54 protein-coding genes, 2 tRNA genes and 1 other RNA gene (1 of these 57 only partly in view) are annotated in these 55551 nt (G+C 67.6%); 34 read left to right on the top strand and 23 right to left on the bottom strand.

What is annotated here, in order from left to right:
* A tRNA-Ala gene (locus tag Q333_RS0102545) sits at window positions 1-16 on the top strand (it extends 60 nt beyond the left edge of the window).
* 313 nt (window positions 17-329) lie between these two features.
* Here Q333_RS0102545 and Q333_RS0102540 read toward each other — a convergent pair.
* From Q333_RS0102540 to Q333_RS0102530, 3 genes are all read right to left on the bottom strand, one after another.
* Window positions 330-1256: a methyltransferase domain-containing protein gene (locus Q333_RS0102540; protein WP_162175570.1), complete on the bottom strand. Its 927-nt coding sequence runs from the start codon at window positions 1254-1256 to the stop codon at window positions 330-332.
* A gap of 335 nt (window positions 1257-1591) precedes the next feature.
* Window positions 1592-2527, bottom strand: coding sequence for a pirin family protein (locus Q333_RS0102535; RefSeq protein ID WP_029415182.1), 936 nt, complete (start codon window positions 2525-2527; stop codon window positions 1592-1594).
* 30 nt (window positions 2528-2557) lie between these two features.
* Window positions 2558-3046: an Lrp/AsnC family transcriptional regulator gene (locus Q333_RS0102530; RefSeq protein ID WP_029415181.1), complete on the bottom strand. Its 489-nt coding sequence runs from the start codon at window positions 3044-3046 to the stop codon at window positions 2558-2560.
* Window positions 3047-3193: 147 nt separating this feature from the next.
* Here Q333_RS0102530 and Q333_RS0102525 point away from each other — a divergent pair, with 147 nt between their 5' ends.
* From Q333_RS0102525 to arfB, 7 genes are read left to right on the top strand one after another with little or no spacing between them, the layout of a single operon-like run.
* The gene (locus Q333_RS0102525; RefSeq protein WP_029415180.1) at window positions 3194-4426 is read left to right on the top strand and encodes a 3-methyl-2-oxobutanoate dehydrogenase (2-methylpropanoyl-transferring) subunit alpha; all 1233 of its coding nucleotides are present in this window, start codon (window positions 3194-3196) and stop codon (window positions 4424-4426) included.
* A 4-nt stretch (window positions 4427-4430) separates the two neighbouring features.
* Complete coding sequence (locus Q333_RS0102520) at window positions 4431-5555, top strand: alpha-ketoacid dehydrogenase subunit beta (RefSeq protein ID WP_029415179.1); 1125 nt, start codon at window positions 4431-4433, stop codon at window positions 5553-5555.
* On the top strand, window positions 5555-7222 hold the full coding sequence (locus Q333_RS0102515) for a 2-oxo acid dehydrogenase subunit E2 (protein WP_084175690.1): 1668 nt from the start codon (window positions 5555-5557) through the stop codon (window positions 7220-7222). Before Q333_RS0102520 ends, Q333_RS0102515 begins: the two co-directional genes overlap by 1 nt.
* 2 nt (window positions 7223-7224) lie before the next feature.
* Window positions 7225-7671, top strand: a complete 447-nt coding sequence (locus Q333_RS16285; RefSeq protein ID WP_035293645.1) for a hypothetical protein — start codon at window positions 7225-7227, stop codon at window positions 7669-7671.
* 11 nt (window positions 7672-7682) lie between these two features.
* Entirely contained in the window at window positions 7683-9077 is a 1395-nt protein-coding gene (gene lpdA, locus Q333_RS0102510; protein WP_029415177.1) for a dihydrolipoyl dehydrogenase, read from the top strand.
* Window positions 9078-9120: 43 nt separating this feature from the next.
* A complete protein-coding gene (locus tag Q333_RS0102505; RefSeq protein WP_029415176.1) occupies window positions 9121-9582 on the top strand; it encodes a YaiI/YqxD family protein in 462 nt (153 codons plus the stop codon).
* Window positions 9579-9980 (top strand): alternative ribosome rescue aminoacyl-tRNA hydrolase ArfB, encoded by a 402-nt coding sequence (gene arfB, locus Q333_RS0102500; protein ID WP_029415175.1) that lies wholly within the window; start codon window positions 9579-9581, stop codon window positions 9978-9980. The genes Q333_RS0102505 and arfB overlap by 4 nt, the downstream gene beginning before the upstream one ends.
* Here arfB and Q333_RS0102495 read toward each other — a convergent pair.
* The 4 genes from Q333_RS0102495 to Q333_RS0102480 form a co-directional block, all read right to left on the bottom strand.
* Complete coding sequence (locus Q333_RS0102495) at window positions 9977-10585, bottom strand: hypothetical protein (protein WP_029415174.1); 609 nt, start codon at window positions 10583-10585, stop codon at window positions 9977-9979. The two genes, arfB and Q333_RS0102495, sit on opposite strands and share 4 nt — an antisense overlap.
* Before the next feature lie 19 nt (window positions 10586-10604).
* Window positions 10605-12215, bottom strand: a complete 1611-nt coding sequence (gene ubiB, locus Q333_RS0102490; RefSeq protein ID WP_029415173.1) for a 2-polyprenylphenol 6-hydroxylase — start codon at window positions 12213-12215, stop codon at window positions 10605-10607.
* Window positions 12203-12967: a class I SAM-dependent methyltransferase gene (locus Q333_RS0102485; RefSeq protein ID WP_029415172.1), complete on the bottom strand. Its 765-nt coding sequence runs from the start codon at window positions 12965-12967 to the stop codon at window positions 12203-12205. The genes ubiB and Q333_RS0102485 overlap by 13 nt, the downstream gene beginning before the upstream one ends.
* A gap of 63 nt (window positions 12968-13030) precedes the next feature.
* Window positions 13031-13732, bottom strand: coding sequence for a Crp/Fnr family transcriptional regulator (locus Q333_RS0102480; protein WP_029415171.1), 702 nt, complete (start codon window positions 13730-13732; stop codon window positions 13031-13033).
* 120 nt (window positions 13733-13852) lie between these two features.
* Here Q333_RS0102480 and Q333_RS0102475 point away from each other — a divergent pair, with 120 nt between their 5' ends.
* The 3 genes from Q333_RS0102475 to Q333_RS0102465 all read left to right on the top strand — a co-directional run bounded on the left by Q333_RS0102475 (window position 13853) and on the right by Q333_RS0102465 (window position 16162).
* Window positions 13853-14155, top strand: a complete 303-nt coding sequence (locus Q333_RS0102475) for a 4a-hydroxytetrahydrobiopterin dehydratase (RefSeq protein WP_029415170.1) — start codon at window positions 13853-13855, stop codon at window positions 14153-14155.
* Between the two features lies 1 nt (window position 14156).
* Complete coding sequence (locus Q333_RS0102470; RefSeq protein ID WP_029415169.1) at window positions 14157-14939, top strand: SDR family oxidoreductase; 783 nt, start codon at window positions 14157-14159, stop codon at window positions 14937-14939.
* A 176-nt stretch (window positions 14940-15115) separates the two neighbouring features.
* Complete coding sequence (locus tag Q333_RS0102465) at window positions 15116-16162, top strand: ribonucleotide-diphosphate reductase subunit beta (RefSeq protein WP_029415168.1); 1047 nt, start codon at window positions 15116-15118, stop codon at window positions 16160-16162.
* A 36-nt stretch (window positions 16163-16198) separates the two neighbouring features.
* On the opposite strand, the gene Q333_RS0102460 is transcribed toward Q333_RS0102465, so the two are convergent.
* From Q333_RS0102460 to Q333_RS0102450, 3 genes are all read right to left on the bottom strand, one after another.
* Window positions 16199-16969: a molybdopterin-dependent oxidoreductase gene (locus tag Q333_RS0102460; protein ID WP_029415167.1), complete on the bottom strand. Its 771-nt coding sequence runs from the start codon at window positions 16967-16969 to the stop codon at window positions 16199-16201.
* Entirely contained in the window at window positions 16966-17763 is a 798-nt protein-coding gene (locus Q333_RS0102455) for a cytochrome b/b6 domain-containing protein (protein WP_051651072.1), read from the bottom strand. The genes Q333_RS0102460 and Q333_RS0102455 overlap by 4 nt, the downstream gene beginning before the upstream one ends.
* Before the next feature lie 100 nt (window positions 17764-17863).
* The gene (locus Q333_RS0102450) at window positions 17864-18304 is read right to left on the bottom strand and encodes a cell wall hydrolase (RefSeq protein ID WP_157072342.1); all 441 of its coding nucleotides are present in this window, start codon (window positions 18302-18304) and stop codon (window positions 17864-17866) included.
* Window positions 18305-18450: 146 nt separating this feature from the next.
* On the opposite strand from Q333_RS0102450, the gene Q333_RS0102445 reads away from it, so the two are divergent.
* From Q333_RS0102445 to Q333_RS17545, 3 genes are all read left to right on the top strand, one after another.
* Window positions 18451-18714, top strand: a complete 264-nt coding sequence (locus tag Q333_RS0102445; RefSeq protein WP_029415164.1) for a hypothetical protein — start codon at window positions 18451-18453, stop codon at window positions 18712-18714.
* A gap of 98 nt (window positions 18715-18812) precedes the next feature.
* The gene (locus Q333_RS0102440; RefSeq protein ID WP_029415163.1) at window positions 18813-19382 is read left to right on the top strand and encodes a hypothetical protein; all 570 of its coding nucleotides are present in this window, start codon (window positions 18813-18815) and stop codon (window positions 19380-19382) included.
* Between the two features lie 157 nt (window positions 19383-19539).
* Complete coding sequence (locus tag Q333_RS17545) at window positions 19540-19857, top strand: hypothetical protein (RefSeq protein WP_157072341.1); 318 nt, start codon at window positions 19540-19542, stop codon at window positions 19855-19857.
* 276 nt (window positions 19858-20133) lie between these two features.
* Here Q333_RS17545 and Q333_RS0102430 read toward each other — a convergent pair whose 3' ends face one another.
* A complete protein-coding gene (locus Q333_RS0102430; RefSeq protein ID WP_029415161.1) occupies window positions 20134-22308 on the bottom strand; it encodes a 3-hydroxyacyl-CoA dehydrogenase NAD-binding domain-containing protein in 2175 nt (724 codons plus the stop codon).
* A gap of 177 nt (window positions 22309-22485) precedes the next feature.
* Window positions 22486-23691 (bottom strand): acetyl-CoA C-acetyltransferase, encoded by a 1206-nt coding sequence (locus tag Q333_RS0102425; RefSeq protein WP_029415160.1) that lies wholly within the window; start codon window positions 23689-23691, stop codon window positions 22486-22488.
* A 121-nt stretch (window positions 23692-23812) separates the two neighbouring features.
* On the opposite strand from Q333_RS0102425, the gene Q333_RS16825 reads away from it, so the two are divergent.
* On the top strand, window positions 23813-24466 hold the full coding sequence (locus tag Q333_RS16825; protein WP_051651070.1) for a CAP domain-containing protein: 654 nt from the start codon (window positions 23813-23815) through the stop codon (window positions 24464-24466).
* 68 nt (window positions 24467-24534) lie between these two features.
* On the opposite strand, the gene Q333_RS0102415 is transcribed toward Q333_RS16825, so the two are convergent.
* Window positions 24535-25035 (bottom strand): YciE/YciF ferroxidase family protein, encoded by a 501-nt coding sequence (locus tag Q333_RS0102415; RefSeq protein WP_029415158.1) that lies wholly within the window; start codon window positions 25033-25035, stop codon window positions 24535-24537.
* Window positions 25036-25143: 108 nt separating this feature from the next.
* Entirely contained in the window at window positions 25144-26145 is a 1002-nt protein-coding gene (locus Q333_RS0102410) for an LLM class flavin-dependent oxidoreductase (RefSeq protein ID WP_029415157.1), read from the bottom strand.
* Between the two features lie 188 nt (window positions 26146-26333).
* Here Q333_RS0102410 and Q333_RS0102405 point away from each other — a divergent pair, with 188 nt between their 5' ends.
* Both Q333_RS0102405 and Q333_RS0102400 read left to right on the top strand, forming a co-directional pair.
* Entirely contained in the window at window positions 26334-27548 is a 1215-nt protein-coding gene (locus tag Q333_RS0102405; RefSeq protein WP_029415156.1) for an ATP-binding protein, read from the top strand.
* Window positions 27545-28936 carry a DUF6414 family protein gene (locus tag Q333_RS0102400; RefSeq protein ID WP_029415155.1) on the top strand — a complete coding sequence of 464 codons (1392 nt, stop codon included), beginning with the start codon at window positions 27545-27547 and terminating at the stop codon, window positions 28934-28936. Before Q333_RS0102405 ends, Q333_RS0102400 begins: the two co-directional genes overlap by 4 nt.
* A 50-nt stretch (window positions 28937-28986) precedes the next feature.
* On the opposite strand, the gene thrS is transcribed toward Q333_RS0102400, so the two are convergent.
* From thrS to Q333_RS0102380, 4 genes are read right to left on the bottom strand one after another with little or no spacing between them, the layout of a single operon-like run.
* On the bottom strand, window positions 28987-30912 hold the full coding sequence (thrS, locus tag Q333_RS0102395; RefSeq protein ID WP_029415154.1) for a threonine--tRNA ligase: 1926 nt from the start codon (window positions 30910-30912) through the stop codon (window positions 28987-28989).
* Window positions 30909-31160, bottom strand: coding sequence for a membrane protein insertion efficiency factor YidD (gene yidD, locus Q333_RS0102390; protein WP_029415153.1), 252 nt, complete (start codon window positions 31158-31160; stop codon window positions 30909-30911). The genes thrS and yidD overlap by 4 nt, the downstream gene beginning before the upstream one ends.
* Before the next feature lie 45 nt (window positions 31161-31205).
* A complete protein-coding gene (locus Q333_RS0102385; RefSeq protein ID WP_029415152.1) occupies window positions 31206-31661 on the bottom strand; it encodes an iron-sulfur cluster assembly scaffold protein in 456 nt (151 codons plus the stop codon).
* A gap of 38 nt (window positions 31662-31699) precedes the next feature.
* Entirely contained in the window at window positions 31700-32527 is an 828-nt protein-coding gene (locus tag Q333_RS0102380) for a tetratricopeptide repeat protein (RefSeq protein WP_029415151.1), read from the bottom strand.
* An 82-nt stretch (window positions 32528-32609) separates the two neighbouring features.
* Here Q333_RS0102380 and Q333_RS0102375 point away from each other — a divergent pair, with 82 nt between their 5' ends.
* Together Q333_RS0102375 and Q333_RS0102370 are read left to right on the top strand one after the other, a co-directional pair.
* Window positions 32610-34007, top strand: a complete 1398-nt coding sequence (locus Q333_RS0102375; RefSeq protein ID WP_029415150.1) for a leucyl aminopeptidase family protein — start codon at window positions 32610-32612, stop codon at window positions 34005-34007.
* Window positions 34008-34079: 72 nt separating this feature from the next.
* Window positions 34080-34865 carry a C40 family peptidase gene (locus Q333_RS0102370; protein WP_051651068.1) on the top strand — a complete coding sequence of 262 codons (786 nt, stop codon included), beginning with the start codon at window positions 34080-34082 and terminating at the stop codon, window positions 34863-34865.
* Window positions 34866-34869: 4 nt separating this feature from the next.
* Here the strand turns inward: Q333_RS0102370 and Q333_RS0102365 are convergent, their stop codons facing one another.
* Complete coding sequence (locus Q333_RS0102365; protein ID WP_029415148.1) at window positions 34870-35589, bottom strand: c-type cytochrome; 720 nt, start codon at window positions 35587-35589, stop codon at window positions 34870-34872.
* Window positions 35590-35743: 154 nt separating this feature from the next.
* On the opposite strand from Q333_RS0102365, the gene Q333_RS0102360 reads away from it, so the two are divergent.
* Window positions 35744-36466 carry a 3-deoxy-manno-octulosonate cytidylyltransferase gene (locus tag Q333_RS0102360; RefSeq protein WP_029415147.1) on the top strand — a complete coding sequence of 241 codons (723 nt, stop codon included), beginning with the start codon at window positions 35744-35746 and terminating at the stop codon, window positions 36464-36466.
* 151 nt (window positions 36467-36617) lie between these two features.
* Here the strand turns inward: Q333_RS0102360 and nudC are convergent, their stop codons facing one another.
* On the bottom strand, window positions 36618-37538 hold the full coding sequence (gene nudC / locus Q333_RS0102355) for an NAD(+) diphosphatase (RefSeq protein ID WP_029415146.1): 921 nt from the start codon (window positions 37536-37538) through the stop codon (window positions 36618-36620).
* A 76-nt stretch (window positions 37539-37614) separates the two neighbouring features.
* Between nudC and ffs the strand changes: the two genes are divergently transcribed.
* The 4 genes from ffs to ku all read left to right on the top strand — a co-directional run bounded on the left by ffs (window position 37615) and on the right by ku (window position 41308).
* Window positions 37615-37708, top strand: an RNA gene (ffs, locus tag Q333_RS17220) — signal recognition particle sRNA small type.
* 173 nt (window positions 37709-37881) lie between these two features.
* Window positions 37882-38283, top strand: coding sequence for a DUF3597 domain-containing protein (locus Q333_RS0102350; protein WP_029415145.1), 402 nt, complete (start codon window positions 37882-37884; stop codon window positions 38281-38283).
* 219 nt (window positions 38284-38502) lie between these two features.
* The gene (locus Q333_RS0102345) at window positions 38503-40338 is read left to right on the top strand and encodes a DNA polymerase III subunit gamma/tau (RefSeq protein ID WP_029415144.1); all 1836 of its coding nucleotides are present in this window, start codon (window positions 38503-38505) and stop codon (window positions 40336-40338) included.
* A 76-nt stretch (window positions 40339-40414) separates the two neighbouring features.
* A complete protein-coding gene (ku, locus tag Q333_RS0102340; RefSeq protein WP_029415143.1) occupies window positions 40415-41308 on the top strand; it encodes a non-homologous end joining protein Ku in 894 nt (297 codons plus the stop codon).
* Here the strand turns inward: ku and ligD are convergent.
* Entirely contained in the window at window positions 41305-43845 is a 2541-nt protein-coding gene (gene ligD / locus Q333_RS0102335; RefSeq protein ID WP_029415142.1) for a DNA ligase D, read from the bottom strand. The two genes, ku and ligD, sit on opposite strands and share 4 nt — an antisense overlap.
* Before the next feature lie 96 nt (window positions 43846-43941).
* Here ligD and Q333_RS0102330 point away from each other — a divergent pair, with 96 nt between their 5' ends.
* From Q333_RS0102330 to Q333_RS0102290, 8 genes are all read left to right on the top strand, one after another.
* Window positions 43942-44271: a YbaB/EbfC family nucleoid-associated protein gene (locus Q333_RS0102330; protein ID WP_029415141.1), complete on the top strand. Its 330-nt coding sequence runs from the start codon at window positions 43942-43944 to the stop codon at window positions 44269-44271.
* Window positions 44272-44278: 7 nt separating this feature from the next.
* Window positions 44279-44881 carry a recombination mediator RecR gene (recR, locus tag Q333_RS0102325; protein WP_029415140.1) on the top strand — a complete coding sequence of 201 codons (603 nt, stop codon included), beginning with the start codon at window positions 44279-44281 and terminating at the stop codon, window positions 44879-44881.
* Between the two features lie 245 nt (window positions 44882-45126).
* Entirely contained in the window at window positions 45127-46374 is a 1248-nt protein-coding gene (locus tag Q333_RS0102315) for a DNA recombination protein RmuC (RefSeq protein ID WP_029415139.1), read from the top strand.
* A gap of 88 nt (window positions 46375-46462) precedes the next feature.
* Entirely contained in the window at window positions 46463-46873 is a 411-nt protein-coding gene (locus Q333_RS0102310) for a hypothetical protein (RefSeq protein WP_157072340.1), read from the top strand.
* Between the two features lie 9 nt (window positions 46874-46882).
* A complete protein-coding gene (locus tag Q333_RS0102305) occupies window positions 46883-47080 on the top strand; it encodes a helix-turn-helix transcriptional regulator (RefSeq protein WP_029415137.1) in 198 nt (65 codons plus the stop codon).
* A gap of 2 nt (window positions 47081-47082) precedes the next feature.
* Window positions 47083-47670, top strand: coding sequence for a hypothetical protein (locus tag Q333_RS0102300; protein WP_029415136.1), 588 nt, complete (start codon window positions 47083-47085; stop codon window positions 47668-47670).
* A gap of 58 nt (window positions 47671-47728) precedes the next feature.
* Window positions 47729-48691, top strand: coding sequence for a TraB/GumN family protein (locus Q333_RS0102295; protein ID WP_029415135.1), 963 nt, complete (start codon window positions 47729-47731; stop codon window positions 48689-48691).
* A complete protein-coding gene (locus tag Q333_RS0102290) occupies window positions 48688-48888 on the top strand; it encodes a hypothetical protein (protein ID WP_029415134.1) in 201 nt (66 codons plus the stop codon). The genes Q333_RS0102295 and Q333_RS0102290 overlap by 4 nt, the downstream gene beginning before the upstream one ends.
* 81 nt (window positions 48889-48969) lie before the next feature.
* On the opposite strand, the gene Q333_RS0102285 is transcribed toward Q333_RS0102290, so the two are convergent.
* A tRNA-Gly gene (locus Q333_RS0102285) sits at window positions 48970-49043 on the bottom strand.
* Between the two features lie 293 nt (window positions 49044-49336).
* On the opposite strand from Q333_RS0102285, the gene Q333_RS0102280 reads away from it, so the two are divergent.
* Together Q333_RS0102280 and Q333_RS0102275 are read left to right on the top strand one after the other, a co-directional pair.
* A complete protein-coding gene (locus Q333_RS0102280; RefSeq protein WP_029415133.1) occupies window positions 49337-50845 on the top strand; it encodes a hypothetical protein in 1509 nt (502 codons plus the stop codon).
* Between the two features lie 81 nt (window positions 50846-50926).
* Complete coding sequence (locus tag Q333_RS0102275; protein WP_029415132.1) at window positions 50927-53578, top strand: TonB-dependent receptor domain-containing protein; 2652 nt, start codon at window positions 50927-50929, stop codon at window positions 53576-53578.
* A 57-nt stretch (window positions 53579-53635) separates the two neighbouring features.
* Here the strand turns inward: Q333_RS0102275 and Q333_RS0102270 are convergent, their stop codons facing one another.
* Window positions 53636-55300, bottom strand: a complete 1665-nt coding sequence (locus Q333_RS0102270) for an amidohydrolase (protein WP_029415131.1) — start codon at window positions 55298-55300, stop codon at window positions 53636-53638.
* Window positions 55301-55551: the final 251 nt, after the last annotated feature.

Genomic DNA, 55551 nt, shown 5'->3' with positions numbered 1-55551 from the left:
CCCCTCGGCTCCACCAGGCTTTTGCCTGCGATGACTTGGATCTTCCAGTGAAGCCCTGCGACGCGCGCGTTCCAGGTTTCACCTGATGTCGATGTCGGTCAACGACGAGAATGCTCAACGTCACATCAGTGCCGACCGCACCGCGCGTCTAGGAGGCAGATACACGCGGATCAGCAGAGTTCACGCGGCTTCCAGGCTTTCGACGGTTACGGCCTCCGCAGCGCTCTTGTGAGGTCACATCACTGGTGCCTTGGAGGTCGTCATCGGCCTTGAACCGGACTTCCAGTGTCATGAGACCAGGCTTGGTGAGTGAGCCGGGTGCCTCCGGGCTAGGCTCGCTTCGTGGCGATCAAGGTGGTCCCCGCAGCGATGATTTCCTGGCGTGCCGCACCAAGCTCTTGGCAGAACGGGTGGCGAAGCAACACCTCCGGATTCGCATCCAGAATGTTCTGAACTGTCAGTGACTTCAGGCTTTCCAGCGCGGCGCCTTGCAGGCCTGTCGCCCACTCGTTCAGGAACCAAGACAAGGTGAAGATCGGGTGCTGCCAGGGACGAACTCGGGCCGACTGCACATCCATATCCTCGAACATGGACATGAGGCCCATGGGGGTCGCGTTATAATAATGATGCGGGTAGCCGTGAATTGGCTGGAGAAATGGCCAGTCAATGCGGATGGTGCCGCCAGGCTTTAGAACACGCATGATCTCTTGGGCCGCGATCCAGGGTCTTTTGGTGTGTTCCAGTACGGCCAGGCAGAATACGTGGTCGAACTGCCCATCTTCAAACGGCAGATCCTCACCGAGACACACCACATCTGTCGAAGGTGCAGCCCAGATTTCTGCGTTCACGACGTTAGAATAGTAAACGTGTCTGAACCCAGCACCAACGTCCAGAAAAAGACTGTCCGGATTGCCACGGATCATGTCCACCAGTTCGGGCGCATAGTCGTTCTCTGCCACCGGCGGATATTCTGGAAGCTTGAAGCTTGCGCGCGCTCCGGCCGACAAGACGTCAAAGGCCCCCGTCGCAGCTCTCGCACAGGACCGGTTGAACCGCACGCGCGAGAGCTTCTCCTCCCGCAAGGCCATGACGCGCGCGGGATCGACAACTTGGCGTCGGCCCTCGCTGTGCCCGTGCAACTCATAATGCACAGCCGGGTCCAATCCTGCCAATCGGACATCGGGGTTCGCAGCCAGGTAACGCTCGTGATCCAGCGCACCGATAGGCTCCAGCATTGCGATTTCTTGGTAAGCCACGTCTACTTCCACTTGCCCATGAGCGACCGGTCCATTCGGCCCACGACAAGCCAGAGCCACTCTATCGGGTCGCGGTGAGAGGCGAGATGTCGCGCCTCGATCCGTTCCCGATGGACGACGCCGTCACGCCGTAAACAGACGACCCGTTCGCCGCTCGAAGGCTCCAGTTCGACCCACCACTGATCCATAAGCCGGGCTAACGTGCGAGCCCCAGCAATACAACCTGAGCCATATGGAGCTCGGCTGTTTCATGCGTTCAGGTTGAGCCCCCGCAGAATGGACGCCAGACCCCACCGAGCAGGGACGATCGCGGGGCATGCCCTTGTCTGGTCGCCCTAGACCGGATGTGTCGGCCCAGGGGAAACCGGGTCGGAACGGGTGGTCACCGCAGCGTCGTCCGGAAGAGGAATGAACTCGTGGTCGTCCTCGGTCGGCAGGGTCATGCGGCCGGCCTTCCAGTCCTTCTTGGCCTGCTCGATGCGCTCCCTCGACGAGTGGACGAAGTTCCACCAGATGTGGCGCTCGCCGACCGGCTCTCCGCCCAGCACCATGACCGTCGACGGGCCGATGGATCGCACGGTCGGCTCCGCCGTCGGCTCCAGCACGACCAGCTGGCCCTCGTGGAAGGTGCGGTCGCCGATCTCGACCGAACCCTTGGCGACATAGAGCGCGCGCTCCGACATGCCGCCGGCGCCGCTGCCCGGCGGCGGGGCGGTCCGCACGCCGTCCTGCAGCTCCCAATGGACGTAGAAGAGCGGCGAGGACACCTGCACCCCCGCCTTGGCGCCATAAGCCTCCCCCGCCACCAGCCGCGCGAACAGGCCGCCGTTCTCATAGAGGGGCAGTCCCTCTTCACCGATGTGCTGAAAGCTGGGATTCGTTTCCTCGGCCTCGGTCGGCAGGGCGATCCACGCCTGCATGCCGTTCAGCGGGCCGCCCTGCGCCCTTTTGAGCGGATCGGTCCGTTCGGAATGGACGATGCCCTTGCCGGCGGTCATCCAGTTCACCTCGCCGGGACGAATGTGTTGGGTGTAGCCCAGGCTGTCGCGGTGCAGCATCTCGCCCTCGAACAGATAGGACAGCGTCGACAGTCCGATGTGCGGATGCGGTCGCACATTGATCGCCTCGGCCCCCGGCGCGAACTCGGCCGGGCCCATGTGATCCAGGAAGATGAAGGGCCCGATCATGCGGCGCGAATGGAACGGCAGGACGCGCCCGACCTCGAAGCCGCCGAGGTCCTTCCTGCGGGCGTCGATCACCATCTCGATCATGCTGTGCGGCCTCCTGAACTGTGCCCGAGACTATTGCACGTGGGGCGTGACGATGCCCAGCGGCAGGGTGGTCACGTTCTTCACCCCTCGGGTGACGATGTGGCTCTCGCAGTCCGAGACGATGCCGAGGCTGAGCAGCTTTTCCCGCAGGAACTGGTCGAAGGCATGCATGTCCGAGGTGATGATCCGCAGCACATAGTCCTCGCGACCCGTGATGGTGGCGCACTGGACGACCTCGGGCCAGTTGGCGACCGCGGCCTCGAAGGCATCCAGGTTGTCCTTGGACGGAAGGCTCAGCTTGACGATGGCGTAGACCTCGAAGTCCAGACCCAGGAGCCCGGCGTCCAGCAGCGTCACCCGCTTGCGGATGAAGCCGGTATCCTCCAGTCTCTTGATCCGTCTCCAGCACGGCGAGGCCGACAGGCCCACCCGCTCGGCGACCTCCGCGACCGACAGGCCGGCGTCCTGTTGCAGGATGTCCAGGATGCGGGCGTCGATCGGGTCCAGTTCGTCAGCCAAGGCATTTCTCCGATTATCGCTATCGCGCAATAAAATACCCTAAACTGGGCTTGCGCAAGGCGATAATAGGCGAGCGTTAACGCGGGGTGCGTGTTATGAGCGCCGGAAATCAGTGACGCGCTCGGATCAACCGGACGGCAGGATGGAATGACCAGGAACTCAAGGCCGCTCTCGCTGCGCGTGCCGGAGCCTTCGGGCCGCCCGGGAGACGCGCCGGACTTCAGCCACATCAAGATCGACGCCGCCGGCGCCGTGGATCGGCCGCCGGTCGATGCGCGCCCGGTCGCCATGCTGGATCTGGCCTTCCGCCTGGTGCGGGTGCTGGACGACGAGGGCCGGGCCGTCGGGCCGTGGGACCCGAAGCTGGATCCCGAGACGATGCGCCGGGGCCTGAAGGCCATGATCCTGACCCGAGCCTTCGACGACCGGATGCACCGCGCCCACCGCCAGGGCAAGACCAGCTTCTACATGAAGTGCACCGGCGAGGAGGCCATCGCCGTCGCCCAGGGCATGATCCTGTCCAGAGAGGACATGGGCTTTCCGACCTATCGCCAGCAGGGCCTGCTTATCGCGCGCGGCTATCCGCTCGCGGCGATGATGAACCAGATCTATTCCAACGCCGAAGATCCGATCAAAGGCCGCCAGCTGCCGATCATGTATTCGGCCAAGGACTACGGCTTCTTCACCATCAGCGGCAATCTGGGCACACAGGTGCCGCAGGCCGTCGGCTGGGCCATGGCCAGCGCCTACAAGGGCGACGACAAGATCGCCATCAGCTGGATCGGCGACGGCGCCACGGCGGAAGGCGACTTCCACAACGCGCTCACCTTCGCCGCCGTCTATCGCGCTCCGGTGATCCTGAACGTCGTCAACAACCAGTGGGCCATCAGCTCCTTCATGGGCATCGCGGGCGGGCTGGAGACGACCTTCGCCTCCAAGGCCATCGGCTATGGCCTGCCGGCGCTGCGGGTCGACGGCAACGACTTCCTGGCCGTCTGGGCGGCGACCCAGTGGGCCGAGGAGCGGGCGCGGACGAACCAGGGCGCGACGGTGATCGAGCTGTTCACCTATCGCGGCGCCCCGCACTCGACCTCGGACGATCCCAGCCGTTACCGCCCCGGCGACGAGCACGAGAAGTGGCCGCTGGGCGACCCGATCGTGCGGCTGAAGCAGCACCTGATCGCGCTCGGCGAATGGTCCGAGGAGCAGCAGGCCGAGGCCGAAAAGGACGCCGTCGAACAGGTCCGGGCCGCGGGCAAGGAGGCCGAGGCCATCGGCACGCTCGGCCAGTCCCGCCCCAGCGTGAAGACCATGTTCGAGGAGGTTTACGCCACCGAGGACTGGCGCCTGGTCGAACAGCGCCGCGAAGTGGGGGTCTGAGCCGATGACCGAGCAAGCCTTCACCGACGCCGACATCCAGGACGGCATCGAGCCCGACATGGCGGACCAGTCCGACGCCCCCGCCTCCGACGCGCCCGAGGCGTCGACGGTCGCGCCGATGAACATGATCCAGGCGCTGAACTCGGCGCTGGACGTCAAGATGGCCGAAGACCCCAACGTGCTGAGCTTCGGCGAGGACGCGGGCTATTTCGGTGGGGTCTTCCGGGTCACAGATCACCTTCAGAAGAAGCACGGCCTGACCCGCAGCTTCGATGCTCCGATCTCGGAGTGCGGCATCGTCGCGGCTTCCATCGGCATGGGGTCCTACGGTCTGCGTCCGGTCGTGGAGATCCAGTTCGCCGACTACATCTATCCGGCCTACGACCAGATCGTGTCCGAGGCCGCCAAGCTGCGTTACCGCTCGGCCGGGCAGTTCACCGCCCCCATCGTGGTGCGCAGCCCCTATGGCGGCGGCATCTTCGGCGGCCAGACCCACAGCCAGAGCCCGGAGAGCCTGTTCACACACATCGCCGGCCTGAAGGTGGTGATCCCGTCCAACCCCTATGACGCCAAGGGTCTGCTGACCGCGGCGATCGAGGACGACGATCCGGTCATCTTCTTCGAGCCCAAGCGGCTCTACAACGGCCCCTTCGACGGCTGGCACCAGAACCCGGTCTCGCCGTGGAAGGCGCAGGCTCTGGCCCAGGTGCCGACGGGCAAGTACATCGAGCCGATCGGCAAGGCGCGCATCATGCGCGAGGGCAATGACGTCACCATCCTGGCCTATGGATCGATGGTGTGGGTGTCGCTGGCGGGCGCCGAGCACGCCGGCGTCGACGCCGAAGTCATCGACCTGCGCAGCCTGGTGCCGCTCGACATCGAGACCATCGAGGCCAGCGTGAAGAAGACCGGCCGCTGCGTCATCGTGCACGAGGCGCCGAAAACCTCCGGGTACGGAGCGGAACTGTCGGCCCTGGTTCAGGAACGCTGCTTCTACGAGCTGGAGGCGCCGATCACCCGCGTCTGTGGCTGGGACACGCCCTATCCGCATGCGTTCGAGTGGGAATACTTCCCGGGCCCGCAGAGGGTTGCGGACGCCCTGAAATCCGTCATGAGCGGAGGACGCTGATGGGTCGCTACGTCTTCAAGCTGCCCGACGTGGGCGAAGGGACCGCCGAGGCCGAGCTCGTCGCCTGGCACGTCGCCGTGGGCGACACCGTGGCCGAGGATCAGATCCTGGCCGACGTCATGACCGACAAGGCGACAGTGGAGCTGACCTCGCCTGTCGCGGGCACGGTCACGGCGCTGCATGGCGAGCCGGGCGTGATGTCGCCGGTCGGCGGGCCGCTGGTCGAGTTCGAGGTCGAGGGGGCGGGGAACGCCGCCGAGTCCTCTGAGCCCCCCTCGAACCCTGCTCCGCAGGCTTCGGTCCCCCCAGAGGGGGGACAGACGACCGATCCCGTCTCTCCCCCCTCTGGGGGGAGTACCGGCGAAGCCGGGGAGGGGGGCAAGTCCGACGCCCCCGGAAACTACGTCTTCAAGCTCCCCGACGTGGGCGAAGGCACGGCCGAAGCCGAGCTGGTCGCTTGGCACGTCGCGGTCGGCGACGCGGTCTCCGAAGACCAGCTTCTGGCCGAGGTCATGACCGACAAGGCCACGGTCGAACTGACCAGCCCCGTCGCGGGGGTGGTCACGGCGCTCCACGGCGAGGCGGGGATGCAGGTCCCCGTGGGCGGACCGCTGGTGCGTTTCGACGTGGAGGGCGCGGGCAATGTCGCCGCCGCCCCGAAAGCAGCAACGCCCGCCCCGGCTCCGACGGCCAAGGCAGCGCCCCAGCCGAAGTCCGAGACCTCGAAGTCGATACCGGTGCCGGCGGCGTCCACAGCCCCGGTCGCGCGTCAGGCCCAGACCCCCGGCGTCCGCCCGCTCGCCTCGCCCGCCGTGCGCAAGCGCGCACGCGAACTGGGCATCGAGCTCCAGTTCGTCCCCGGCTCCGGTCCCGCCGGCCGCATCGAGCACGGCGATCTGGACGCCTTCCTGTCTGGCGGTTCGCGCCCGGCGGCGGCCTCCGCCACCAGCTCCACCTACGCCCGCGCCGAAGGCTCCTCCGAGGTCCGCATCATCGGCCTGCGCCGCAAGATCGCGGAGAAGATGGCCGAGAGCGTCCGGCGCATCCCCCACATCACCTATGTCGAGGAGATCGACGTCACGGCGCTGGAGGAGTTGCGCGCCCATCTGAACGCCCAGAACAAGGGGACGGACCGGCCCAAGCTGAACGTCCTGCCCTTCATCGCCCGCGCCATCGTCGTGGCGCTGCGCGACCAGCCCCAGATCAACGCCCACTACGACGACGAGGCCGGGGTCCTGACCCAGCACGCGGCCGTGCATCTGGGCATCGCCGCCCAGACGCCGAACGGCCTCATGGTGCCGGTGGTCCGCCACGCCGAGGCGCGCGACCCCTACGATACCGCGCTGGAAATCGGCCGCGTCTCGGGCGCGGCCAAGGACGGCTCGGCCAAGCGCGAGGAGCTGACCGGCTCGACCATCACCATCACCTCGCTGGGCACGCTGGGCGGCGTGGTCCACACCCCCATCATCAACCACCCCGAGGTCGCCATCGTCGGCCCGAACAAGATCCAGGAGCGGGTGGTGGTGAAGGACGGCCAGATGGTCGTGCGCAAGATGATGAACCTGTCGTCCAGCTTCGATCACCGCATCGTCGACGGCCACGACGCCGCGGTCTTCGTGCAGCGCATCAAGGGCCTGCTGGAACAGCCCGCGACGCTGTGGATGTGACCATGCGCTGGCGGTCGTTCGGGATAGCCGTTGTTGCGTTCGCAGCGCTGGCTCCAAAGGCGTCGCAAGCCTGCTCGATTGTCTATGCGCACCGCCCTGACCGGTCGCTGATCGAAGATAGCTCATCTGTGGTGATCGGCCGTGTGACTGCCGCCCGAGAGCTGCCACCCGAAGCCGGGGTGCCGGTTATAGAGGCGACGGTCGAAACCATCGTCGCTCTGAAAGGGCGGCCGCCGGCGACGTTCGTGATGCACCGACCGACGGGCGAGGACCAAGTCAGTTGCCCAAGACACTATCCCTACCTCCGGGAAGGTGCCGCACTCCTCTTCTTCTTGGATGAGGTCGAGTCCGCCGAACCCGGCGTGGGATCGAGCACGATTGTGCTGAACCACTATCCACCAGACACCCTGCTGATGCCCGATCGCCCACCGACGCATCTGCCCCGTTGATGATGAGCTCCATGCAAATACTGAAGACCAAAGTCCTCATCATCGGTGCCGGCACTGGCGGCTATGTCGCGGGCATTCGTTGCGGTCAGCTAGGGCTGGAGACCGTACTGGTGGACGGTGGGGACGGCCTCGGTGGCACCTGCCTGAACGTCGGCTGCATTCCGTCCAAGGCCATCATCCACGCGGCGGCCAAGTATGAGACCGTGACCAAGGCCGCCGGCGACGGGACGCTCGGCATCACCGCGTCCGCACCCGCCATCGACCTGTCCAAAACGGTCGAGTGGAAAGACGGGATCGTCCGCAAGCTGAACACCGGCGTCGCGGCCCTGCTGAAGAAGGCCAAGGTCAAGGTGATCAAGGGCTGGGCGACCTTCCAGGACGCCAAGACGTGCCGCGTCGAGACCGAGGACGGTCCGGTCACCATCACCGCCGAGCACGTCATCCTGGCGACGGGGTCCGAGCCCGTCGAACTGCCCTTCCTGCCCTTTGGCGGCGACGTGATCTCCTCGACCGAGGCCCTGTCGCTGGATGCCGTGCCGGGCAGGCTGGTCGTGGTCGGCGGCGGCTACATCGGGCTGGAGCTCGGCATCGCCTACCGCAAGCTGGGGGCCGAGGTCGCCATCGTCGAAATGGCCGACCGCATCCTGCCGCTCTACGACAAGGCCCTGACCGATCCGGTGCACAAGTGGCTGGAACGGCACGGGGTTCAGCTGTTCCTCGGTGCCCGCGCGGGCGGCTTCGGCGACGGCGCGCTGTCGATCACAACGAAGGACGGCGAGCCTCTGTCGATTCCAGCCGACAAGGTGCTGGTCACCGTGGGCCGCAAGCCCCGCACATCCGGCTGGGGTCTGGAGAACATGGGCGTGGCGATGGCCGGACCGTTCGTGAAGGTCGACGATCGCTGCGCGACCAGCATGCGCAACGTCTGGGCCGTCGGCGACCTGACCGGCGAACCCATGCTGGCCCACAAGGGCTCGGCCCAGGGCGAGATGGTCGCCGAGATCATCGCCGGGAAGGACCGGCGGTTTGACCCTGTGACGATCGCGGCCGTCTGCTTCACCGAGCCGGAGATCGTCTCCGCCGGTCTCGGCCCGCTCGACGTTGAGGGCCGCGACGACGTGATCCAGTCGGTCTTCCCGCTCGCCGCCATCGGCCGGGCGCTGGCCATCGAGGCGGGCGAGGACGGCGGCTTCGTCCGCGTGATCGCGTCGAAATCCGACCACCGCATCCTGGGCCTCCAGGCCGTCGGCCAGCACGTCGCGGAGCTGTCCAACAGCTTCGCCCAGATGCTGGAGATGGGGGCCGTGCTGGAGGACGTCGCGGGCGTCATCCACGTCCACCCGACCCTGGGTGAGGCCTTCCACGAGGCGTCCCTGCGGGCCCTGGGTCACGCCATCCACATCTGACGGCCCCGTTCGCAGATCGGCCCGGCGGGTCTATATCCCGACCATGCCTCTGCCCCGCCTCTTCATCGACGCCGACGCCTGTCCGGTGAAGGACGAGGTCTATCGCGTGGCGGCGCGCTATGGCCTGCATGTGTTCGTGGTGTCGAACGGCTGGATCAACACCCTGCGCCAGCCCTGGATCGAGCAGATCGTGGTCGATGCCGGGCCGGATGTCGCCGACGACTGGATCGCCGAACGGGCCGGGCCGGGCGACATCGTCATCACCGCGGACATTCCCCTGGCCGACCGCTGCCTGAAGGCCGGGGCGCAAGCGCTGAAATCCAATGGACAGAGCTTCACCCCCGACATGATCGGATCGGCGCTGGCCGGCCGGATGGTGGGTGAGCACCTGCGGTCGATGGGCGTCGCGACATCCGGGCCGCCGCCGTTCTCGGCCAAGGACCGGTCGGCCTTCCTGGAGGCGCTGGATACGGCGGTTGTCCGGGCGAAGCGGGTGCTGGCGTGACCGTCATCCCTGAAAGCGAATTGGATTTCCGATTCTTCCGCGCGGGCGGGCCGGGCGGGCAGAGCGTCAACAAGGTGGCGACGGCGGTCCAGATGCGGTTTGACGCGCGCCACTCGCCCAGCCTGACCGATGCGGTGCGCGAGCGGCTGATGAAGCTGGCGGGTCAGAGGCTGACGCAGGACGGGGTCATCGTCATCACGGCCGTGCGCTTCCGCACCCAGGAGCGCAACCGCGCGGATGCGGTGGACCGTCTGCAGACCCTGATCGACAAGGCCTCCATCGCGCCGGTGAAGCGCGTCGCCACACGCCCCACGCGAGCGTCGAAGGAGCGGCGGCTTCAGGCCAAGGCGGGCCGGTCCTCGATCAAGGCCGGGCGGGGAAGGCCGGACTTGGATTAGTCCGCGTCGCCCGTCTGCGGAGCGGGCGGGGTCGTGCCGGTCGTGGCCGGAGCGGGCTCCGAAGGCTCGGGCTCAGAGGACACCGCCGGGGCGGGGCGGAACAGGAGCGCGGACACTCGGCCCTCTTCGTTCAGGCCGACGATCCACTGGGTGGCGGCGTTTTCGAACGTGACCAGGAACTGGTTGGCGCCGTTGCTCAGGCCCTGCGGCTCGATCAGCTCCAAGGCTCCGAAGCCCTGAACGATCGGACGGAGCGTCGGCAGCTGAGGCCGCAGACGGTTGGCAAGATCGGTCGTGAACAGGGCGGCGTCCAGTTCCCCCTCGGCGAGGTCGGCGATGACGACGCGGAGCGCGCCCTCGGCCATGTCGGCCTGGGTGACCTCGTCCTGGGTCGGTCCAGCGGCGGCGGCCGGAGCCGAGGTCGGGGCCATGATTGGGCGCGCAGGCGCATCGAAGGTGTTGGGGATGGTCGCGGCCGCCGTCGGGCTGGTGGACGGAACCAGCGAGCGGGTCTCGCCCACCGGCACGGCCTGGCCCGCAGTCTGCGCCAGGACAGGCGCGGCGACGGCGGCGAAGAGGGCGGCGAACACGGCGGAACGGATCATCGGGCGTCCTTTGAGAGGGTCAGCCAAGAATCCGGGGCCAAAGCGACAGAAGCAAGGCGGCGGCCGACAGGATGACGGACACGCCGACCCCAACGCCCAGCCAGGGCGAGGGTTTCGTGCGCTCGACCACGACCGTCTGGGTCTGGGGCGGATCCTGAATGAGGCGGGACAATGCCCGGGCGGCGGCCAGGCCCTCCTTGAGCGCGTCGCGGACTTGGGCGCGCGGGCCGAGCTCGCGCATGATCCAGCGCTCCACCACCGGCTGGGCGGCGTTCCAGAGGTCGTGATCGGGGTTCAGGCGGCGGGCCACGCCCTCGACCGAGACCATGGTCTTCTGAAGCAGGATCAGCTCGGGCCGCAGATGCATGTCGAACAGGGCGGTGATCTCGAACAGCTGGCCCAGCAGGCGGCCCATCGAGACCTGGGAGGCGGCGCGGCCGATAACCGGTTCGCCGACGGCCCGCAGCGCCTGGGCGAAGGCCTCCACGGAATGGTGCGGCGGGACATAGCCGGCCTCGAAGTGGACGCGGGCGATGCGGCCATAGTCGCGGGTCAGGAAGCCCCACAGGATTTCCGCGAGGTAGCGCCGCTCGGCCGGGCCGATGCGGCCGACGATGCCGAAGTCGACGGCGGTCAGGTCGGCGGGCGCCTGGCAGAACAGGTTTCCCTCATGCAGGTCGGCGTGGAAGACGCCGTGATCCAGCGCCTGGATCAGGAAGGCGCGCACGACGTTGTCGGCCAGCTGGTCCTTGTCGAGCCCGGGCTGGAGCGCGGCGCCGGGGTCGGTCATGGGCAGGCCGGGTGCCCACTCCAGCGTCAGCACCCGCTTGCCGACGCCGTCCCACACCACCCTGGGCGAAGACATGTGCATCATGCCGTCGGCGCGGGCCTTTTCCATCACGTCGTGAAGCTCCGACGCCGCGGCGGCCTCCAGACGCATGTCGAGTTCCAGATACATGGAGCGGGCGACGGTCTCGACGAAGGCCTGGGGCTCCAGCCGGCGGGCGGGCACCACGAACCGATGCACCAGCCGCGCCGCCAGCCGCATGGCGTCCAGACCCTTGGCCACGCGGCGCTCGACGCCGGGGCGCAGCACCTTGACCGCGACCTTTCGGCCATCGGCGAGATAGGCCGGGTGGGCCTGGGCCAGGGAGGCCGCGCCGATGGGATCGCCGAAGTCGATGAACAGATCCTCGACCGTGCGGCCGATGGAGCGTTCGACCTCCAGCCGGGCCTGATCGGTCGGGAAAGGCGGCAGCTTGTCCTTCAGCCGGCCCAGGTCGCGGGCGAACTCGATGCCGAAGATGTCGGCGCGGGTGGCCATGACCTGGCCCAGCTTGATGGCGACGGGACCCAGGGTCTCGAAGGCACGGCCCAGGCGCTGGCCAGGGCGGCCCGTCCGCGCGTCCTTGCCGGCGAACAGGTGCACGAAGCCCGCGATGGGGCGGAACCAGCCGGGCAGGAGGTGGGTGATCTCGCGCGGGATAAGGGCGTCGTGGCGCGCCAGCGCTCCGCCCCAGCGGATCAGGCGAATGCTGGCGCCCAGCGGATCGCGCACCGGCTCGGCCGGCGGCGCGGCCGGGGCGACGCGGTAGGCGGGGTTGGGAGCCTGCGGTGTCAGATCGCCCACCCGAAATGGATGGCCGCGACCCCGCCCGACAGGTTGGTGACAGCGACGTTCCGGAACCCCGCGTCCTCGATCATGGCCTTGAAGGTCGGCTGGTCGGGGAAGCGGCGGATGCTCTCGACCAGGTACTGGTAGCTGTCGCGGTCCTTGGCGACCCATTGCCCGATGGCCGGAATGGCGTTGAACGACCAGGCGTCATAGGCCTTGCGGACGGCCTCCGCAGTCGGTCGCGAGAACTCCAGGCACAGGAACCGCCCGCCGGGCTTGAGCACGCGCCGGGCCTCTCGCAGCGCTACGGGGATGTCGGCGACGTTGCGGATGCCGAAGCTGATCGAATAGGCGTCGACCGAGGCGTCGGGGATGGGCAGCTTCATGGCGTCGCCGACGGTCCAGACCATCTCGGGCTCACCGCCCTTCTGCACCCCCGCCAGGATCATCTCGGCGTTGTAGTCCAGCACGATGACCGCAGCGTCGGCCCCGCCCCGGCGTTCCTGGGCGCGGCGGGCGAGCTTCGAATAGCGTCGCGCCATGTCGCCGGTGCCGCCCGCGACGTCGAGGATCACCTCGCCGGGCCGGGGGTTCAACTTCGCGGCTGCCGCGTCCTTCCACAGCCGGTGGACGCCGCCGCTCATCAAGTCGTTCATCAAGTCGTAGCTGGAGGCCACGCTGTCGAACACGCCGCGCACCAGACGCACCTTCTCGCGCGCGTCGACGTCGCGAAAGCCGAAGGAGGATGTGGCGGCGGTCTCGGTCATGCGGGCGGTCTAGCGGGTCGCAGGCCCGCCGTCATCCGCCCGCGTGGCCGCAGGCGGAAGCGCTCACGCCGCCTTGGGCCTCGGCACCCCGAGGTCCTTCATCACCCCGCGCATGGCCGAGTAGCAGCCGCAGGCGTGGGCCTCGAGCGCTGGGCGGTCCAGCACCTCGACCCAGCCCCGGCCGCGACGGATCAGGCCCTTCTCTTCCAACTCCGTGCCGACCTCCGACACCGTGGCGCGGCGCACGCCCAGCATGCCGGCGATGTCGGCCTGGGTCAGGTCGAAGCGGGGGCCCTCGGCGCGGTCGTGGAGCGTCAGGAGCCAGCGCGCCAAACGCTCGTCCAGCCGGTGCTGGGCGTTGCAGGCGGCGGTCTGCTGGACCTGGGCGAACAGGCTTTCGGTGAAGCGCGACAGGGCGTTCCTCAGGTCCGGGCTATCGCCCAGCGCATCGGAGAAGACGTCGGCAGGGCAGCAGGCGGCCGAGCCTTCGATCTGGGCGATGGCGCGGCTGGAAGCGCGGCCGTTCATGGGGCCGCAGGTGACGCCCACCAGACCTTCGCGGCCGATGGCGGCGGTCTCGATCAGCCGGTCCTCGGGCAGGACCGTCATGAGGGACACCACGCCGGTCAGGGGAAACCAGACCTCGTCGACCTCTTCGCCGGCGTCATAGAGCATCTGGCCCTGGGCGAAGGGCTTTTCGCTGAGATGCGGCTCAAGCCGCTGACGGTCGACGTCGGCGAGCGAGGCGATCCAGAGATTGTCCATGTCGAGCCTCCGAGAAATGGCGACGCTTCCCAACGCCCAACCTTGGCCGTGCGTTCCGAACGATGATCGGCGGCGGCATGGCGCTTGTCGCGGATCGGGCGGCAGTCTAGGCGAAAGGGCATGAGCCGCCCCGTCATCGACCCCGCCGCCGCCGTCGCCGATCTGACCGCCTGGTCCGTCGCGCCGGGCGAGCGCCCCGCCATCCGCCGCGAGATCACCTTCGCCGACTTCAACGCCGCCTTCGGTTTCATGAGCCGCGTGGCCCTGAAGGCCGAGACGATGGATCACCATCCGGAATGGTCCAATGTCTACAATCGGGTGGAGGTGTTGCTGACCACCCATGACGCGGGGGGCGTGACCGAGCTTGACACGACGCTGGGGCGCTTCATCGACGACGCGGCAGCCGCTCTGGGAGGACAGTGAGATGACTGGACGGGTCGCGGGCAAGACCGCCCTGATCACAGGCGCCGCAGGCGGGCTCGGCGAGGCCATGGCCCGCATGCTGGTGCGCGAGGGGGCGAAAGTCGCCGTCACCGACATCGACGGAGCCCGCGCCGAGGCCCTGGCGGCGTCGATCAACGCGGAGACGCCGGGCGCGGCCTTCGCCTGGCAGCACGACGTGGCCGACGAGGCCCGCTGGGCCGAGGTGGTGGATCAGGCCGTGGCGGCGATGGGCTCGCTGTCGGTGCTGATCAACAACGCCGGCGTTGGCGGGCCGCTGGCCTTCGTCGAACAGGATACGGTCGAGAACTGGCAGCGTCAGTTCGACATCAATCTGAAGTCCGTGATGCTGGGGGCCAAGCATTGCATGCCGCATCTGCGCGCGGCGGCGCCGGCCTCGATCGTGAACATCTCATCCATCGCGGCGCTCGCGGCCGGGCCTGGCATGGGCGCCTACAACGCCACCAAGGCGGCGGTGTGGATGTACACCAAGACGCTGGCGCTCGAGGCCGCCAAGAAGGACTGGAACGTCCGCTGCAACTCGGTGCACCCGGTCTTCATCAAGACTCCGATCCTGGACCCCTTCATCGCCATGGCCGGCGGCGACGAGGAGACGGCCCACCAAAAGCTGGCCCGGGGCATTCCCCTGAAGCGCATCGGCGAGCCGGACGACGTGGCCTATCTGGTGGTCTACCTGGCCTCGGACGAATCCAAGTTCGTGACCGGGTCGGAGTTCAAGGTGGACGGTGGGATGACGGCCCAATAGCGGCGGGTTTCCCCAACTCTCGTGAGTTCCGCCAGTCCGATCTGCGACCTGTTGTCCCCATCCGCACACAAGATGTTGATGTTGGGGATCGTTAACCGTCTAGAGGTAGCGTCAGTTTCGAATCTGGGCTTGGATAGTCCAGACGCTGTCCAACCCCTGTCCGCTTCGGTCCCGCCATGAATGCTCACGTCTCGATCAAGCCCGCAACCGCCGGCCTGCTGACGCCCTCGGCCGCCTACAAGCCGTTCCGCTATCCCTGGGCCTTCGACATGTGGAAGAAGCAGCAGCAGGTTCACTGGATGCCCGAGGAAGTGCCGCTGGGCGAGGACTGCAAGGACTGGGCGGCCAACCTGAACGACCGCGAGCGCAACCTGCTGACGCAGATCTTCCGCTTCTTCACCCAGTCGGACATCGAGGTCGCCGACAACTACATGGAGAAATACGGCCGGGTCTTCAAACCGACCGAGGTCAAGATGATGCTCTCGGCGTTCGCGAACATGGAGACCATCCACATCGCGGCCTATGCTCTGCTGCTCGAGACCATCGGCATGCCCGAGAGCGAGTTCGGCGCCTTCATGGAATACGAGGCCATGAAGGACAAGCACGACTACATGGGCCAGTTCGGGGTCGAGACCGAGGCCGACATCGCCCGCACCCTGGCCATGTTCGGCGGCTTCACCGAGGGGCTTCAGCTGTTCGCGTCCTTCGCCATGCTGATGAACTTCCCGCGCCAGAACAAGATGAAGGGCATGGGCCAGATCGTGTCCTGGTCGGTGCGCGACGAGAGCCTGCACTGCGACGGCATCATCAAGCTCTATCACGCCTTCAACAAGGAGACCGGCTGCGTCACCCCCGCCGTCGCCGACGACATCGTCGAGTGCTGCCGCACCGTGGTGAAGCTGGAAGACAAGTTCATCGACCTGGCCTTCGAGGCCGGCGAGGTCTCGGGCATGACGCCCGAGGACATCAAGCAATACATCCGTTTCATCGCCGACTGGCGCCTGCGCCAGCTCAAGCTGCCCGAGCTCTACGGCGTGAAGGAAAACCCCCTGCCGTGGCTCCAGTCGCTGCTGTCGGGTGTCGAGCACGCCAACTTCTTCGAGGCCCGCGCCACCGAATACTCCAAGGCCGCCACCCAGGGCGCCTGGCACGGCGCCGACGGTGTCTGGTCGGAGTTCGACAAGCTGATGGCCCGCCGCGACATGAGCCTGGTGCCGGGGTGACTTCTTCCCTCTCCCAGCGGGAGAGGGACTCCGAGCTCAGATTCCCGCGTACCACTCATAGCCGCGATCGGGCCAATAGCCGCCCCTCGGCCCCGGCATGGCCTCGAAGCTTTCGACCGCCTCGATCCGACGGATGTACTTGGCCTGCTTGTAGCCCAGCTGCCGCTCGACCCGCAGTCTGAGCGGCGCGCCGTGCGGCACCGTCAGGGTCTCGCCGTTCATCTCATAGGCCAGGATCGTCTGGGGATGCCTGGCGTCCACCAGATCGACGCTCTCATAGTAGCGCGGTCCGTCCTCGGTCTGGGTCAGGGCGTCGAAGCAGTGGAAGACGATATACTTCGCCTCCGGCTTCAGGCCCGCCTCGTCCAGCAGGGTCTCCAGCCGAACTCCGGTCCACTGGCCGATCGCCGTCCAGCCCTCGACGCAGTCGTGCTTGGTGATCTGGGTCCGGCTCGGTCGTTCGCGCAACTCGGCGAGGGACAGTGACAATGGCCGCTCGACGAGCCCGTCGACCGTCAGTCGGTAGTCCGCGAAGCCTGCGTCCCGCAGCGCCACATAGTCCGACGCCGCCGGGTCGATGGAGCCGTTCGGCTTGAAGAAGGGCGAGATGTCCTGAGGGCGATACTCCGGTGCCAGGGCCTCACGGGGGATCAGCAGCCGCTGCGAGCGCCGCGTCAGAGCCTCGGCCGAGACGCGCAGCGACTCTCCAATGGTCTGGCCTCGCTGGCAGGCGGCCAAAGCCATAACGCCCAACGCCGCGCCGGCCCGCGCGATCCAGGAGCGGCGGTTCAGAAGCGCCTCGCTCATGACGGGTCTCCCTTGCGGTCCTCGCCATGGGGCGTGGACGGCTCCAGCACAAACCAGCCGGTGATCATGGCCCGCATGTTGTTGACGAAGCCCGTCCAGAACACGAGCCCGACATGAACGACGATGAACCCCACGATCAGGGCGCCCGAGATGAAATGCAGCGTCCGCGCCGACTGCCGCCCGCCCATGATGTCGAGCAGGAAGCCGCCCACGGCGTTGAACCCCGGCGACATCGACAGCCCGGTGATCAGCATCATCGGCAGGACGACCAGGATCATGAAGACATAGGTCAGCTTCTGGATGACGTTGTAATTCCGCGCCTCCTCGTCCTTGGGGAAGTGGAAGCGGGCGTGCTCCTTCACCGAGGGCCAGAATCCGGCCAGGTCCTCGCGGCTCGGCCACAGACGGCCGTTGAAGCGGCGGCTGATGAAGCCATAGGCCAGATAGATCAGGCCGTTGATGACGAAGACCCAGGCGAAGAAGAAGTGCCAGTGCCGCGCCTCGGCGAGGTTCCTGTGATCGGGGATCAGCAGCCAGTTGGGAATGGGCGGAATGTCGACCCAGTGATTGCCCCAGTTGGTGTCCCGGCCCCAGTCCAGATGCGGATGGGCCAGGAGGATGTTCAGCCCGCTCATGATCAGGATCACCACGGCCGTCACATTGACCCAGTGGCTGACGCGCACGAGCGGAGGGTGGCGATAGGTGTCGGTGCGCCCATCCGGCAGCGGCCGGTCGGCGTGACGATCCGGCCGCTCTTCCGGCCCGGCGACGCCCTCGATCACCCCGTCCGTCATGCCTACCCCCGTGGTCTTCTAGCGCAGGGTCTCACAGGCCACTGTGACCCGCAAACCAACGCTTCGAAGCCACTACGGCAGATGGCGACGCGGGGTTACTCTACTTCGGTGCCGCGCAGCGGCTCAGGTCGCCGGCCTCACAGGCCCGGACGTCGGCTTCCCAGCGGGCACGGTCGGCCTCCCATCGCTGGCGCGCCTCTTCGGATGCGCGCACGCTGGCTTCCCAGTCCAGTCGCGCCTGATTGTTCAGCGCCTGCTGCTGCTCCCACCGCGCCCGCTCAGCCTCGAAGGCGGCCTGGTCAGCGCGCTCCTGGCTTTCAGCCAGGTCGTTGCGCGCTGTGATCTCAGCGTTCAGGGCCTGCGTGGTGCGCACCTCGGCTGGATCCTGCTCGGCGTCCGACGCCTGCCGGTCGACTTCACCGGGCGCTGGCTTCTCGGCGGGCAGAAGCTGGTCTACCCGGTCCTGCGCCTGAGCGGCCGTGCCGAAGGCGAGCGTCAGACCCACCAGCGCCGCCGTGAGGTTCATGCCATATCGTCTCATCGCGTCTCTCCTACTGCGTCACCCAAGCGGCCGAGCTTGGCCATAGGATGGCGCTGCGATGAACGAACGCCGGTTCGCGCCGAAGGTGGCGCCGTTCGCCCATGCGGGGTTTCGGGGCGTCGATTCTTCTCCTAGGCTGCGAGGCCATGATCCTGTCGACGTCATCGGGAGACTTCCCCATCCCGCCCGACGTGGCGAGCCGGCTGCCCCAGGTGCCGCCGGTCCCGGACCCGACCGAGCCGCACTATCGCCGCCGCAAGCGTGAGTTCACGGAGTGGCTGGACGCCTCGCCGGAGCATGCCATCGGCTTCGAGCGACTGCGTCGCTGGCATCTGGTGCAGGACCAACTGGCTCGGGAGGCCTTGGCCGAAGGACGCGCCTTCGTCGTCACCGACGACGGTTTGGACTGACCTCGCCCGTTATCGTCCGCGGACAGGGAACCGATCACTTTTTCGCGGGTTCAGCGATCGCTCTGGAATGCGTTCGCCGACCAAGACATTCTGGCGATGTGAGCGTTCTTGCCTTTTTCGCCATCACAGCCTTGGCACCCGCCGTTCAGGACGGGGCCGGTCAGCTACGCGTCTACCAGCCTCCTGTGGTTCGTCCCTTCGAGCCGCCCTCGAACTTCGGCCGTGTCCAGGCCGAGGGCGACGGTGGTGGCGACACACGCCGGGCCCCGATCGTCGCGCCCGTCGTGGTCGAGGCCTATGCCCGCAGCTATGAATACACGCCCTCCACCGCCGACAGCGCCTACGACCGCGGCGTCGACGACGCCGAGGCCGCGATGGACGCCCGCATGGGGCCGCTGGACGGTCTGTGGCGGCTGGTGGATCAGGAGGGGCGCGCCGTCGGCAGACTGGCCCTGAGCGATCCCGGCCCGGATCGCAGTGTCGAGGGAGCCTTGTGCCTGTCCGACGGTTCGGGTGGCCTTATTCCACTCGTTCAGATCGAGCGAGACGCCAGCCGACTGGTATTCGGGGCCGCAGGAAGCCAGCTCGATCTCACGGCGTCGCCCGCCGGCTGGGCGGGCGTCATCACCGGGGACGGCCGCCGTCGGCCGGTGCGGCTGACCCGCTAGGTCAGGCCATCCGGGTCGCCCTGCCGTATTGATCAGCGATCGGCTTAGGCCTCGGCGATCTCGTCACAAAAGTTGCCCAAAAGCTTTACGCAATCCTCGCGTGCGAGCAGTTGACTGTGCGCAGAAACGACTGCTTCTTCGACTCACGAGTTGTTTTTTGGAAGTGTTGCTCGTGGGGCCTTTTGATTGGTTGATGGGGCGGCTGTTGGATTACTTTGCAGATCGGCAACTAACTGCTGATCCTACGGATGACAATTTGGACAACTTTGATCCACGCGATCTTGAGTATGCTAGCTATTTGCTGAATGGCGACGTTGTCTACGGACAGGAAGGTGGAAATTCTTGGTACGTTGATCAGGCAGGTGATGGGGACATTGACGCGCACGTCGTCCGCGATAACATGGGTTACTATTGGGCAGACGTGGGCAATGGGTATGTCAATGTTGGCCAAAACCCTAGCGGAGATGGCTCGTGATCTTTGGACTCGTCTTGGTTCTAGGCTTGGTGACCTCGGCAATCGCTGTGATACTCCTGACCGAACGGCGAAAAGTCACGAAGGCGATTGGGGGTGCTTGTTTCTTTGTCGCCTTCTGCCTGGCGTTACTGGTCTGTGCTATGGCAGCGGCCGATCTCCAGTTCCGCCTTGCCGAGCGATCGGCGGCCTCATCTCCAGCTTCGGGTGCAAGCGCGCGTTAGCTAGGGATATGGGACTGGTCTCGAGATCGATCTCGAGACCAGCCAAATCGGATCGTCAGGCCGCCGCCTTGGCGCCCGTGAACCGGCCGTAGAAGGTCTCGCCCCTGGCGGCCATGTCGCGCAGCAGCTGGGGCGGCGTGAACCGCTCGCCGTACTTGGCCGCATAGGCGTCGGCCTGCTCGACGAAGGCCTTGGCGCCCATCTGGTCGATGTAGGTGATGGGGCCGCCGGTCCAGGGCGCAAAGCCCCAGGCCAGGATGGCGCCGACGTCGGCTTCGCGCGGGTCGTCGATCACGCCCTCTTCCCAGCAGCGGGCGACCTCGACCGCCTGACGGAAGATCAGGCGGCGCTTCTGGTCCTCGATCATCTCGGGCGTCGAGTCGTTGATGGTGACCGGCACCAGCTCCGACAGGCCCTTCCACAGGGTCTTGGGCTTCTGATCATAGTCGTAGAAGCCTTTGCCGTTCTTGCGGCCATAGCGGCCCAGGTCCTCGACCATGGTCTGGACGATCTTCCAGCCCGGCAGGGGCACATAGGCGTCGCCGAGGTCTTCCTTGGTCTGCTTGGCGATCTTGACGCTGAGATCGAGCGCGACGTCGTCGTGCATCTCCAGCGGGCCGCGCGGCATGCCGGTCATGCGGCCGATGTTGTCGATCAGGGCCGGAGCATAGCCCTCCTCCAGCATGGCCAGGCCCTCGGCCACATAGGTGCCGAAGCAGCGGCTGGTGTAGAAGCCACGGCCGTCCTGGACGACGATCGGGGTCTTCTTGATCTTCATGACGTAGTCCAGCGCCTTGGCGAGCGCCGCCTGGCCCGTCTTGGCCCCCATGATGATCTCGACCAGCATCATCTTGTCGACCGGCGAGAAGAAGTGGATGCCGATGAAGTCCTCGGGGCGGACCGAGGCCTCAGCCAGGCCGGTGATCGGCAGGGTCGAGGTGTTCGATCCAAACACGGCGCCGGGCGTAAGCTGGGCCTCGGCGCGCCTGGTCACATCGGCCTTGATCTCGCGGTTCTCGAACACCGCCTCGATGACCAGGTCCGAGCCCTTGATGTGGTCATAGTCGGTGGTGGCGATCACCGACGCCAGCAGGGCGTCGTACTTGTCCTGGGTCAGCTGGCCGCGCGACAGGCGCTTCTTCAGCAACTCCTCGACGTGGGCCTTGCCCTTGTCGGCGCTCTCCTGGTCGCGGTCGATCAGGACCGTTTCGATGCCCGCGAGCGCGTTCACATAGGCGATGCCCGCGCCCATCATGCCGGCGCCGAGCACGGTGACCTTCTTGGGATCGGACTGCGGCACGTCCTTGGGACGCACCGCGCCCTTGTCCAGCTCCTGCTTGGACAGGAACAGGCTGCGGATCATGCCCTGGGCCTGGGGCGTCATCAGGGTCTTGATGAAGTAGCGGGTCTCGATGCGGAGCGCCGCGTCCATCGGCACCTGAACGCCCTCATAGACCGCCTTCATCAGGTTCAGCACCGCCGGGTAGTTGCCGTAGGACTGCTTCCTCAGCATGGCGTTGCCGACCAGGAAGTTCTGGATGCCGGCCGGGTGATAGGGGCCGCCGCCGGGCAGCTTGTAAACCTTGTCGTCCCAGGGCTGCTGGGCCTTGCCGCCGCCCTTGATCCAGGCCTTGGCGGCCTCGACCTCGGTTCCTGCCGGGACGACCTCATGGACGATGCCCGCCCCCTTGGCGTCGTTGGGGCGGAAGGACTTGCCTTCGCTCATGGCCATCATGGCGGCCTGGACGCCGACCAGGCGCGTCAGGCGCTGGGTGCCGCCGCCGCCGGGGAACAGGCCGACCTTGATCTCCGGCAGACCCAGCTGGATCTTCGGGTTGTCGCCGACGACGCGGTAGTGGCACGCCAGCGTTAGCTCCAGCCCACCGCCCAGCGCCAGGCCGTTGATCGCCGCCGCCACCGGCTTGCCGCAGGTCTCCAGCGCGCGCAGTGCCCCGTTCAGCTTCCAGCCCGCGTCATAGGCGTCCTGCAGCGAGCCGCCGGTCAGCATGCCCGCCGCCATGTCGCCCAGGTCCGCCCCGGCGCAGAAGCCCGAGGTCTTGCCCGAGGTCAGGACCGCGCCCTTGATGGCGTCGTCGGTCTTGATGCGTTCGACCACCTGCGGGATCTCGGCCATGACCGAGCCGGTCAGGGTGTTCATCGAACGGCCCGGCACATCGAAGGTGACCAGGGCGATGCCGTCGGCGTCGACGTCGATCTTGAAGTTTTCCATTGGCCGCAGGTCCTTCATTCTGAAACGTCGGCGCGGGGCCGACCGGTTTCGGTTCATCACGGCGAACACTGCGAAGGCACGGGGGACACTGCGGATCGGTGCGCGCTGTGATCGCTGTGTCTTCGCAGTGGTCGCTGTGATGAACCTCTTTAATGAGCGCTGGCGCGCTCGATGAAATCAGACGCGTTCGATCACCGTGGCGGTGCCCATGCCGCCGCCGATGCACAGGGTGATGAGGGCGGTCTCCTTGTCCGACCGCTCCAGCTCGTCCAGCACCACGCCGGTGATCATGGCCCCGGTGGCGCCCAGCGGGTGGCCCATGGCGATGGCGCCGCCGCAGACGTTGATCTGGTCATGCGGGATATCGAGCGCCTGCATGAAGCGCAGCACCACGGCGGCGAAGGCCTCGTTCAGCTCCCACAGGTCGATGTCCGACGTGGACATGCCCAGCTTGCCGAGCAGCTTGTTGGCGACGAACTCGGGCCCCGTCAGCATGATCGAGGGCTCCGACCCGATCGAGGCCGCGCCCCGGATCTTCGCCCGTGGCTTGAGCCCCAGAGCCTTGCCGGCCTCCAGCGATCCGATCAGCACGCCCGCCGATCCGTCGACGATGCCCGAGCTGTTGCCCGGGGTGTGGACGTGATTGACGCGCTCGACCTCGGGGTAGCGCTGGTGGATCACGGCGTCGAAGGCCATCTCGCCCATCATGGCGAAGGACGGGTTCAGCGCGCCCAGCGTCTGCATGTCCGTGTTCGGACGGATCGTCTCGTCATGATCCAGGATGGTCAGACCCAGCTGGTCCTTGACCGGCACCACCGACTTGTTGAACCGGCCCTCGGCCCAGCTCTTGGCCGAACGCTTGTGGCTCTCGACCGCATAGGCGTCGACGTCGTCGCGGGAGAAGCCCCACTTGGACGCGATCATGTCGGCCGAGACGCCCTGGGGCACGAAGTAGGTCGGGAATGCGCTGGACGGATCGACCGGCCAAGCCCCGCCGTCCGAGCCCATCGGCACGCGGCTCATGGCCTCGACGCCGCCGCCAACGGCGAAGTCGGCCTCGCCGGACTTCACCTTGGCCGCGGCCATGTTCACGGCTTCCAGGCCCGAGGCGCAGAAGCGGTTGATCTGGACGCCGGCGACCGTCTGGGCCCAGCCCGAGTTCAGCACGGCGGTGCGGGCGATGTCGGCGCCCTGCTCGCCCACTGGCGAGACGCAGCCCAGGATGACGTCGTCGACCTTGGACGTATCCAGCCCGTTGCGATCGCGCAGGTTCTCCAGCACCTGGGTCGCCAACGACAGGGCGGTGATCTCGTGCAGCGAGCCGTCCTTCTTGCCCTTGCCGCGCGGGGTTCGCACCGCGTCGTAGATATAGGCGTCGGTCATGGTGTCAGTCTCCATTGAGGACGGATCGCGTGAAAGCGTCTAAAGCCGACGTTTACGTCAACGTCAAGATAAGAGTTACCTTGACACGGAACGGCCGCGCGCGTCGGCTATTGAGAACGCCATGATACGCCTCGCCGCCTCCGTCGTCGCCGCCTCCCTGACCTCGGCCTGCGCCCTTTTCCCGGCCCCTGTCGCGGCCCCGGGTCCAGCTCAGGACCCAGCTCCAGCCCCAGCCCCGGTGCCTGTCCCGGCCGACCCCGGCGGCCCGCGCTGGATCGAACCGCCGTCGCAGGAGGCGCGCGTCGTCGTCCCCATCGCCCCGCCGCAGGACAGTCGCCCGTCGGCCTCGGTCGAGGCGCGGCTGCTCGAAGCCCACAATGCCGAACGCCGCCGCGTCGGGGCGCCGCCGCTGGTCTGGAGCGCGGATCTGGAGGCTGAGGCGCGCGGCTGGGCCCGCGAACTGATCGGCACGAGGCGCTTCGCCCACGACCCGCGTCCGCATGGGCACGGCGAAAACCTGTGGACCGGCTGGGGCGACCGCTTCTGGACGCCCGAGCAGATGGTCGAGGACTGGACCCGACAGCGGGTGGACTACCGCCCCGGCGTCTTCCCGAATGTCAGCCGAACCGGGAACTGGACAGCCGTCGGCCACTACACCCAGCTGATCTGGTCGGGCACCACCCACGTTGGCTGCGCGATCGAGGCCCGAGAGGGCCAGCAGCTGCTGGCCTGCCGCTATTCTCCACCGGGGAATGTGGATGGGCGTCGACCCTGAGCGGGTCTGATATGCATGAAGCCGCCGGGCGGACCCGGCGGCTTCGCATCACGCTTTCTCCAGCGGGATCAGGCGGCGGCTTGCATCGCTTCGGCATTGACGGCGGCGTCGGCGATGGCGGTCAGGTCGGTGTCGGTCTGCGACTCCTCCTGCAGGGTCTCGTCCAGCAGTTTGGCCGCGTCATCCATCCCGAGCACCAGGGCCCAGCGCTTCAGCGTGCCGTAGCGGGTGATCTCATAGTGCTCCACGGCTTGCGCCGCCGCGAGCAGGCCGGCGTCCAGGGCCGCCGTGCCCTTGTACTCCTCGGCGATCTCGTCGCCCTCAGCCAGGATGCCTTCAATGGCGTCGCAGGTCTTGCCGCGCGCCGGCTTGCCGATGATGTCGAACACCTGCTGCAGGCGCTCGATCTGGCCTTCGGTCTGGCCGATGTGCTTCTCGAACGCGGCCTTCAGCTCGGGCGACTGGGCCGCGCGCTGCATCTTGGGCAGGGACTTCAGGATCTTGCGCTCGGCGTAATAGATGTCCTTGAGCGTGTCGTGGAACAGGGTGTCGAGGGTCTTGTCGGCCATGGGTCAGCTCCTTCCGGGGATTGAGCCAGAGGAACGACGTCCATCCCCGGCGGTTCCGACGGTGAAGCTTCGGTTGTTCGATGACTTGCGGCCACGCCTGGCCCGCGCTCAGGCCGCCTGAGCCCAGTCCGCCGGCGTCTCGGCCAGAATCTCCAGCGACCGGACCCGCGCGGCGTGGTCCCAGATCTGGCTGGTGATCATCAGCTCGTCGGCTCCGGTGCGATCGATGAAGGCGCGCACCTGATCGCGCACGGTCGCTGGCCCGCCGACGGCAGAGCAGGACAGGGCCTGGTCGATCATGGCCCGCGCGGCGGGGTCCAGCCGCTCGGCATAGCCCTCCTGCGGCGGCGGCAGCTTGCCGGGCCGCCCGGTCCTCAGATTGACGAAGGCCTGCTGGACCGAGGTGAACAGCAGACGCGCCTCCTCGTTCGTCTCGGCGGCGAAGACGTTGAAGCCCAGCATGACGTAGGGCCGGTCCAGCCGCGCCGAGGGCCGGAAGGTTTCGCGATAGAGGCGGATCGCCGCCATCATGTCGCCGGGCGCGAAGTGGCTGGCGAAGGCGTAGGGCAGGCCCAGATGCGCCGCCAGCTGGGCGCCAAAGGTCGACGACCCCAGAATCCAGATCGGCACGTCCTGGCCCTCGCCGGGGTTGGCGCGCAGCCGCTGGCCGTCCTCGGCCGGTTCGAACCAGTGCATCAGCTCGACCACGTCCTGGGGGAAGCTGTCGGCGTCGACCGCGAGGTTGCGCCTCAGCGCCCGCGCGGTGGCCATGTCCGACCCCGGCGCCCGGCCCAGCCCCAGGTCGATCCGCCCGGGATGCAGCGCCGCCAGGGTGCCGAACTGCTCGGCGATCACCAGCGGCGCATGGTTGGGCAGCATGATCCCGCCGGCCCCGACCCGGATCGTCTTCGTCGCCGCCGCCACCGCCCCGATCACCACCGACGTCGCCGCCGAGGCGATGCCCGCCATGTTGTGATGCTCCGCCAGCCAGTAGCGGTTGTAGGCGAGCCGCTCGGCATGGCGGGCCAGGTCGATCGTGTTGGCGAGGGCGCGGGAGACGTCAGAGCCCTCGGGCACCGGGGCGAGGTCGAGGATGGAGAGGGCGGTCATGCGGAGGGATATGGGAGGGGGCGGAGGGGGATTTAAGGAGCAATGCCGCTGATCGACCGTGCACCGAGGTCTTGCATCTCAAGCTTGACGGCTCCACCTGACGTCGTATCCCGAGGTATTTCTGCCTCCCCCAGATTCCGCGATCGCGACCATGCGACACGCCTCCATCTATGGACCGCAGTGCCTGCATGACCATTCAAGACATCGCAACCTTGGACGGAGATCTGGCCCAGGTCACAGGCGTCGATGATGCTGAGGGCAAGGTCTACGTCCGTTATCAGGACGGGCGATCGGCCATCGTAACAGGCATGAGTGTGTTTCCGACAAGAGGAGACATTCTTTTCCTCGAGTATAACCGCTGTCATTTTGCGCCGCCCGAGACATGGATCGATCCCAGCAGGGTCGGGGTTGTTCGGTTGATACGGGACGACCGGACGATGGTGGTCGAAACCACGCAAGGAATGGAGATCGTCTCTATCGGCCCAGACGACGTATACGAGCGCAATCAAACGGTAGAGTTCAACGCCATCCGTGGCGCACTGCGGGTCGTGTCAGAAACACCGATTGAACGGCTTCGCGATGAGATCAGCGACCGCGATGAGCCAGCGCCCCCAACCACCGCCGCCCCTGAACCTTTGACATTTGAAGACTTTGGAGGCTTTCGAGAAGTCGTAGCACAGGCGCGGGAGCTAATTGAATCCCAGTTTAAATACAGAAAGCATCTGGACCGTATCGGTACCCGACCGCTACGGGGAATTCTATTCACCGGTCCCCCCGGCGTGGGAAAAACGCACTTGGCGCGTATCATCGCCCAAGAAACAGACGCGGCTTTCTACCCGATCGATGGCCCCTCACTAGTCAGCAAATGGGTGGGCAGTTCCGAGCGGGCATTGCGTGACCTTTTCGATCGTGCCCAAGCCTCGCCAAACGGCCGCGCGATCATCTTCTTTGACGAGATCGACACGATCGCTGAACGTCGAACCGATACCCATGAATGGTCCCGCAAGTTCGTCGGGCAGTTGCTAACGCTGATGGACGGGTTCCGAAGAGACGGTGCCGTGATCGTCATCGCCGCTACGAACCGTTTGGAAGCACTCGATCCGGCGCTACTCCGCCCTGGGCGGTTCGATAGGGTGATAGCGTTCGGAGCCCCCAGCGAGAGCGACCGGTGCGACATCCTAAGAGTTGGCGCGCGGCGGAAGCGTACGGCTGACGACCTCCCTTACAACGAACTCGCGGTGCTGACTGAAGGTTGGTCAGCGGCCGACCTCGACCTGATTTGGACCGAAGCTGGCCAGGTCGCCTCGCGCGACGAACGCGGGCGGATTTCGGCGGAGGACATGATGATCGGATACGAACGGGTCCTGCGTCGCCTTGCCCCCCGGAAGGAGACGCGTACTTGATCCTGCTCCCTCTTTGGTTCTGGGGTGCGAAAGCGCCCAAATCTGCAACCGTGGTCGCCGAGCACGAGCCCGGCCCATTGCGCGAGTTCGTTTATCTTGACGAGGGTAGCCTGCGAAGCCTGCTGTCGTCCCAGATCGGCGAGATTAAGGACGCTGTCGCCCAGCAGTCGCTGACCTCGGTCACCGACGAGATGAACCTAAAGCTTGCCGGTGGCCTGCCCTTCGCGGCCACGGGCGAGACATCTGCGAAGTTCCAGAACGCGAGCAGCCGAAGCTTTCAAACTTCCAGCAAGGCGACTGTTCAGTCCTGGTTTAAGGACCTTCATGACCGCCCCACGCTTCGACTGATCAGCCCGCTCGAAACCGTTGAGCCTCTTCATCGGCTCGAGGATCTCGCCAAACTTGAAAATCCTAGCGTAGCCACGGCCTCGCATGACTTGAAGCGTGGTGTCCTTGCGGAGTTCCGAGTGCGTCTGTCGGCCCACCCGGTCTTTCACATAACTACGATGATGACAGAATTCACGGGGATGGCTGCGGAGATCGAGGAGATTGTCCCTGACGCCTCGGCTATGCGCTTCAACGAGATACAGCCCATGGTGAAGATACTTCAGAGGCTTATGGCTGGCCTCGTTCCCATTCTCGGCGAGGCGATCGACCATGTAGTGGTCGAGGTGAGCGGCGTCGACTATGTGGTTGATCGCCGGGCTGTCGCAGGTCTCGACGTAGCGGCTCGTCCCCTCCTCATCGCAGGTGTCACCGACGCCCAGAGCTACTGGAAGGACCTCCGCCGCGTGTTGTTCGCCGACGCGGAGTTCACCATGCTCTGCCGGGTATCCAAGCAGGGGCTCCGAGACGATTGGATGCCGGTCAAACTCGTAGACGTTTTCCGCAAGATCGCTCCGGATTTCCCGCAGCAGATCAGCGTGACTTGGAACACGCCGTTTGGCGCGCCGACCGAGGCCGCTGCCGCAGCGCCTGCGCCGCTTGTGCCAGCGGGCACGTCACCTCTGGAGATGGCGCTGCGCCACTATAGCGAAGCGCTTCTCGCCACGAGCCGCAGATCATTTAGCGAGGATGCTCGTCGCGCCCTTGCGTTGGATATCGACGAGGAGGTCCGACGCCTCAAAGAAAGAGGCGGGTCGGTCTCGGATCAAAAAAGCGCCTTCACGACCATGAAGCTCTTGCTCAAGAAGGCGGCAGACATTCGCATCTCGCCAGACAAGGACCAGAAGTTGCGCGACGAGGCGCGCGCCGTAGCTGGGCTATCGCTTACGCCAACCTTGTCGCCCACACCGGCTGCCGGAACGCTCGCACCTGGCACACCCGCCGCTCAAGCGGGTGAGCGGCGCGCCTACCTCGATGCGGAGGTTGTCGCGATCTACTGGTAAGCTAGCTGATCGGGTGCCACAGCCAAACGCACATTCATGCGTCGCTAGCTCTACCCCCGCCGCAAATCCGGCGGCGTCGCCTCCTCGGTCAGGAGCCGCACGGCCTCGTCCAGGCTGACCACCGTCTGCTCCTGGCTGCCCAGCCGCCGGATCGCCACCTCGCCCTTTTCGGCCTCGGAGCGGCCGACGACGGCGATGACGGGGACCTTGCCGACCGAGTGTTCGCGCACCTTGTAGCCGACCTTCTCGTTCCTCAGGTCGGTCTCGACGCGCAGGCCCGCGGCCTTGAAGCGGGCGGCGACCTGATGGGCATAGTCGTCGGCGTCGGAGGTGATGGTCGCCACCACGGCCTGGACGGGCGCGAGCCACAGGGGGAAGGCCCCGGCGTAGTTCTCGATCATGATGCCGATGAACCGCTCGAAACTGCCCAGGATGGCCCGGTGCAGCATGACCGGCCGGTGCTTGCCGCCATCCTCGCCGACATATTCCGCGCCCAGACGCTCGGGCAGCACATAGTCCAGCTGGATGGTGCCACACGTCCATTCGCGGCCGATGGCGTCCTTGACCACGAAATCCAGCTTGGGCGCGTAGAAGGCGCCGTCGCCCTCCGTCACCACCGGCTCGGTCCCGGCGGCGCGGGCCGCCTCGGCCATCAGGGCCTCAGCCTTGTCCCAGAAGGCGTCGTCGCCGGCGCGCACCTCGGGCCGGGTGCCCAGGCTGATGTAGGCCGTTTCCATCCCCAGGTCCGCGTGGACCGACCGCGCGAGGGCGATGAAGTTCGCCGTCTCCTCGACGATCTGGTCCTCGCGGCAGAAGATGTGGGCGTCGTCCTGGGTGAAGCCGCGCACCCGCATCAGGCCGTGCAGCGAGCCGGACGGCTCATAGCGGTGGCAGGCGCCGAACTCGGCCATGCGCAGCGGTAGTTCGCGATAGGACCTCTGGCCGATGCCGAAGATCTGCACGTGGCCGGGGCAGTTCATCGGTTTCAGGCTGAGCGTTTCGCCCTCCACCGTCTCGCAGACAAACATATTGGGCCGGTATTTTTCCCAGTGGCCGGACGCCTCCCAGAACTTCCTGTCCAGCACCTGGGGCGTCTTGACCTCGACATAGCCGGCGGCGTCCAGGCGGCGGCGCATATAGGCCTCGATGACCTGCCACAGCACCCAGCCCTTGGGATGCCAGAAGACCATGCCCCGGCCCTCTTCCTGCATGTGGAAGAGCTCCATCTGGCGGCCCAGCTTGCGGTGGTCGCGCTTCTCGGCCTCCTCCAGCCGCTTCAGATAGGCGTCGAGGTCCTCCCTGGTCGCCCAGGCGGTGCCGTAAATCCGCTGCAGCTGCTCGCGCTTGGAGTCGCCCCTCCAATAGGCCCCGGCCAGCTTGGTCAGCTTGAAGGCCTTGCCGACGTGGCGGGTGGAGGGGAAGTGCGGCCCCCGGCACAGGTCGATCCAGTCGCCCTGGCGATACAGGGTGATGGTCTCGTTCTCCGGCAGGTCGCGGATCAGCTCGGCCTTGAACTTCTCGCCCCGCGCCTCGAAGAAGACGATGGCCTCGTCGCGGTCCCAGACCTCGCGCTCGAACCGGGCGTCGCGGTCCACGATCTTCGCCATCTCCTTTTCGATGGCGGCGAAGTCGTCGGTCGAGAAGGGCGTCTCGCGGAAGAAGTCGTAATAGAAGCCGTCCTCGATGGCCGGGCCGATGGTGACCTGGGTGCCGGGGAACAGCGTCTGCACGGCCTCGGCCAGCACATGGGCCGTGTCGTGGCGGATGGTGTAGAGCGCCTCGGGGTCGTCGCGCATGATCAGGCGGAAGCTGCCGCCCGTCTCCAGCACCCGGTTCAGGTCGCGCTGCTCGCCGTTCAGCTCGGCCAGCACGGCCTTCTTGGCCAGGGACGGCGAGATGGCGGCGGCGACATCGCGCGCGGTCGAACCGGCGGGGTATTCACGCGTGGCGCCGTCGGGGAAGGTCAGCTGGATCATGGGTCTTTGGTCTCGATGGGCGGCACCGGGTCGTATCCCGATCCGCCGAAGGGATGGCATCTACACAGTCGCCGCACCGTCAGCCACCCGCCCTTGACGGGTCCGTGCTGGATCAGGGCGTCCCGGCCATAGTCGGAACAGGTGGGGAGGAAGCGGCAGGACTGGCCGAAGAAGGGGCTGAGCGTCAGCTTGTAGCCCCGATGGGCCGCGCGGACGCCGCGTTCATAAAGACTGCCGGAGCGGGCCATGGGCCGGGCTTATCCCCCGCGCGGGCGGGGTCTGCAACCGGGCCGTCAGGCGGCGCCGGCGAGCCTAGTTCGGGCGGCGAGCGCGGCCTCGACCGCCTCCAGCGTCGCCTCGATGGCGACCATCGTGGAGGCGTGGCGCGCGGGATAGTCCGCGACCTGTTTCAGCACGCGCAGACCCTCGAACCGACCGGTCGGACCTTCGCCGCCCGACTTCAGCATGCCGAGCATCGCATCGCGCGTGGTGCGAAGTTCATCGATCGAAGCCTCGATCACGCTCTCGCCCAGCACACCGGCGGCCGCCTGGCCCAGCGCGCAGGCCTTCACGTCCTGGGCGAAGTCGACGACGCGCCCAGCCTCGTCCAGAACCACATCCACGATGGCCTTGGACCCGCACAGCCTGGCCACCCGCTCACCCGTGCCCTGCGGCGCGGCCAGCCGTCCGGCGTGCGGCAGGTTCGCCGCCAGCGTCAGGATGCGCGCGCTGTAGAGGTCGTCGATCATGGGCCGAACATAGGCGCAGCCGGGTCCGCCCGAAAGCCTCAGGGACTCTGCAGCGAGCCCCAGGTCCGCGCCTGATCGGTCGGCAGGGCGGCGGACTGAACCCGTGTCTGCGACCGCAGCCATTGCAGGTTCCGGTCGGCCAGTTCGGGCGGAAGTTCGCGGCGGATGATCTGCTCGGCTTCGGGCATATTGCCCTGCAGGCCCAGCATCATGGCGAGGTTCAGCCGCATCTGCTGGGTCGCCGTCGGCTGCGCGACCGCGCGGCGCAGCATGGCTTCGGCTCCCGTCGCGTCGCCGGATGTGGCCAGCGCCATGCCCGCGTTGGTCAGGACGTCCGGATTGTCCGGAGAGATGGCGAGCGCCGCCCGCCATGCGGCCTGGGCATCCTCAGCGCGGCGCACCTGCTGATAGGCCACGCCCAGCAGCGACAGCGGCCGCCAGTCGTTGGGCGCCAGATCACGCGCCTGTTCCAGCGGGGCGATGCCATAGAAGGCCTGACCCCGCGCGATCTCGGCCCGGCCGATTTCGAGCATGGCCTCGATGTTGGTCGGCTGCAGCGTCAGAACCTGCCGCGCCGTGGCGGCGGCCTGTTCGTGCTGGCCCAGCTGGCGCAGGGCCTCGGCCAGCTCGACGCCCGCGACGGGGTCCATGGGATTGACCTCCATCTCCCGCGCCCAGAACACCGAGCGGGCCAGGGGATCGAGGCGGTTGTAGGCGGCGCGCTCCTCGGCCGAGGCGGGCTGGCGCGGCGCGGGCACCGCCGGCGCGGCGGCCGTCTGGGTCGGCGCGGTCTGGGCGAAGGCGGGCATGGCCGCGCAGCATGCGGCGGCGATCAGGATTGAGCTTGCGACGCGGTTCAGCGACATGGGGCGGACCGATCCGGTAAGTCTGTCCGCAGAAGACTCGGCGCTTCGCGTCAAGCATTGGTTAATCCGACAAAGGCCCGCCATGTCCGCCCTCTCGCCCGATCCCATCGTCGCCGCCGATTCGGCCGAGGCCGCCGCCGCCATCCCGGTCCGGTTCGCCGGGCCGGAAGGCGCGATCGCCGACACCGCCCGCACCTGGGCCGAGCGGATGGGGTTCAAGGGCAAGCCGGGTCAGGTTGTCGTCGTGCCCGGTGCTGACGGCGGGGTCGATCATGTGCTGGTCGGGACGGGCCAGACCTTCGATCCCATGAGCGCCCGCGCCCTGACGGCCAGGCTGCCGACCGGCCTCTACCGTCTGGAGGCGGAGCCGGAGGACGCCCGCGTGGCCGCGCTGGCCTTCCTGCTCGGTCGCTACGCCTTCGACCGCTACAAGCCCCGAAAGGATGTCGCCGAGGTCCGCCTGGTCGCGCCTGAGGGTTTCGACGCGGAGGAGGCCAACCGCATCGCCTCGGCATGCGCACTGGCCCGCGAGATGGTCGACACCCCCGCCGCCGACATGGGCCCGTTGCAGATGGAGACCATCGCCCGCGAGATCGCCGAGGCCCACGGCGCGACGCTCTCCGTCACGACCGGCGACGACCTGCTGGAGCAGAACTACCCGGCCATCCACGCAGTGGGCCGCGCCGCCGCGCCGCACCGCGCGCCGCGCATCCTCGAGATCGGCTGGAACCTTGACCGGACCGACCGGCCGCTGATCGCCCTGGTCGGCAAGGGGGTGGCGTTCGACTCGGGCGGCCTCGACATCAAGCCCGCCGCTGGCATGCGCAACATGAAGAAGGACATGGGCGGAGCCGCGCACGCGCTGGCGCTCGGCCGACTGGTCATGCAGGCGGGGCTGGCCGTGCGGCTGGTGGTGCTGGTCGCGGCGGTGGAGAACGCCATCTCCGCCGACGCCTTCCGCCCCGGCGACATCTTGGGCAGCCGCAAGGGTCTGACCATCGAGATCGGCAACACCGACGCCGAGGGCCGGCTGATCCTCGCCGATGCGCTCGCTCGCGCCTCGGAGCATACGCCCGACCTGACGCTGGACTTCGCCACCCTGACCGGGGCCGCTCGCGTGGCCCTCGGGCCGGAACTGCCGCCACTCTACACCGACGACGAGGCGTTGGCCGCAGACCTGCTACGTGCAGCCGCTGAGGTCCGCGATCCGCTCTGGCGCATGCCCCTGTGGCCCGGCTATCGCGCCGCCATCGACAGCGAATTGGCCGATGTGAGGAACGATAGCGCCGGATGGGCGCAAGGGGGGTCGATCACCGCCGCCCTGTTCCTGCAGAAATTCGCGCCGACCACCGGCGCTTGGGCGCACATGGACATCTTCGCCTGGAACCCCCGCAATCGCCCTGGCTGGCCCGAAGGCGGCGAGGCGCAAGGTCTGCGCGCGACCTATGCCATGTTGAAGGGGCGATACGGAGAATCCTGATTCAGCCTCGCAGCTTAACGGGATTTTCGCCTTCGTCGGCCAGTGTGCCTGCTCAATCGTCAGAGCCCGCGCTTGACCGACGCCTTCATCCCCGCCCGGCCGCTTCTGGCCCGTCCCGACCTCGCGGCGCTGTCGCTCGAGGGGATGGTGCCGGCCGACGCTTATCGTGCCACGCGGACCATGCGTGCCGCCGTCGCGGTGGCCGACATCCATGCCGAGGCCGACGTGGCCTCCGAGCGGATCGATCAGCTGCTGTTCGGCGAGGTCTTCGACGTTCTGGATGAGGCCGACGGCCGCGCCTGGGGTCAGGCCCGCCGCGATGGCGTTGTCGGCTGGATCGATCTGGCCGCGCTGGCACCGGGGCTCGTTCGTCCCACCCACACCATGGGCATCGTCGATGCCGAACTCCCGTTGAACGCCCTGGTGATCGAGAATGCAGACATCTTGAGCGCGCGTCCGATCGGCCTGTTCGAAACCGACCCAGTCACCGTCGCCGAACGCCTGCTGGGCACGCCTCACGAACTGGGCGCGCGGTCGTCGCGGGCGACCGATTGTTCGGGTCTGGTGCAACAGGCCCTGTTCGCCTGCGGTCTGGCCGGTCCTCGGCGCGCTCATGAACAGGCCGAACTCGGCGAACCGATCGCGCTCGCCGAGGCTCGCCGCGGCGACCTGGTGGTCTGGCTGAAGATCGAGTCCGGCCAGAGCTGGACCGGCCATTCGGCCCTGATGCTCGACGCGAGCCGAGTAATTCACGCCAGCGGCCATCACGGCGCGGTCGTCCTCGAGACCTTCGCCGAAGCCGATGCGCGCTGTCTGGCGGACGGCTTCGAGGCCGCCCGCTTCAGACGCATCCTTTAGACGATCAGCCCGCGGGCGCGCTGTCGGCCGCCGGGGCCGCCACGTCGCCGGCCTGCGTCGCCGCCGCGTTCGGATCGACGCCCGCCGCATCCGCGCCTTCGGCCGGAGCCGCAGCGCCGTCCGCCGGAGCCGCACCCTCGGCGGGTGCTGCCGCGCCGGGTTGACGCGCCGGATCGGGCGCGGGGATCGGGAAGCCTTCCGAGCCCTGGCTGCGCAGATAGGCGATCAGGTTCACGCGGGCCTGGGTATCGCGCAGGCCTGCGAAGGACATCTTGGTGCCCTCGACGTAGCGAGCCGGGGCGTTGATGAACTGATCCAGCGCGTCCAGCGACCAGGTCGGATCGACCGAGCGGTGCGCCACCATGGCTTCCGAGAAGGCAAAGCCGGCATGAGCGCCGACCGGACGTCCGACGACGCCATGCAGGTTCGGCCCGATGCCGTTGGCGCCGCCCGCATTGATCGAGTGGCACGACGCGCAGCGGGCGAATGCGGCTTCACCGGCGGCCAGGTCCGCGACCGGCAGCAGTGTGCCCCAGTCCGGCGGCAGCACGGCCTCTTCGGCGCCGCCCTCGGCCTCCTCGGGCGCATTGATGAAGTAGCCCATCTTCTCGGACTCATGATGGGGCGCATAGATCGCCCCCGAGACCTGCTGCAGCGCCAGCACGACGAAGGCCGTACCCAGGCCCGCGCCCATGATCTTGTTCCACTTCAGATCGCCGCTCATCCGCGTCGTCGCATCCCGTCTAATGGCCCGCGCCGGGGAGTGGCGAAGCGGGCGAGTGTCTTGCGCGGCGGTCTCTGACACGCTAGCGCCGCCTTCGCAACCGGCCCGGCCGCTCGATTCAGCGGCTCGGCGTCGCATCACGGGAAACGCATAAATGACGCCCCTGATCCTGATCCCGACGCGCATGGCCGCGACCCGCCTGCCGGGCAAGCCCCTGGCCGACATCGGCGGCAGGCCCATGATCGTGCGCGCCTGGGAACAGGCTGTGCTGTCGGGCCTGCCCGTCGCCGTCGCCGCCGGCGACCCGGAGATCGTCGAGGTAGTCCAAGCCGCCGGCGGCCGCGCCGTTCTGACCGATCCGGCCTTGCCCAGCGGTTCTGACCGCGCGCTCGCCGCCCTGGAAGCGATCGACCCCGACGGCGAGTACGACGCGGTCGTCAACCTTCAGGGCGACATGCCCTTCGCCGATCCGGGCCTGGCCACGGCCTGCGCGGCCCTGCTGCACGGCGAGCCCACGTGCGACATCGCCACCCTCGTTGCGCCCGAGCTGGATCCATCCGACCGCGCCAATGTCGATGTGGTCAAGGCCGTGCTGGCGATCGAAGAAGGCCACCGCCACGCCCGCGCCCTCTACTTCACCCGCTCGACCCTCTACGGCGACGGCCCCGTCTGGCGTCACATCGGCATCTACGGCTACCGCCGCGAGGCCCTGAAACGCTTCTGCGCCGCCCCGCCGTCACCGCTGGAGAAGCGCGAGAAGCTGGAGCAGCTGCGCGCCCTTGAACTGGGGCTGTCAATCTGGGCCGCGACGGTGGCTGAGGCCCCGATCTCTGTCGACAATCCCGCCGACCTGGAGGCGGCGCGCGGGTTGGCATGACGTGCGACTTCTCCCTCCCCTGTATGGGGAGGGACCGCGAGGCGGAGCCGAGCGCGGGTGGGGCAGAGCGGTGCGAACCTACTTTTCGGACCCCACCCTGACCGCTTCGCGGTCGTCCCTCCCCATGAAGGGGAGGGAGAGCGTCGCCCGCTCACCCCTCGCCTTCGACCCACGCCTCCAGCAAGGTCCGCGCGATCGCGAACCTCGGCGGGGCCTTCACCTCGTGCGCGCCCGCCAGCACGGCCCGCGCCTCGTCACGCGTGAACCAGCGCACCTCTTCCAGCTCGGTCTGGTCGGGCGTCGCGTGATCGTCCGACACCTCCGCGATCAGGCCGATCATCAGCTGGGATGGAAAGGGCCACGGCTGGCTGGAGTGATAGCGCAGAGCCGTCACCGTCAGCCCCGCCTCCTCGGCGATCTCGCGGGCGCAGCCCTCCTCGATGGTCTCGCCGGGTTCCAGAAAGCCTGCCAACGCCGACATCCGCCCGTGGGGCCAGGCCGCCTGCCGCCCCAGCAGGCAGCGGCCCTCGAACACCGGCAGCATGATCGTCACCGGATCGACACGCGGGAAATGCTCGGTCGCACAGGCCGGGCACTTCCGTTTCCATCCGCCGGAGATGAGCTCCGTCGCCTGCCCGCAGTTGGCGCAGAAGCCATGCCGCCGGCTCCAGTCGAACAGGCTGCGCGCTGTCCCCGCCATGGCCGCGTCCGCGTCCGGCAGCACCGCCGCCGCCTCGCGCAGCTCGGTGAAGACGCCCAGCCCGGCCACCGGTCCGATCGTCGGGTCGGCCGCGCCCTCGAACTCCACGGCAAACACCGGCGCGCCCTTCCACAGGCCGAGGAACAGCTCATGATCGGCTTCATCCACCATTGCCCGCGCTCGGGTCAGGTCGACCCAGGCCAGACGCGGCCCGTTCGCCGTCTCTTCCAGCAGCGGCCGGCCCTGCCAAAGCATCATGGCCAGCGCCTCGGGGTTCGCCCCCTGTTCAGCCAGCCATTCGGGGTCGTTTCGCCGGTCTCCGGCGCGGTCCAGCGGATTGCCGGCGAAGGTGTTCAGGGCGGGGAGGGCCATGTCCGATTCCTAGCGGCGTTCGGTTGTGCAGGGGAGGGGGCGCCTTGATCCCGTCGCGCCGTCGGCCCATATGGGCCTCGGAGATCGCGGGCGAAGGCTTCGCCAACCTGGTCAGGGCCGGAAGGCAGCAGCCACAACGAATTCCCCTTCGGGTCGCGGTCTCCACCTCCCTTGTTTTGATGCGCTACCGCTCGGCTCGCGGAGCCTGGCTGCCTGAGCGCGGGTTGGTGCGCTACCGCTCGCGACGCGGTTGCTCGCTGCCTGAGCGCGTTCAGGCTGCGTGACGACGGGAACCTTCACCGCGTGAGACCGCTCCTCGTCCGACCCCAACCGGAGCGGCGACATGAGCATTCTCGGCAAGATCCTCGGCGGCATCTTCAATCGCAAGAAGGACGCGCCAGCCGCCGCCCCGACGCCGGCCCCGACCGCCGCTCCCGTCCAGCCACCCGTCACCGCCGCCGTCGCCACCGCGCCCCAGCCGCCCCAGCCCGTCGATGTCGCCGGCATCCTCGACTTCATGAACGAGCAGCGGGACCAGAAACTGAACTGGCGCACCTCCATCGTCGACCTGATGAAGCTGATCGGCCTGGAAAGCTCGCTGGCCGAACGCAAGGAACTGGCGGATGAGCTTGGCTATACCGGCGACAAATCCGACAGCGCGGCGATGAACATCTGGCTGCACAAGCAGGTCATTCAGAAGATCATCGACAATGGCGGCCAACTTCCCCGCGACCTGATGTCCTGACTTTCGTCATTCCGGGCGTCGGGAGCGAAGCGACCAGAGACCCGGAACAAGGTGGCGCCGGAGCGCAGCGGAGGCGAAATGCGTCCGGGAGCGGCCTGCGCGACAGTTTCGCGCTATCGCGCGCCGCCCTGTTCCGGGTCTCCGCTACGCTCCGCCCGGAATGACGAAAGAATAGAAGCGGAGTCGCCTCCGCCGCCTCTCCCGCGCTAACCTGCGCTGATGACCGACGTCGACCTTGATTCCGGCGATCCGCCCTGGGCGGAGGACGACGACGCGCCAGAGCGCGACCAGAACACCGACGACATGTTCGGCGCGCCCGCGACTGCCCCCACGGCCGAGGCAGCCAGGGTCGCGCCCGCTCCGGCGACCCAGCCGCCGGGTGCCCACCAGAATGACGGCGAGGCCTACACCGTCCTCGCCCGCAAATACCGGCCACGCACCTTCGAGGACCTGATCGGCCAGGAGGCGATGGTGAGGACGCTCACCAACGCCTTCGCCACCGGCCGCATCGCCCACGCTTTCATGCTGACTGGCGTCCGGGGCGTCGGAAAGACCACGACCGCGCGCCTGCTGGCCCGCGCCCTGAACAACGAGACACCGACCATCGACCGGCCCTCGCTGGAGCTGACCGCCCACGGCCGCCACGACGCGGCGATCATGGCGGGCCAGCACATGGACGTCATGGAGATGGACGCCGCCAGCCACACCGGCGTCAACGACATCCGCGATATTCTCGAAAGCGTCCGCTACGCCCCGGTCGAGGCCCGCTACAAGGTCTATGTGCTCGACGAAGTCCACATGCTGTCCAACCAGGCGTTCAACGCACTGCTGAAGACGCTGGAAGAGCCTCCTCCCCACGCCAAGTTCATCTTCGCCACCACCGAGATCCGCAAGGTCCCGGTGACGATCCTCAGCCGCTGCCAGCGCTTCGACCTGCGCCGCGTCGAGCCCGAGGTCCTGGTTGAGCACCTGGCCCGCGTCGCCGACAAGGAAGGCATGAAGGTCGAGGCCGATGCGCTCGCCCTCATCGCCCGCGCCGCCGAGGGCTCGGTCCGCGACGGGCTGTCCCTGCTGGATCAGGCGCTGGTCCAGGGCGAGCGCGGAGAGCCGGTCCGCACCGACCTGGTCCGCGACATGCTGGGGCTGGCCGACCGCAGCCAGACCATCCAGCTGTTCGAACAGCTGATGGCCGGTCGCACGCCCGAGGCGCTGGAGACCTTCCGCACCCTCTACGGCTTCGGCGCCGACCCGGTGCAGGTGACCAACGACCTGCTCGAACACTGCCACGCCGCCTCGGTCGCCAAGATGCTGGGCCCCAACGCGACTCGCTTGCCGAACGATCAGGCCCAGCGCCTGGCCGCGCTCGGCTCGGTGGTCTCGGCCGGGACGCTGTCGCGCACCTGGTCCATGCTGCTGAAGGCGCTGGAGGAGGTCCGCCGCGCCCCCAGCCCCGCTGACGCGGTCGAAATGGCCATCGTCCGCCTCGCCTATGCCGCCGACCTGCCCGGCCCGGAAGAGGCGCTGAAGAAGCTCCAGTCCGGAGAGCCTCTGTCCGGCGGCCCCGGCGGCTCCGCGCCGCGCGGCGGCGGAGGCGGCGCCTCGGCCCAGCTCGCGGCCCGCCCGGCCGCCCAGCCCAGCCTGCCCGACCCGCAGAGCTTCGAGGCCGTGGTCGCCCTGATCGGGGAGAAGCGCGAAATCGCGCTGCAGATGGACGTCCAGCGCTACGTCCGCCCTGTGTCCTTCAAGTCCGGCCAGCTGACCTTCGAGCCCGCCCCCGGCGCGCCCGCCAACCTCGCCACCCGCCTGGCGGGCCGTCTAAAGGAATGGACCGGCCGCCAGTGGTTCGTCGTCGCCAACGGCCAGGGCGGCGGCGAGACCCTGATCGAACAGGAGAAGAAGGCGGCCGCCAACCTCCGGGCCGAGGTCGAGGCCGACCCCTTCGTCCAGGCGGTGATGCAGGCGTTCCCCGGCACGGTCCTGGGTGAGATCAAGACCCTGACCCCGGTGGTGGAACTGCCGGTCATCCCCGACGAAGCGGTCGGCGAAGACGACTGAGGCCCAACAAGGCGCGGACTGTGAACCCAAGCGCTACAGCGCCGTTACGACTCCCCGAAACCGAGGAGTCACAGTCATGGCCGCGCGTCCCGTCTGGCATGGTCATCTTAAGCTGTCGCTGGTCACCTGCCCCGTCGGCCTTTACACCGCCACCGCGTCCAACGCCCGGGTCAGCTTCCACCTGATCAATCCGGACACCAACAATCGCATCCGCATGGTGCCGACCGACCCCGACGCCGGACCGGTCGAGCGGTCTGACCTGGTCAAGGGCTATGAGGTTTCCAAGGACGAATACGTCCTTCTGGACGACGCCGACTTCGACAAGGTCAAGCTGGAGACCACCCACACCATCTGCATCGACAGCTTCGTCGACGAGACCGACATCGACCGCCTCTACTGGTCCGACCCCTTCTTCGTGGTGCCCGAGAAGGGCGTGGGCGTCGAAGCCTTCGCCGTCATCCGCGACGCCATGAAGGCCGCCGGCAAGGTCGCGATCGGCAGTCTGGTGCTGCGCGGCCGCGAGCGACAGATCGCGCTGGAGGTTCGGGACGCCGGCCTGATCGCCTACACCTTGCGGGCTCACGACGAGGTCCGCGACGCGGCCGACTACTTCGACGACATCCCCGCAGTGAAGACCGACAAGGATATGGTCGAGATCGCCACACGCATCATCGGCCAGAAGGAAGCCGAGTTCGATCCGACCAAGTTTCATGATCGCTACGACGACGCGCTCCGCGACCTCATCAAGGCCAAGCAGAAGGGCGGCAAGGCCGTCGTCGGCGTCGAGGAGCCGGAAGACACCAATGTCATCGACCTTATGGCGGCGCTGCGGAACAGTCTGAAAGGGTCCGCGTCTGGCGACGTCAAAGCGGCGGCCAAGAAGGCGACGTCCGCCAAGTCGGCCCCGGCCAAGAAGACCGCCGCCAAGTCCAACACCCGCAAGCCTGCGACCAAGAAGAAGGCCGCCTAGACCCCCATCGTCTTCAAAGCCGGCCTGAGGCTGACCGCGCTTGCCCGGAACGCCTTCCACGGATCGGCCTTCTTCAGCAGCGCCGGTGCCGTATGCATCGTGTAGGCGCGCGGATCCAGCCCGGACTTGACCTGGCTCCAGCTCAGCGGAAAGGCGATGCCGGCGCCTGGCCTGGCGCGGGGTGACCAGGGCGCGACCGCCGTCGCCATGCGTCCGTTGCGCAGATAGTCGAGGAAGATCTTCCCGCCCCGCGCCTTCTTGGCGAGAGTCGTGGTGAAGCGGTCGGGCTGGTCGGCGCGCACGGCTTCGGACACGGCCTTGGCGAAGGCCTTGTTCTGGTCCCAGGTGACGGCCGATCGCTTGTCCGCCTTGATCGGGACGACGACGTGCAGACCCTTGCCGCCGGTCGTCTTGACGAACGGGTTCAGCCCCAGCGTCTCCAGCTTTGCTTTCACCGCCCTGGCCGCCGCGATCACCGCCTCGAAGTCCAGCCCCTCGTCCGGATCGAGGTCGAAGGTGATCTGATCCGGCGTCTCCGGGTCGCCTGGCGCTGCGCCCCAGGGATGCAGCTCCAGCCCTCCGGCCTGTCCCACCGCCACGAGCCCCCCGACGTCGACTACGGAGACGTAGGGCTTGCGCTCCTTCACATCGATGAGCTTCAGCCGGGGGTTGGAACCCGGCATGGCGTGGCGCTGGAAGAAGCGTTCGCCGCCGATGCCCTCCGGCGCGCGGATGATCGACACCGGCCGGTCCTCGATGTGGGGCAGGATGCGCTCGGCGACCGCCTCATAGTAGCGCGCCAGATCGGCCTTGGTGATCGCCGGCGCGCCGTCCCGCCCGGGCCACAGCACCTTGTCGGGGTTTGAGATCGTGACGCCCGCCACCACGGTCTTGCCGACCTTGGTCGTCCCGGCCGCCTTGGTCGGGGCCTGGGGCATGGCATCGACCTCGGCTGCCGGCTTGTCCTCGCGCAGGCCCTTGAAGCTAGCCTGCCGCAACGATCCGCCGTCGGTGTAGCCGCCGTGGTCGATCTCTGCGACCAGCACGGGCTTCAGCCAGTGGATCGTCTCCCCGCCCGTTCGACGCGGCGCCCCCTTGCCGACGAAGGGCGACGAGCCAGCGCCCGCCGCCTCCAGCGCCGGTAGCAGGGTCTTGAGCAGGGGTTGGCCGAAGCCTGTTCCGACTCGGCCGAGCGACCGCAGGCCATCCTTGTCCTTCACCCCCACCAGCAGGGACCGGAAGCGGGACCCTTCCGCCGTCCAGCCGCCGATGACGACCTCGTCACGGCCCCGGCATTTGGACTTGACCCAGGTCGTCGATCGCCCCGCGCGATAGGGCGCGTCCAGCCGCTTGGAAATGACACCTTCCAGATCCATGCGACACGCGCTTTCCAGAACGGCCCGCCCGCTCGACCCGAAGTGGTCCACGAATCTCACCCGGCCCGCCATGCCATGGGGCAGTCGGTCAAGCAGCGCCCGTAACCGCGCCTTGCGGTGCGACAGCGGCAGGTCCCGCAGGTCTTCGGCACCCTCGAACAGCAGGTCGAAGGCGAAATAGATCAGATCCTCCGTTTTGCCGTCGGACAGGGCCGCCTGCAGTGCAGAGAAGTCCGGACTGGCGTCCTCGGCCAGGGCGCAGACCTCCCCGTCGATGACCGCGTCTGGCCAGGCCCCTGCGTCGGCCGCCAGCTCCGGAAATCGATCGGTCCAGTCCAGGCCGTTGCGCGTCCGCACCGTCGCCCGCCCGCCTCCGGTCGAGATCTGCACGCGATATCCGTCGAACTTGATCTCATGCACCCAGCCCGCGTCGCCGGGCGGATGATCGACCACCTTGCACAGCTGGATCGGCACGAAGGCGTGAGGCTTTCGCGCGTGAGACACCTGCGCCGGGCTCGGCTTCGGTTTCGCGGGAGCCCTGCGGCTCGTGGGCTTCGACGACGTCCACTGCGCCTTGCCGTCGGCGATCTCGGCCATCGTCCGGCCCGAGACGACGGACGCATCGATCTCCATGTTGGCGTCGCTCTCGCCCTCGACTGCGTGGTCGTCCTTCTCCTTGATCAGCAGCCAGTTGTTGCGCTTGGACGGCTTGCCGCGATCGCCTTTCAGACGGATCAGCGCCCACTTGCCCTGAAGCCGCTCACCTTCCAGCACCATCTTGACCTGGCCCCGCTTGAAGGCGGCGGCCAGGTCCGGCTCCTGGGGGCTCCAGGTCCCCGTGTCCCACATCTGCACCGTGCCGGCGCCATAGTTGCCGCCGGGAATGGTCCCTTCGAAGTCGCCGTAGTCGAGGGGATGGTCCTCGACCTCGACCGCCAGCCGCTTGACCTTCGGATCCCGCGACGGCGCCTTGGTCACGGCCCAGGACTTCAGCACCCCGTCGACTTCGATGCGGAAATCATAGTGCAGCCGCGTCGCCGCGTGTCGCTGGATAAGATAACGACCACCGCCCGTCGCCTTGCCGGCGACCTTGCGTCCACGCGGCTCTGGCGTGTCGTTGAAGCGTCGCTTCCTGCGATAGGTCTCGAGCTCGCCGCGCATCGTTTGCCGATCCTCCGGCGGCCTAACGCCCAGGTGCCTCTCTCCGATCCGCGATGCGCCTTGCACGCCTCATGCGAGGGCGCCTATCTACCGCCCATGAAAGATCTCAACGCCCTGATGCAGCAGGCCCAGGCGATGCAGCAGAAGCTGCAGGACGCCCAGGCGAAGATGGCCGAAACCACCGCCGAGGGCACCTCCGGCGGCGGCCTGGTGACCGTGGCGCTGAAAGGCCCCGGCGAGATCACCTCGGTCCGGATCGACGACAGTCTGATGGTTCCGGGCGAGGGTGAAATCCTCGCCGATCTGATCGTCGCCGCCCACGCCGACGCCAAGCGAAAGCTCGACGCCGTCAACGCCGAGCTGATGCGCGAGGCCGCCGGGCCGATGGCGGGGCTCAACATCCCCGGCATGCCCAAGCTTTTCTAACGCGGGAATGGCCGCCTCCGCCGGACCCGAGATCGAGCGGCTGATCGGCCTTCTGGCCAAGCTGCCGGGGCTCGGCCCCCGCTCGGCCCGCCGCGCGGCCTTGGCGCTCCTGAAACGCCGGGAGCAATTGCTGGTGCCGCTCGCCGCCGCCCTGGCCGAGACCGCCGAGAAGGTCGTCTCCTGCTCGGTCTGCGGCACGCCCGACACCCGCGACCCCTGCGCCATCTGTTCCGATCCTGCCCGCGACAACGGCCTGATCTGCGTCGTCGAGGAGGCCGGCGCGCTGTGGGCCATGGAACGGTCTGGCGCCTTTCGAGGCAAGTATCATGTGCTGGGCGGCCTTCTGTCGGCGCTGGACGGCGTGGGTCCCGAGGCGCTGCGCGTCTCCGAGCTGGTCGGCCGGGTCAGGGGAGGGGGCGTGCGCGAGGTCGTCCTGGCGCTCCCCGCCACGGTCGATGGCCAGACCACCGCGCATTATCTGGCCGACCGCATCGCGGGCGATGGTCTTGAGATCACCTCGCTCGCGCGCGGCGTCCCTGTCGGCGGCGATCTCGACTGGCTGGACGACGGCACGATCGTCCAGGCGCTTCGGGCGAGACGCCCCGCCTAGCCAGCTCTCGCGTGAGCCCGGGGGTCGTGCGTCCATTTCTGACGTAGGGACGATCTATGCTGGGTCGATGAGCATCTGCCTCGCACCTTCATTGAAAGACGTCGGAGTGTTGGACGGTCGGGACTCCGTGCACTGCATGGACTCCTTGGACTCCTTGCACTCGTTGGAGCCCTCCAACCGTTTGGAAGCGGTTTGCGCATCCGCCATGCTCGCCCCGCGCGACGATTCCCGCTAACGAACGGATCATGAACGCTCTGACCCTCATCCTCGCCGCCCTCGCAGTCGGCTTCGCCCTGGCCTTCGTCTGGGCGTTCCTGGCTTGGCGCGCGGCCAAGGGCCAGGTCGCGCTCGCCGAAGAGAAGTTGGCGCTGCTGGAAGACAGCCGCGCCACCATGGCCGAGTTCCTCAAGGCCCAGGCCGCCCAGTCGGCCCAGGCTGTGGCCGATCAGATGGTCACGCGCGCCACCGAAACTTTCCAGGCACAGGACCGCGCCGTGCGCGAACGACTGGAGGCCCAGCTCAAGCCGGTGGCCGAGACACTGTCCAAGTTCGAGGAGAAGGTCACCGCCCTGGAGAAGGCTCGCGCGGAAGAGACCGGCACACTGAAGGAACAGCTCTCGGCCCTGATGATCGCGTCGTCGGCCACCCGCGACGAGGCGCGGCGCCTGACCGAGGTGCTGCGCGGCAATACCGGGCGACGCGGCCGCTGGGGCGAGCAGACTTGCCGGAACGTGCTGGAGGCCGCGGGCATGGCGGGCCGGTTCGATTTCATCGAGCAATCATCCGCCGCCGACGAGGACGGCCGCCAGAAGCGGCCCGACTTCCTTGTTCGCCTGCCCGGCGCCGGCATGTTCGTGATCGATGCCAAGGCACCGCTGGTGTTCCCTGAACCCGGAGACGCCGAGGACGCCGAACGGGAAGCGGCGCTGGCCACCCGCAACGCCCAGGCCATCAAGGGCCATGTCTCCGCGCTTGCCGCCAAGGCCTATCAGGACCAGTTCAAGCCCAGCCCGGATTTCGTCGCCCTGTTCGTGCCGTCCGACGCCTTCCTCTCCGCGGCGCTGGACCGTGAGCCCGAGCTGATGACCGAGGCCATGGCCAAGCGCGTCATCATCGTCACGCCCTCCACCCTATTCGCCCTGTGCAAGGCTGTTGCCTACGGCTGGCGCGCCGAAGAGCAGTCCAGGAACGCCGACGAGGTCGCGAAGCTGGGCAAGGAACTCTACAAGCGCCTCGCCACAATGGGCGGTCATGTGTTCGGCGTCGGCCGGGCGCTGGAACAGGCGGTTGGCAAGTACAACCAGTTCGTCGGCTCGCTGGAGAGCCAGGTCATGGTATCGGCCAAACGGTTCGAAGATCTTCACGTCGATCACGAGGGCAAGGAGCTGCCGGACCTCGCGCCGGTCGAACAGGCCCCGCGCCCCGTCACCCGGCCCGAGCTGGTCGCCGAGGCCTCGCCGACCCCCGCTCTTGAAAATCTTGTAGGGCGCTGACAAGCTCACTTGACAACACGGGAGCGTCATGTAAAACATCCTTGTCAAACAGACATGGGTGCTTGTCGTGACCATGATGGAGGCGAGCGTGAAGGATAATCCCGTCGCCCGCTATGGCGGGTTGCTTCTGGTCTGCCTGATCGCGGGCGGCATCGCCGGCGGCATATCGGCGGCGTTTGGCGAGACGGCGGGTGTCGGACCGCTGATCGTCGCCGGGTCCGTGGGCCTGGCCATGGCGGCTGGCCTCTGGGTCTGCGCCCGCTGGTGGCGCGCGCTCGATGAGGCGGCGCAGGAGGCCCACAAATGGGCCTGGTGGTGGGGCTCGACCTTCGGCCTGGCGATCGGCGGGGTGATCCTGTTCACCCTCATGTACGCCGCGCCCGAGCGGCTTACCGGAGAGCCGAAGGACCTGCTGCTGGCCGGCGCCGCCCTGATCGGCGGTGTCCAGACCGTGGGCTACGGCATCGCCTGGGCCTTCTGGTGGCTCCAGCGTCGATAGTCCCGTCCAATGAACAACCGCCTCAAGGTTCTTCGCGCCGAACGCAACTGGAGCCAGGCGGATCTGGCCGCCGCGCTCGGTGTCTCGCGCCAGACCGTCAATGCGCTCGAGACCGGCCGCTACGACCCTTCCCTGCCTCTCGCCTTCAAGATCGCCCGCGTCTTCGAACAACCCATCGAATCCATCTTTTCGGACAGCGGAGCCTGACCATGATGTCGGAAATCCAAGATCGTCCCCGGTCGCTCGCCGCCAAGGTCGGCCTGACCGTTGTTCTCGCCGGCGTCGGCGCCTTCTGCGGCTATGGCATGGCCCAGCTGTTCAAGGACCATGGCGCGCCGTGGCCCGACGTTCTGGCGGTAGCTATGGCCGTCGCCCTGATCGCCATCGGTCTGATGAGCGCCATCGTCCTGTTCACGCGGCCCTCCACTATCCCCAAGGGCTGCGGCGTGCTGCAGATCGCCGTCTTTCTGCTGGCGGGCGTCATGTTGCTCCTGCCCATGTACGCCCCGGCGGCCATAGCGCCCGATGTGGTCTTCGGCGGGATCGTGCTGCTGCTGGCCACACAGACGGTCGCCAACGTCATGCTGTGGCGTCGCGCCGACGAAATGCTGCGCCAGGTCATGGCCGAGACCTCCGCCATCGCCTTCTGGGCGCTGCAGACGGCGCTGTTCCTCTACGCCGCCGCCGAGCGCCTCGGGATGGTGGATAGCATCAGCGCCTGGGCTCTCATGGGCATCCTGATGGCCGTCTATCTGCTCGCCTCCATCGTCGCCTCGGCGCGACGCGGGATCACCTGACGCCGCCGCCTTTCTCCTGACTTCAACGCCTGCCTCCCTGACCGAAAGGATCGGAACGATGAAACTCGCCTCCCTGCTCAAGTCCTCCGCCGCCCGGATCGGCCGCTCGGCCGCCGGCGCCGCCCTCGGCCTCGGCCTGACCGTGGCGTTCCTGGCCTCGGCCCCCGCCGACGCCTTCGCCCAGACCGCCGCCCCCGCCTCTGTGCCCCAGGCCGAGGGTGACGGGCCCGCGCTGTGGGTGATCCGCGACGCGGATTCGACCCTCTATCTGTTCGGCACCGTCCATGTGCTGCGCCCGACCACGGCCTGGGGCTCGCCCAAGGTCGACGCCGCTTTCGACGCCAGCCAGAACGTCATCTTCGAAATCTCCAACCCCGACGACCAGGCCGCCATCCAGCCCCTGATCGCCCAGTATGGGGTTTCGCCGGACCGTCCCCTCTCCAGCCTGCTGACGGCCGAGGAAATCGCCGAACTGAACGAGGCCGCCGGCTCCATCGGCGCCACCGCCGCCCAGCTCGACCCGCTGCGTCCCTGGCTGGTGGGACTGACCCTGTCGGTCGCGCCGCTCGCCAAGGCCGGGTATGATCCCCAGTCCGGCGTGGAGATCATCCTCAAGGCCCGCGCCGAGGCGGCCGGCAAGCCGGTGACCGGCTTCGAGACCATCGACGAGCAGGTCCGCATTCTGGCGACCCTGTCCGAGGACACCCAGGTCGCCTTCCTGCGCGCCACGCTGGAGAGCTGGGAGGACGCCACCACGGAACTGGACGCCCTGGTCGAAGCCTGGGCCACGGGGGACGTCGAGGGCATCGAGCGCCTGGGCGTCGACGAGATGCGCTCGGCCTCGGAAGAGATCTACCAGGCCCTGCTGGTCCGTAGGAACGCCAATTGGGCCGACCAGATCCAGGCCCTGCTGGCGGGGTCCGGCACCACCTTCATCGCCGTCGGCAGCGCCCACCTCGCGGGTGACGACAGCGTTCAGGAGATTCTGGAGGACCGTGGCGTCACGGTCACGCGGCAATGACGGGCGGGCCGAACGGCGCCCGAAACGGCGATCAGGCGGCGCTGGGCGCCGTCGTCGTCATGGCCGTGACCTGGGTCGCGATCGTGGGCTTTCACCTCTGGCAGCGCGCCTGGAACGACGCCCTGTTCTGGGCCGCCATCGCGGTGGCGACCTCGGCTGGTTCGATCACGGCGATCCGCCACTCCCGCCGCCGTTGATCCGCACTCGCGACACCTGAAGCAAGCGCCGTCCCGAGCCTCTCGGGGCGGCGTTTCGCCTTATCACGGGGCCGGAGGAGCTGGAGCGGGCGGCGGGAATCGAACCCGCACGAAAAGCTTGGGAAGCTTTCAGGCTACCACTACATCACGCCCGCGGAGCCAGCGCGCAAACTACCCGAACCGCCCGAGCGCTCAAGCGGCAATCGCCGAAACGGCGCCATTTGGACGCATGATCCGGGTTCGGATCGATTGCCTCAAATCCATCGCAAGTATTTGTTTCCGACACTGTCGCGACAACCGCTCCGTTTTCTGAACGAATGTAATAAACTGCAGATTTTCTGTCACGGGAGCATTGCACTCGCGTCCTAAAGGCGGCGCGGGGTTGCTGGGAACTGCGTCGTTCGGACGCCAGCGGCGACCCGCAAATTTCAACGCGAGGGGATTCCCGATGCTTCGACTGACCAAGGTTCTGCTGGCCGGTGCGGCCGTGATGGCGCTGGCCGCGTGCGGCTCCGCCGAGGTGGCTTCGCCCGGCGAAGGCGATTTTGGAACTGGGACGGGCGGCGGAACGGGCGGTGGCGGCACCAACCCTCTGCCCCCGGGAACCCCGGCGGCCGACTGCCCGGCCGGTCTGGCCAACGTCGGCACCGTGGCCAACGGCACCCTGCGCGCCTGCCAGCTGCCGTCGGACATCATCGGCAACCTGACCCTGACGAACCGCGCCGGCACGATCTACGCCATCTCGGGCCGCACCCAGGTCGGCACAGACCGCGGCATCGACCCGGCCTCGACCACGGGCCAGCAGGGCGTCCTGACCATTGATCCGGGCGTGCGCATCTTCGCCTCGGGCGGTTCGGACTATCTGATCGTTAACCGCGGCTCGCAGATCTTCGCCGAAGGCACCGCGACCAACCCGATCATCTTCACCAGCCGCCAGAACATCGAAGGCACCACCACCCTGACCTCGCAAGGTCAGTGGGGCGGCCTCGTCATCGCCGGTCGCGCGCCGCAGGCCAACTGCCAGCTGACCGCTCCGGTCACCTGCACCGGCCAGGTCGAGGGCACCTCGGCCTTCTACGGCGGCAACACCCCGACCGATAACTCGGGCCGTATCCGCTACGTCCAGATCAAGTTCTCGGGCTTCGAGATCTCGACGGGCAACGAGCTGCAGGGCCTGACCATGGGCGGCGTCGGCTCGGGCACCACGGTCGAGTTCGTCCAGGTCCACAACTCGTCGGACGACGGCATCGAAATCTTCGGCGGCAACGTCAACCTGCGCCGCATCGTCATCACGGGCGCCGACGACGACGGTCTGGACACCGACACCGGCTGGCGCGGTGGCGCCCAGTTCGGCATCGTGACCCAGCGCGCCCCGACCTCGACCAGCCGCTCGGCCGGCTTCGAGTTCTCGGCCGCCCCGGCCGCCACGCCGCTGGCCTCGCGCTACAACTCGCGGCCGCAGATCGCCAACTGGACGCTGGCCGGCCGCGTCTCGCCGATCGACGCCCACACGGTCGCCCACTTCGACACGGGTTCGGCCGCGACGGTCATCAACTCCGTCTTCACCGCCGGTGCCGGTTCGGTTGCGGGCTGCCTGGACATCGCTGACGCCGACACCCAGACGGCGGGCGCCAACTTCCGCTCGGTCTTCATGTCCTGCCCGGTGTCCTACCGCCCGAACAACGCCACTCGCTCGGCCGCCGTGTTCACCACGGCCCCCAGCGTCGGCAACACGGCCGCGGGCACCAACACCATGACGGCTCCGACCGGTGCGACCCTGACGAACCACATCCTGACCTTCATCAACGGCGCCAACGAAACCGCCGTGACGCCGGTCAACGCGCCGGCGGTCTACAGCTTCTTCACGGCCACCAGCTACATCGGCGCCGTACAGAACGCGGCCGACAACTGGTACGCCGGCTGGACCTGCGGCCTGTCGGGCAACACGACCTGCTGATGACGGATAGCGAGGCGGCGGTCTTCCGGGCCGCCGCCACCTTTCCCGCTTTCCGTTGAACCCCTTCAAGGCGCGCAGATCATGAAGACACTTTCCCTGACCCTGACAGGGGTCCTCCTGGCCACCAGCGCGCTAATCGCGCCAGGCCTGGCCCACGCCCAGACCGCTCCGGTCGACCAGACCCCGGCCGAACAGACTCAAGACCAGGACGAGGCCACCCAGGTCGACGAGATCGTCGTTCTCGGTCGCTACATCCCGGAACCGAACCGCGAGAGCCCCGAGGTCGCCGCCTTCCTGACGGCGGAAGACCTGCAACGCACGGGCGATTCCAGCGCCGCCGCAGCCCTGACCCGTGTCACCGGCCTGTCGGTCGTCGAAGGTCGGTTCGTCTACGTGCGCGGCCTTGGCGAACGCTACTCGTCGGCGCTCCTGAACGGTTCGCCGCTGCCGTCGCCTGAGCCGCTCCAGCGCGTCGTTCCGCTGGACCTCTTCCCGTCCGGCATCCTCGAAGGCGTGACGGTCCAGAAGACCTATTCGGTCAACTATCCGGGCGAGTTCGGCGGCGGCGTGATCGACCTGCGCACGGTCGACGCCCCCAACGACCCCTTCTTCGACTTCAAGGTCGGCATCGGCTACGACACCGAGACGACGGCCCAGGAAGGCCTGATCTACTACGGCAGCCGCACCGATTTCCTCGGCTTCGACGATGGTACCCGCGACGTCCCGGGCCCGCTGGCTCTGGCCTTCGCTTCCGGCAATCGCATCCAGACCGGTCCGAACTATACGGCGACCCAGCTGCGCCAGATTGGTCAGTCGCTCGAGAACGCGCCGCTGCGTCTGCTCCAGCGCGAGGAAATCCCGATCGACGGCAGCCTGGAGGCCTCGGGTGGTTTCTCGCACGAGACCCCGATCGGCACCCTCGGCGTCCTCGCCGTCGCCGGGTACGATTACAGCAGCCACACCCGTCAGGGCTTCCAGGAAGAGGGCCAGTTCTCGGGCTCGAACCTGGTCGTGTCGACGTCCAAGGCTTTCGCCTCGACCCAGACCGACGTCCAGCTGAACTTCCTGGGCGCCCTGTCGCTGTCGGGCCTGGACCACGAGGTGACGTGGACCAATTTCTACGTCCGCAACACCTCCAAGGAAGCCCGCAGCCAGGAAGGCCCGGACTTCGACGCCGGCGGCTCGGTCATCCGTGACGACTTCACCGAATACTTCGTCCGTCAGCTGTTCACGACCCAGCTGGCCGGCGAGCATGACTTCGCCGACGGCGCCTTCGAGATCGACTGGCGGGCGTCCTACGCCACCACCTCGCGCGATGCGCCCTACGAGACCCGCTTCGGCTACGGCTTCAACGCCGGCGGCCAGTACGTCCACGACATCAACCGCAACCTGATCTCCTTCAGCGAGCTGCAGGACGACGTGTTTTCGGCCGGGGCGGACTTCCGCTACACGCTGGAGCTCTCGGACTTCCGCGAGGCGGTGTTCAGCCTGGGCCTGGCCCACTTCGACAACACCCGCGATTCGGAGCGTCGCGACCTGCGCTTCATCTCGCCGGGCGGCCTGACCGAGGATCAGCGGGAATCGCGCGTCGACTTCCTGTTCTCGGACTTCAACATCAACGGCACGACCCTGCAGATCGAGGAGATCACCGGATCGAACGGCGCGGCGGCCTATGACGCCGAGCTGACGGTCAACGCGATCTACGGCCAGGTCGAGGCGGAGATCATCCCGCTGGTCAACCTGACCGTCGGCGTCCGCTACGAGGACGGCGAGCAGTCGGTCTCGCCGCGCGACCTGTTCGGCGGCGCCGCGCCCTTCCAGGACACCGGCATCGAGGAGCAGTACTGGCTTCCGGCCGCTACGGTGACCTGGAACTTCGCCGAGGACATGCAGCTGCGTCTCGCGGCGTCGCAGACCATCGGCCGGCCCCAGTTCCGCGAACTGGCGCCCCAGTCCTACACCGACCCCGATTCGGACCGGACCTTCATCGGCAACCCGTTCCTGATCGACACCGAGATCCTGAACCTGGACGCCCGCTGGGAGTGGTACTTCGCCCGCCAGCAGTTCATCACCGCCGGCATCTTCTACAAGGACCTGGAAAACCCGGTCGAGTCGATCATCGTCGACGTCGGCAACCAGCGTCAGCAGTCGTTCCTGAACGCGCCCCAAGCCACGATCATCGGCGCCGAGTTCGAAGCCAAGAAGTACTTCGAGTTCCCCGACAATGGCATGAGCTTCATCGCCAACAAGCGGTGGCTGGTTCAGGCCAACTACACCTACTCGGACTCCGAGGTTCAGGTGGTCGCGGGTGACCGGGTCTTCACGCTCGGCGGCGCGGGCGTGGCGGAGAGCGCGGCCTTCTTCATCCAGGACGGCAGCCGCATGCAGGGTCAGTCCGAGCACGTCGTCAACGCCCAGTTCGGCTGGGAGGACGACGCCGCCCGGTCGCAGGCGACCTTGATCGTCAACTATGTGTCCGAGCGCATCACCGCGCGCGGCGCGGGCGTGAGCGGCAGCCGCGAACCGGACTACATCCAGGAGCCCGGCGTGTTCCTGGACTTCGTCTACCGCAAGGACTTCACGGCGATGGGCCGCGACCTGGGCTTCGCGCTCGAGCTGCGCAACCTGCTCGGCACCGAGTTCGACGAGTACCAGGAACTCGGCAATAAGATCCGGATCAACAACTACGATCTGGGTTCGAGCGCCTCGGTCAGTCTGACCGCCCGGTTCTAAGTTCTAAAGTCCTCCTCTGACTGGCGGCCGCTCCGGAAACGGAGCGGCCGTATTCGTTCAGTCCGCCCGGTACATCACCTCGCCGTCGACGACTGTCAGGACGGCACGGCCGCGCGGGATGTCGGCCTCGGGCACGGTCATCAGGTCGATGTTGAACGCCGTGAAATCGGCGCGCTTGCCGACTTCGATGGTGCCCAGCTCGTCCTCGCGGAACGAGGCGTAGGCGGGCCAGAGGGTGAACATCTTCAAGGCCGTCGCCCGGTCGACCGCCTCCTGCGGGCGCCAGTCCGGACCCTGGAAGCCTTCGAGATCGCGGCGCGCGACGGCGGCGTAGAATTCGATCAGGGGATCGCCGCGTTCGACCGGAGCGTCGGAGCCGCCGACGACGATGACGCCACGATCCACCAGGCTCTTCCAGGCATAGGCACCGTCGAGACGAGCGTCGCCAAGACGTGCGGGCGCGAAGTGGAAGTCCCCGATGGCGTGGCTGGGCTGCATGGAGGCCAGGATCGGCAGTTCGTGGAACCAGCGATAGTCCTGTGGCCGCAGGATCTGGGCGTGCTCGATGCGCCAGCGCACGTCCGCGCCGTTCGGGCGTTCAGAGGGTGGCACATTGCCGAGCGCCTCGGCGTACCATTCGGCCACCTCGGTGTTGCCCCGGTCGCCGATGGCGTGGGTGGCCAGCTGGATGCCGGAGCGCAGCGCCTGTTCGTAGAGCGGCACCTGCTGCTCGCGCACGACCTGCATCAGGCCCGAGGTCTCGGGCGCGTCGGAGTAGGGGGCGTGCAGCGCCGCGCCGCGCGAGCCGAGCGCCCCGTCCGCGTAGAACTTGACCGCGCGGGTGATGACGCGGCCGTCGGCCACCGAGCGGGGACCGCTCCGGAATAGCTCGGCGACGCCGTCAGGGGTGACGCTGTTGTATACGCGCAGGGGGGCCTCGCCGGCCTCGGCCATGGCTTCGATCAGGGGCACGTCGCGCCAGGGGACGCTCATGGAATGCAGACCGGTCCAGCCGTAGCGGGCCTCGACCTGAAAGCCCGCTCGATAGGCGGCGCGCGTCGCGTCCGGATCGGCCTGGGGCATCAGCGGGGCCAGCAGCTGCTCGGCGGCGTCGACGAACAGGCCGGTGGGCTGGCCATCGGAGCCCTTGAGGATTTCGCCGCCGAATGGGGCTTGGGTTTCACCCGTGATGCCGAGCCGTGTCATCGCGGCGGTAGAGGCGACGGTCGCGTGGCCGTCGGCGCGTTGCAGAAGGACAATGCGGCCTGGCGCGGCGGCGTCCAGATCGGAGGCGGTCAGGAAGCGGGCTCCATTGGCGCTTTCGGGCCAGCGCGTCTCGATCCAGCCGCGTCCGATGATGACGCCCTCGGGGTTGGCCTGGGCCCAGGCGGTCAGGCGGCTCATGGCGTCAACGACGGAGGCGGAGCCTTCCAGGTTCAGCGTCAGCTCGCGCCAGCCGATGCCGTCGAGGTGGGCGTGGCCGTCGGTGAAGCCGGGAAACAGGGTCGCGCCGTTCAGTTCGACGATCTCCAGGCCTTCCGTGGACGGCGCGCCAGCGGCCGGACCGACGTAGGCGATGCGGCCGTCCCGCGCGATGACGACCTCGGCGGGGGCGGCGCCGTCCACGCCAGTGTGGATCGTCCCGCCGCGGATCAGCAGATCCTGTGCCGATGCGGGCAGGGCGGTCGTGGCGAAGGCGACGGCGAGAAGGGCGCGGGTCATGGGCGGTCCGGAAGCGGCGAAGAACGAAGGCGGAGTTGCGGCCCTCCTGGTGCGAACGTCAAGGCGACGCTGGCGCGGCGCCGGTCACGCGTCATCGCTCTTCCGCTGTGAACGGGTGGGAAGGGCGGGCGGAGCTTGGGCGCGAGGCCCGGTTACCGTGTGATGTTTGGTTTCGGCTTCGCGTCTTTCGCTCCGCGCGGCTGGTCTGACCGGAAGCGGACGGCCCCGCGTCGCTCGAAGCCGACTGACCG

Source organism: Brevundimonas bacteroides DSM 4726 (genome assembly GCF_000701445.1).
GTDB lineage: Bacteria > Pseudomonadota > Alphaproteobacteria > Caulobacterales > Caulobacteraceae > Brevundimonas > Brevundimonas bacteroides.
Note: the sequence above shows the minus strand (reverse complement) of the source record. Positions and strands in the feature narration are given on the sequence as shown.

Coding starts and splice junctions, on each gene's coding strand:
- Q333_RS0102535 (WP_029415182.1), bottom strand. CDS start 2,527: ATGATCGAGATGGTGATCGACGCCCGCAGGAAGGACCTCGGCGGCTTC.
- Q333_RS0102525 (WP_029415180.1), top strand. CDS start 3,194: ATGACCAGGAACTCAAGGCCGCTCTCGCTGCGCGTGCCGGAGCCTTCG.
- Q333_RS0102520 (WP_029415179.1), top strand. CDS start 4,431: ATGACCGAGCAAGCCTTCACCGACGCCGACATCCAGGACGGCATCGAG.
- Q333_RS0102515 (WP_084175690.1), top strand. CDS start 5,555: ATGGGTCGCTACGTCTTCAAGCTGCCCGACGTGGGCGAAGGGACCGCC.
- Q333_RS16285 (WP_035293645.1), top strand. CDS start 7,225: ATGCGCTGGCGGTCGTTCGGGATAGCCGTTGTTGCGTTCGCAGCGCTG.
- lpdA (WP_029415177.1), top strand. CDS start 7,683: ATGCAAATACTGAAGACCAAAGTCCTCATCATCGGTGCCGGCACTGGC.
- Q333_RS0102505 (WP_029415176.1), top strand. CDS start 9,121: ATGCCTCTGCCCCGCCTCTTCATCGACGCCGACGCCTGTCCGGTGAAG.
- Q333_RS0102495 (WP_029415174.1), bottom strand. CDS start 10,585: ATGATCCGTTCCGCCGTGTTCGCCGCCCTCTTCGCCGCCGTCGCCGCG.
- Q333_RS0102485 (WP_029415172.1), bottom strand. CDS start 12,967: ATGACCGAGACCGCCGCCACATCCTCCTTCGGCTTTCGCGACGTCGAC.
- Q333_RS0102480 (WP_029415171.1), bottom strand. CDS start 13,732: ATGGACAATCTCTGGATCGCCTCGCTCGCCGACGTCGACCGTCAGCGG.
- Q333_RS0102475 (WP_029415170.1), top strand. CDS start 13,853: ATGAGCCGCCCCGTCATCGACCCCGCCGCCGCCGTCGCCGATCTGACC.
- Q333_RS0102470 (WP_029415169.1), top strand. CDS start 14,157: ATGACTGGACGGGTCGCGGGCAAGACCGCCCTGATCACAGGCGCCGCA.
- Q333_RS0102465 (WP_029415168.1), top strand. CDS start 15,116: ATGAATGCTCACGTCTCGATCAAGCCCGCAACCGCCGGCCTGCTGACG.
- Q333_RS0102460 (WP_029415167.1), bottom strand. CDS start 16,969: ATGAGCGAGGCGCTTCTGAACCGCCGCTCCTGGATCGCGCGGGCCGGC.
- Q333_RS0102455 (WP_051651072.1), bottom strand. CDS start 17,763: ATGACGGACGGGGTGATCGAGGGCGTCGCCGGGCCGGAAGAGCGGCCG.
- Q333_RS0102450 (WP_157072342.1), bottom strand. CDS start 18,304: ATGAGACGATATGGCATGAACCTCACGGCGGCGCTGGTGGGTCTGACG.
- Q333_RS0102445 (WP_029415164.1), top strand. CDS start 18,451: ATGATCCTGTCGACGTCATCGGGAGACTTCCCCATCCCGCCCGACGTG.
- Q333_RS0102430 (WP_029415161.1), bottom strand. CDS start 22,308: ATGGAAAACTTCAAGATCGACGTCGACGCCGACGGCATCGCCCTGGTC.
- Q333_RS0102425 (WP_029415160.1), bottom strand. CDS start 23,691: ATGACCGACGCCTATATCTACGACGCGGTGCGAACCCCGCGCGGCAAG.
- Q333_RS16825 (WP_051651070.1), top strand. CDS start 23,813: ATGATACGCCTCGCCGCCTCCGTCGTCGCCGCCTCCCTGACCTCGGCC.
- Q333_RS0102415 (WP_029415158.1), bottom strand. CDS start 25,035: ATGGCCGACAAGACCCTCGACACCCTGTTCCACGACACGCTCAAGGAC.
- Q333_RS0102410 (WP_029415157.1), bottom strand. CDS start 26,145: ATGACCGCCCTCTCCATCCTCGACCTCGCCCCGGTGCCCGAGGGCTCT.
- Q333_RS0102405 (WP_029415156.1), top strand. CDS start 26,334: ATGACCATTCAAGACATCGCAACCTTGGACGGAGATCTGGCCCAGGTC.
- thrS (WP_029415154.1), bottom strand. CDS start 30,912: ATGATCCAGCTGACCTTCCCCGACGGCGCCACGCGTGAATACCCCGCC.
- yidD (WP_029415153.1), bottom strand. CDS start 31,160: ATGGCCCGCTCCGGCAGTCTTTATGAACGCGGCGTCCGCGCGGCCCAT.
- Q333_RS0102385 (WP_029415152.1), bottom strand. CDS start 31,661: ATGATCGACGACCTCTACAGCGCGCGCATCCTGACGCTGGCGGCGAAC.
- Q333_RS0102380 (WP_029415151.1), bottom strand. CDS start 32,527: ATGTCGCTGAACCGCGTCGCAAGCTCAATCCTGATCGCCGCCGCATGC.
- Q333_RS0102375 (WP_029415150.1), top strand. CDS start 32,610: ATGTCCGCCCTCTCGCCCGATCCCATCGTCGCCGCCGATTCGGCCGAG.
- Q333_RS0102365 (WP_029415148.1), bottom strand. CDS start 35,589: ATGAGCGGCGATCTGAAGTGGAACAAGATCATGGGCGCGGGCCTGGGT.
- Q333_RS0102360 (WP_029415147.1), top strand. CDS start 35,744: ATGACGCCCCTGATCCTGATCCCGACGCGCATGGCCGCGACCCGCCTG.
- nudC (WP_029415146.1), bottom strand. CDS start 37,538: ATGGCCCTCCCCGCCCTGAACACCTTCGCCGGCAATCCGCTGGACCGC.
- Q333_RS0102350 (WP_029415145.1), top strand. CDS start 37,882: ATGAGCATTCTCGGCAAGATCCTCGGCGGCATCTTCAATCGCAAGAAG.
- Q333_RS0102345 (WP_029415144.1), top strand. CDS start 38,503: ATGACCGACGTCGACCTTGATTCCGGCGATCCGCCCTGGGCGGAGGAC.
- ku (WP_029415143.1), top strand. CDS start 40,415: ATGGCCGCGCGTCCCGTCTGGCATGGTCATCTTAAGCTGTCGCTGGTC.
- ligD (WP_029415142.1), bottom strand. CDS start 43,845: ATGCGCGGCGAGCTCGAGACCTATCGCAGGAAGCGACGCTTCAACGAC.
- Q333_RS0102330 (WP_029415141.1), top strand. CDS start 43,942: ATGAAAGATCTCAACGCCCTGATGCAGCAGGCCCAGGCGATGCAGCAG.
- recR (WP_029415140.1), top strand. CDS start 44,279: ATGGCCGCCTCCGCCGGACCCGAGATCGAGCGGCTGATCGGCCTTCTG.
- Q333_RS0102315 (WP_029415139.1), top strand. CDS start 45,127: ATGAACGCTCTGACCCTCATCCTCGCCGCCCTCGCAGTCGGCTTCGCC.
- Q333_RS0102305 (WP_029415137.1), top strand. CDS start 46,883: ATGAACAACCGCCTCAAGGTTCTTCGCGCCGAACGCAACTGGAGCCAG.
- Q333_RS0102300 (WP_029415136.1), top strand. CDS start 47,083: ATGATGTCGGAAATCCAAGATCGTCCCCGGTCGCTCGCCGCCAAGGTC.
- Q333_RS0102295 (WP_029415135.1), top strand. CDS start 47,729: ATGAAACTCGCCTCCCTGCTCAAGTCCTCCGCCGCCCGGATCGGCCGC.
- Q333_RS0102290 (WP_029415134.1), top strand. CDS start 48,688: ATGACGGGCGGGCCGAACGGCGCCCGAAACGGCGATCAGGCGGCGCTG.
- Q333_RS0102280 (WP_029415133.1), top strand. CDS start 49,337: ATGCTTCGACTGACCAAGGTTCTGCTGGCCGGTGCGGCCGTGATGGCG.
- Q333_RS0102275 (WP_029415132.1), top strand. CDS start 50,927: ATGAAGACACTTTCCCTGACCCTGACAGGGGTCCTCCTGGCCACCAGC.
- Q333_RS0102270 (WP_029415131.1), bottom strand. CDS start 55,300: ATGACCCGCGCCCTTCTCGCCGTCGCCTTCGCCACGACCGCCCTGCCC.